Here is a 56,627-nt window from a genome sequence, read left to right as displayed (position 1 = left end):
CCATGTGCCGGTAGCGCTCGTCGTCCGGGTGGACGGCGACCGCGGTGTCGCCCAGCATCGTCTCGGCGCGGGTGGTGGCCACGACGATCGCGTTCTCGCCGTCGCCGTAGCGGATCGAGACCAGCTCGCCGTCGTCGTCCTGGTACTCCACCTCGATGTCCGAGATGGCGGTCAGGCAGCGCGGGCACCAGTTGATGATGCGCTCGGCGCGGTAGATCAGCTCCTCGTCGAAGAGCTTCTTGAAGATGGTCTGGACGGCCTGGGACAGGCCCTCGTCCATGGTGAAGCGCTCGCGGGACCAGTCCACGCCGTCGCCCAGGCGCCGCATCTGGCCGGAGATCTGGCCGCCGGACTCCGCCTTCCACTTCCAGACGCGCTCGACGAAGGCCTCGCGGCCCAGGTCGTGGCGGGACTTGCCCTCCTTGGCGAGCTCGCGCTCGACCACGTTCTGGGTGGCGATGCCCGCGTGGTCCATGCCGGGCTGCCACAGCGCCTCGTAGCCCTGCATCCGCTTGCGGCGGACCAGCGCGTCGATCAGCGTGTGCTCGAAGGCGTGGCCCAGGTGCAGGCTGCCGGTGACGTTCGGCGGCGGGATGACGATGGTGAACGGGGGCTTGTCGCTCTTGGCGTCCGCGGTGAAGTAGCCACGCTCTACCCAGCGCTCGTACAGCTCGCCCTCTACGTCCGCGGGGGTGTAGGTCGTCGGGAGGGTGGCTGCTTCGTCCCCGGGGTTGTTGCTCACGGGGCGCTGGTTCGTCGTGTCGGTCACGACGCACAGTTTACGGAAGCCGGGGCAGCGGTTGTGACCCGACAGTGCAGCGACCGACCGGGCGCGCCGGGGGGGCCGTACGGTAGCGTGCCCGCATAGTCGACCGGACGGGGCCGCCCACTGGGGCGGCGGGGGAGAAAAGACATATGTACGGCCAGGGCCAGGGACCGCAGCAGTATCCGCAGGGGCAGCCGCAGCAGCCGTACGGCGCTCCCCCGCCGCAGCCCGGCTACGGCGCCCCGCAGCAGCCGCCGGCCTACGGCGCCCCCCAGCCGCCCGCGTACGGAGCCCCGCAGCCGCCGGCCTACGGCGCCCCGCAGCAGCCCCCGTACGGCGCTCCCCAGCCGCCGGCCGGACAGCCCGGGTACGGCTACCCGCAGCAGGCGCCCCCGCCCCCGCAGCAGTGGGGCGGCGTGCCCCAGCAGCCGGGTCAGCCCGGGCAGCCCGGCTACGGCGGCTTCCCGCCGCCGCCCGCCCCGTCCAAGGGCAAGGGCGGCATCATCGCCCTGGTGGTGGTCCTGGTGCTGGCCGCCGCCGGCGGTGGCGCCTGGTACGCGCTGAGCGGCTCCAAGGGCTCGGACACCGCGGGCAAGTACAAGCTGACGGCGCCGCAGAGCGTGGCGGGCTACACCCAGAAGAACGCCTCCGAGAAGGGCCAGCTGACGGGCCTGGACGGCATCGGCACCTTCGAGGGCTCGATCAGCGCGACGTACCAGAAGACCGCCACCGATGTGGCCAGCTTCAGCGGCTCCTGGGGCAAGGTCCCGGACCCGGCCAAGGCGCTCGACCTCGCCGCCCAGAAGATCAACGAGGGCGACGGCGAGGCCGCCTCGGACAAGCCGGTCTGGAAGGAGCAGCTGACGGACGTCGACGCGAACGACCCGAACGACCCGGGCGCCAAGCTCCGCTGCGGCGTGGGCTCCTCCGACAACGGCACCGGCAAGGCCTCGCCGGGCATCCCGATCTGCATGTTCGCCAGCCACTCCACCATCGGCGTGGTCGCGTTCGTCTCCATGGACGCCAGCGGCAAGAGCATCACCTCCACCGAGGCCGCGGCCCGCGCCCGCCAGTTCCGCGACGCCGCGACCGCCGCCAAGTAGGCCTCACCACCCCGCAGTTCACGCTCGAACGGAGCCTCCGTGTCCGACAACCAGTTCGGCCCGCCGCAGCCCGGCTTCGGGTCGCTCGCCCAGGACGGCCAGATACCCCCGCAGGGCGCGCCGGGCGCACCCCAGGGCGGCTGGGGACAGCCGGCCGCACCGCAGCAGCCGTGGGGCGGCGGCGTGCCGCCGCAGGGATTCCCGCCCGGCGCCCCCGCCGGCTACTACCCGCCCGGCGTGCCGGTGGCCAAGAAGTCCCGCAAGGGCCTGTGGATCGGCCTGTCCGTGGTGGCCGCGGTGGTGCTCGGCGGCGCGAGCGTGATCGGTTACCTGATCTACGACACCGCGGCCGAAACCGGCAAGAACAAGATCGCCCTGCCGCAGTCCTTCCACGACCTGACCAGCGACCCGGCGGACGCGGACGCCAAGCGTCTGGCCGACATGCTGCAGAGCGGGCTGTCCTCGGAGAAGGGTTCGTTCACCAACCCGGAGCCGGTCAGCGGCATCTACCGCTCCTCGGACGAGACGCAGATGCTGGTGGTGTCCGGCCTGACCGGCCACGTGCTGTTCCCGTCCAAGCAGGTCGACGTCCTGATCAGCAGCTTCGGCGTCCCCGTCACCGACCGCAGCGACGTGGACACCGGCTCGTTCGGCGGCCGGATGTCCTGCGGCACCACCGATCTGGGCGGCCAGCCCGCCGGGGTCTGCGCCTGGGCCGACAGCTCGTCCGCGGTGATCATCCTGGAGACGGACGCCGGCGGCACGTCGGGCGTCTCCAAGGCGAAGGTCGTCGCCGACACCCAGGAGCTGCGCAAGCTCGCCGAGGTCCCCAAGTAGCCCGCACCGCACGGCAGTCGCGCGAGCACGCGAAAGGGCCCCGCACCGTTCACCGGTGCGGGGCCCTTTCAGTGTCGCCGGGTTGACGCCGGGTCAGGCGCTCTTCTCGCGGCGCTCGCGCTTGATCATGTCGCGCGGGACCAGGGTCGGGATGGCGTGCTTGGAGACGACATCCCCCGTGACCACCACGCGGGCGACGTCCTGACGGGACGGCACCTCGTACATGACGGACATCAGCACCTCCTCCATGATGGCCCGCAGACCGCGCGCGCCGGTGCCCCGCAGGATCGCCTGGTCGGCGATGGCCTCCAGCGCGTCCCGGGTGAACTCCAGCTCCACGCCGTCCAGTTCGAACAGCTTGCGGTACTGCTTCACGAGCGCGTTCTTCGGCTCGGTGAGGATCTGCAGCAGCGCCTCGCGGTCCAGGTTGTGGACGCTGGTGATGACGGGCAGACGGCCGATGAACTCCGGGATCATCCCGAACTTCACCAGGTCCTCCGGCATCACCTGACGGAAGTGGTCCGAGGCGTCCAGCTCGCGCTTGGAGCGGATGGTGGCGCCGAAGCCGATGCCCTTGGCGCCCGCCCGGCCCTCGATGATCCGCTCCAGGCCGGCGAACGCGCCACCCACGATGAACAGCACGTTGGTGGTGTCGATCTGGATGAACTCCTGGTGCGGGTGCTTGCGTCCGCCCTGCGGCGGCACCGAGGCGGTGGTGCCCTCCAGGATCTTCAGCAACGCCTGCTGCACGCCCTCGCCGGAGACATCGCGGGTGATCGACGGGTTCTCGCTCTTGCGGGCGACCTTGTCGATCTCGTCGATGTAGATGATCCCGGTCTCGGCCTTCTTGACGTCGTAGTCGGCCGCCTGAATCAGCTTCAGCAGGATGTTCTCGACGTCCTCGCCGACGTAGCCCGCCTCGGTCAGCGCGGTGGCGTCCGCGATCGCGAACGGCACGTTCAGCATCCGGGCCAGGGTCTGCGCGAGCAGCGTCTTGCCGGAGCCGGTCGGGCCCAGCAGCAGGATGTTCGACTTGGCCAGCTCGATCGCGTCGTCCCGGCCGGAGCCGGAACGACCGGCCTCGCCCGCCTGGACGCGCTTGTAGTGGTTGTAGACCGCGACCGACAGCGCCTTCTTGGCGAGGTCCTGGCCGACCACGTACTGGTCCAGGAACTCGTAGATCTCGCGGGGCTTCGGGAGTTCCTCGAAGCGCACCTCGGAGCTCTCCGCGAGCTCCTCCTCGATGATCTCGTTGCACAGGTCGATGCACTCGTCGCAGATGTACACGCCTGGCCCGGCGATCAGCTTCTTCACCTGCTTCTGCGACTTGCCGCAGAACGAGCACTTGAGCAGGTCGCCACCGTCTCCGATGCGTGCCACGAGGTGCTTCCCCTTCGCCAGGGGCCCCGCGGGGGTCGGGGCCTGGTGCTGTGAGACCGGCTGCGCCGTCGGCGGTCGGTCTGGTATCCGACGGTACTCTGCCGAGCCGTTGTTTCCGTCGACTTCGACCGGTCTGCCCTACGCCCTGGGCGAATTGATACCGAACAGATGCCGTCGCGGGTGCATGACCCGACAGCCATTGTGCCGGGGCCGGGGCCCCGACCGGAACGCCCCGGGGCGGGGCGTACATCACGTACGCACCGCCCCGGGGCGAGCGATCACTCCAGGTAGGAGTTCTTGCGGGTCGAGACGATCTGGTCGATCAGGCCGTACTCCAGCGACTCCTCGGCGGTGAGGATCTTGTCGCGCTCGATGTCCTCGCGGACCTGCTCGACGTCCTTGTTGGAGTGCTTGGCCAGCATGTTCTCCAGCTGCTCGCGCATCCGGAAGATCTCCTTGGCCTGGATCTCCAGGTCCGACACCTGACCGCGGCCGGTCTCGGTGTACGGCTGGTGGATCAGCACCCGGGCGTTCGGCAGCGCCATCCGCTTGCCGGGGGTGCCGGCGGCCAGGATGACCGCGGCGGCCGAGGCGGCCTGGCCCATGCAGACCGTCTGGATGTCGGGCTTCACGAACTGCATGGTGTCGTAGATCGCCGTCAGCGCGGTGAACGAGCCACCGGGCGAGTTGATGTACAGCGAGATGTCCCGGTCCGGGTCCATCGACTCCAGGCAGATCAGCTGCGCCATGATGTCGTTCGCGGAGACGTCGTCCACCTGCGAGCCGAGGAAGATGATGCGCTCCTCGAACAGCTTGGCGTACGGGTCGTACTCACGGACGCCCTGCGAGGTGCGCTCGACGAACCGCGGGACGATGTAGCGGCCCTCGGCCCGCATGTCCTCCAGGCGGGCCTTGGCACCGGACAGGCTGGGGATGTTCATGTTCTCTGGTCCTCCGAAGCGTGCGGTCTGGGTTTCGATACCGGTCAGCCGGCCTGGCCGGCACCGGTGCCGCCGCCGCCCGGGACGTCCGCGGCGCTGTGCATGATCTCGTCGATCAGGCCGTACGCCTTGGCCTCCTCCGGCGTGAACCAGCGGTCGCGGTCGGAGTCCGCGGTGATCTGCTCGAAGGACTGGCCGCTGTGGTTGGCGATCAGCTCCGACATCCGCTTCTTGGTGCGCAGCAGCTGCTCGGCCTGGATCCGGATGTCGGTGGCGGAGCCGCCGAGGCCCGCGGAGGGCTGGTGCATCAGGATGTTGGCGTTCGGCAGCGAGAAGCGCTTGCCCTTGGCGCCCGCGGTCAGCAGGAACTGGCCCATCGACGCGGCCATGCCCATGGCGATGGTCACGACGTCGTTCTTGATGTACTGCATGGTGTCGTAGATCGCCATGCCGGCCGAGATCGAGCCGCCCGGGGAGTTGATGTAGAGGTAGATGTCCTTCTCGGGGTCCGCCGCGAGCAGCAGGAGCTGGGCGGTGATCTTGTTGGCGATGTCGTCGTCGACCTGCTGGCCGAGGAAGATGATGCGCTCGTTGAGCAGCCGGTTGTAGACCTGGTCGCCCAGGCCGCCGCCCACGTCGCCGCCGGCGGCGTGCGGTGCCATCGGGCCAGGCATCTGCATCTGCGGGAACGTCACTTAGCCACCTGCTCAGTCGATCTGCGTGTGTGTCGCTGTCCACCGACCCTAACGCGCAGGCCCCGCCGCTGAATCCCCCACGCAGAACTGTTCGCTGTGAGCGCAGGGTGAGCAGGCCGAACGGGTAAGGGCCCGGGCACCGTGCGGTGCCCGGGCCCTCACCCGGTCCGAAAACTCCGTCGGAGGCCCGACGGTTACGAGGCTCAGGCCTCGGGGGTCTCCTCGGCAGCAGCCTCGGCGGCGGCCTCGGTGACCTCTTCCTCGTCGTCCTCGAAGGAGACGACCTCACCGTTGGTGTCGGTGACCTTGGCGGCCTCGACGACCAGGGCCAGCGCCTTGCCGCGGGCGACCTCGCCGACCAGCAGCTGCACCTGGCCGCCCTGGACGACCTGCTGGGCGAACTGGTCCGGGGTCAGGCCGGAGCCGGCGGCGCGACGGATGAGGTGCTCGGTGAGCTCCTCCTGGTTGACGCCCAGCTCCTCGTTCTTGACGATCTGGTCCAGCACGAACTGGGTCTTGATGCCCTTCTTCGCCTGGTCCTCGGTCTCCTTCTCGTAGTCCTCGAGGGACTTGTCCTGGGAGGCGAGGTAGGTGTCGAGGGTCAGGCCCATCGGCTCCAGCTGGTGGTGCTCCAGGTTGTGCTTGCGGGTGCCGATCTCGTCCGCGAGCAGCTTCTCCGGGTAGTCCATCTCGACCCGGGTCAGCAGCTCGTCCAGGACCTTCTCCTGGGCCTGGGTGGCCTGGTCGAACTCCTTCATCCGCTCAAGGCGCTTGCGGGAGTCCCCGCGCAGCTCCTCCAGGGTGTCGAACTCCGACGCCAGCTGGGCGAACTCGTCGTCCAGCTCGGGGAGTTCCTTCTCCTGGACGGTGGTCACGGTGACGGTGACCTCGGAGTCCTTGCCGGCCTGGGTGCCACCCTTGAGGGTGGTGGTGAAGGTCTTGACCTCACCGGCGGACAGGCCGACGACGGCCTCGTCGATGCCGTCCAGCAGACGGCCGGAGCCGATCTCGTAGCTCACGCCGGTGGCGGTGCCGTCCTCCGGCACCTCACCGTCGACCTTGGCCTCCAGGTCGATGACCACGACGTCGCCCTCGGCGGCGGCGCGCTCGACATCCTTCACGGAGCTGAAGCGCTCGCGCAGCTGCTGCAGCGACTTCTCGATGTCCTCGTCGGAGACCTCGACCGGGTCCACCACGACGGCGATCTCGGTGAAGTCCGGCAGGGCGACCTCGGGACGGACGTCGACCTCGGCGGTGAACTTCAGGTCACCGCCGTCGGCCAGGTTCTCGACACCGGCGATGTCGGTGATGTCCGGCTGGCCCAGCACATCGATCTGGCCCTCGTCGACGGCCTGCGTGTAGAAGCGCGGAAGCGCGTCGTTGACGGCCTCCTCCAGCACCGCGCCCCGGCCGAAGCGCTGGTCGATGACCCGGTTCGGGATCTTGCCCTTGCGGAAGCCCGGGACGGTGACCTGCTGGTTGATCTTCTTGTACGCCGCGTCGAGGCTGGGCTTGAGCTCCTCGAAGGGCACCTCGACGGTGAGTCGAACCCGGGTCGGGTTCAGAGTCTCGACGGCGCTCTTCACGGTTGGGTCTCCTAGGGGGGCTTGCGGTCAGGGCGATAGGCGGTTGGGTCTGAAAATGCTGTCCGTACTACCGCCAGCGGTCCATCCTACCGGTACCACGAAAGCGACTGTGCCCGGCACCGGGTGCACCACGCTGCGGATCCGCCACATCCGTGCCCCGCAACGACAACAGGGCCCCGCCCACCGACGAGACCCTGCCGCACGGTCGGGGTGACCGGATTCGAACCGACGGCCTTCCGCTCCCAAAGCGGACGCGCTACCAACCTGCGCCACACCCCGTGGTGCCGAGCAGAAGAGTACACGTCGGCCCGCCTCCGACCGGGGCGATATCCGCGAGCCGACGGCGCGGAAGAAGTGTGCAATCCACCGGCTCGACCAGGTACCCTGATCCAGTCCTCGCCACCGCGACAGCGGTGCGGGTACGCCTTTGCGGGTGTAGCTCAATGGTAGAGCCCCAGTCTTCCAAACTGGTCACGCGAGTTCGATTCTCGTCACCCGCTCCAGCAAGGCCGACGGCCCCGACTGCCAACGCAGTCGGGGCCGTTGGCGTTTCGACCGTTGGCGTTTCGGGCCCTTGTCGTTTCGGGGCCGCTGTCGTTCGCGGGCAGCCCGAAGGCCCCGCGCGGCCGTGGTGGCTGCGCGGGGCCTTCGGGGGGTGAGGCGTGGATCAGACGTTGACGCCGTGGGCCGCCAGGTAGGCGATCGGGTCGATGTCGGAGCCGTAGTCCGGGGTGGTGCGGATCTCGAAGTGCAGGTGCGGGCCGGTGACGTTGCCGGTCGCGCCGGAGAGCCCGATCTGCTGGCCCGCCGTCACGGACTGGCCGGCCGAGACGGAGATCGAGGACAGGTGGGCGTACTGGGCGTACTTGCCGTCGGCCAGCTTGATGACGACCTGGTTGCCGTAGGCGCCGCCGTTGCCGGCGGAGACCACGGTGCCCGCGGCGACGGCCTTGAGGCTGGTGCCGGTGGCGACCGGGAAGTCGATGCCGGTGTGGTAGCCGCTGGACCAGTTGGAGCCGGCCACCTTGTAGCCGGTGGTGACCTTGCCCGGCGCCGGGGCGACGTACGCGGCGTTGGAGCTGGTGGTCGCGGGGGCCGGGGCCTTCGCGGGGGCGGCCGGGGCGACGGCGGCGGCCTTCGGGGCCGGGGCGGCCGGCTGGGCCTTCGCGGCGGTGGGGGCGGTGGTGGCCGGCTTGGCGGTGGGGGCCTGCTGGGTGGCGGCCTTCGGCGCGGCGGCGGGCTTGGCGGCGGCGTCCGTGGCGGACTTGGCGGCCGGGGCCTTCGCGGGGGCGGCCGGCGCCTTGGCCGGGGCGGCCTGGCCGTTGATGGTCAGCTGCTGGCCGGGGAAGATCAGGTCGGGGTTGCCGCCGACCACGGAGTGGTTGTCCTGGTACAGCTTCTGCCAGCCGCCGTCGACGTGCTGCGCGTCGGCGATCTTGGACAGGGTGTCGCCGGAGACGACCCGGTAGTCGTGCGCGGCGGGGGTCTGGTCGGCGACCGGGGTGGCGTCCACCGAGACGGTCGACGGGCGGTTGGCGCCCTGGTCGGCGGCGGTGTGCGCGGAGGCGGCGGTGACCGGGAGGCCGATCGCGGCGCCGGCCACACCGGCGGCGATGGCGATGCGGACGACGGTGGCCAGGCTCGGCTTGCGGTGCTTGCCCTGAGCGGACATGAAGGCGTTCCTCTCCGACGCCTGCGAGGTGAGCTGTCGGGTTCGGGCGAGAGTTGCCCGGCCGCACGAGTGCGACTTCACCCCAAGCCGTTCCCGAATGTTCCCGGGCCCGGCGACTTACCTGTGGTTCCCCCGCTCCTGCCGTGGCGTGGTATCTGGTCGGCACCGGACGACGGCAGGACTAGGCGTTCCGTCCGGTGGCCCGCCCGGTCACTGGCCGGGCTGCGGAGGAAGCAAATCCCACGGCCCGCAAGGCTGGCAAACGCCGATTGGCCCCACTCCCGGGATCGGGAAGGGGCTGACGGAGCACCAGGTCACGCTGTGCGGGCGCCGCACTGCGGTGCGCGTACGGGATCATGACGGTACGCACACGAACCCCGCACGGTGGGCGAGATCGGCCACCGTGCGCGTTCGCACGACGACCCGGCGTGAGCGCGCGGGTGAGCCTGGTCACCCGCGGGCAGGCCGAGCGGACGGCGCAGGGAGGCCTCCCACCCGTCTTGGCGTGCCGTCGGCGACCCGACGCGACGTCAACCCGCGATCGACGCGATGGCCTTGGAGACGGAGGTGAGGAACTGCTGGATCGGACCGGCCATGGTCGACTGGCTGAGCATGAAGCCGAACAGCGCGGCGACGATGGCGTGCCCGGACTTCAGCTGCTTGTTGCGAATGAAGATCGCGACGATGATGCCGAACAGGACAAGCGCGGAGACGGAGAAGGCCACCGGGACTCACTTCCTCGATTCATGGCGGGGGTTCGGGTGGGAGCCGCCGATGGCTCCCAGGCGGAAACCGGCCCCTGCCCCCCGTGTCCCCACCACTCCATCCGGACTCAGTGTGGTCGCTCGTGCTGAGTGCGTAAAGGACTTGCCCGGTCGCCCGGGGCCCCAACCCGGCTGGTAGGACTGATTTTCGCCGACCGCGACGATAGCGGACGGGTTCTGACGTCCCGTCGGCGGGCGGTGGTCCGCCCAGGCCGGCGCGGCAAAGCGGCAGGCAGATCCGCCATCGCCGCCGTCTCCGGGCGGCGTACCGGAATTGGCCGAAGATCAACGCCCGGGTTTGACACTCCGTGGGCACTCCGCGCTCACCGCACCTGCACGACAGGCGAGTTCAGCGGCGCCAGATCAGCAGCACCGCGCGGTCGTCGTTGACGTGCTTGGCGACGGTGTCGATCAGCCGGACCGCGGCGCCGTGCCGGACCGCCACGGGGACGGTGGCGACCAGCCGGTCGGCCTCGCCCATCAGCCGGTCCATGCCCTCCGCGAGGTCGCGGCCGGGGATCTCCACCATGCCGTCGGTGCACAGCATCAGGACGTCGCCGGGGCCGAGGACGCCGCGCACCCCTTCGAACTTGGCCTCGTCGTAGACGCCGAGCAGCGGGCCCTCGGCCTCCTTGACCTCCCAGTACCCGGCCCCGGCCAGCCGGTGCATGCCGGGCAGGTGGCCGGCCGAGAGCAGTTCGTACTCGCCGGTGTCCATGTCGACCACCAGGTGCACGGCGGTGGCGAAGCCCTCCGCCCAGTCCTGGCGCAGCAGGTAGCCGTTGGCGGCGGGCAGGAAGTCGTGGGCGGGCAGCGAGCCGAGCAGTCCGCCGAACGCGCCGGACAGCAGCAGGGCGCGGCTGCCGGCGTCCATGCCCTTGCCGGAGACGTCGGCGAGGACGACTTCGAGCATCCGCCCGCCGGGGCCGGTGCGGGCGGCAGCCATGAAGTCGCCGGAGAAGGACTGGCCGCCGGCCGGGCGCAGCGCGGTGTCGGTGTGCCAGCCGTCGGGGAGTTGCGGGATGCGGCCCTGGACCCGGATCCGCTCGCGCAGGTCGAACAGCATGGTGGAGCCGCCGCGCCAGGGCACGCCGATCCGGCGGCGGAACTGGGCGACCAGCAGTCCGGCGACGCCGACCGCGCCGACCACCAGCGCGGCTCCCGGGGTCACGCCGTGGGCGTAGGCCTCGGGCCGCGCGCTGGCGACGCGTTCGCCGGTGTGCACCAGGGACTCGGTGACCAGCCCGGCGGCGGCGACGGCGTACAGCAGCACCAGGGTGCCGGGGCGCAGCAGCAGCGCGCCGGCCAGCACCGGCAGCACCAGGGCGGTGGGCGGGGCCCAGTCGGGGGCCGCGATGTTCAGCAGGACCAGGACGGGCACCGCGAGGGCGAGGGCGGCGAACGCCCACCAGTCGGCGCCGTCGCCGCGGAAGTAGTCGACTCCGGTGCGGCGCAGCCTGCGTCGGGCCCGGTACAGCGCCGCGCGCAGCCGGGCCGTCACGGGCTCGCGGGACGGTCCGCCGTCCCGGCCCGTCGCTGTGGGACGCGCTCTGCCGGCCATGGGGACCGACCTTATCCACCGGCGGTGCGTGCGTCGACGGCCCGGGTGGCACCGAGTGCAGCGGGAGTGGCACGCTCCGGTGGGTTTCGGCCGCGCGGGGGCCGCCCGCGACATGCGCGCGACAAATCGCTCGCACGGTTCCGGATCCGATGATAGGCAGGGCCTCATGACGACTCAACACCCCCGACTGACCGTGCGGCCGCTGCAGGCCGAGGAGTGGAACACCTGGTACGACAGCCTGCTGGTGGCCTTCGGCGGCACCGAGGAGCCGCCCGAGGAGCGGTCGTTGTGGCGCGAGTTGACGGAGGTGGAGCGTTCGCTGGCGGCCTGCGAGGGCGAGCGGATCGTCGGCAGCGCCTCCGCGTTGAGCTTCCGGGTGGTGGTGCCGGGCGGCGCGGTGCTGCCGGCGGCGGGCGTGACGATGGTGGGCGTGCTGCCCACCCACCGGCGGCGCGGCGCGCTGACGGCCCTGATGCGCCGCCAGTTGGACGACGTGCACGCGGCCGGGGAGCCGCTGGCGGTGCTGACGGCGTCCGAGCCGCCGATCTACGGGCGCTTCGGCTACGGCCAGGGCACCCGCAAGGTGACGGTGTCGATGACCCGCGGCCGGGTGCGGGTGCACACCCCGGAGCAGCAGGGCGAGTTGGTGCTGCGGCTCGCGGACCCGGCCGCCGAGCTGGCCCGCTGCGAGGAGCTGTACGCCCGCCTGGCCACCCGCCGTCCGGGCACCCTGGTGCGGCAGCCGGGCTGGGAGAAGCTGCCGGTGCTGGACGCGCCGGGCTCCCGCGGCGGCTTCTCCCCGCTGCAGTCGGTGGTGGCGGAGGACCCGAACACGGGCGAACTGCTCGGCTACGCCCGGTACGCGGTGAAGAGTGACTGGAACGAGCGGGGTGCGGCCGGCGTGGTCCGGGTCCGCGTGGTGCAGGCGGAGCAGCCGTGGGTGTACGCCCGGCTGTGGGAGTTCCTGCTCGACCTCGACCTGACGGAGCGGGTGGAGGCGCACAACCTGCCGGCCGACGACCCGCTGCTGCACCTGGTGTCGGACGTCCGGCACCTGGCGCCGCGCCTGGTGGACGCCATGTTCGTGCGGCTGGTGGATCTGCCGAGGGCGTTGGAGGCGCGCGGCTGGGCGCAGCCGGTGGACGCGGTGCTGGAGGTCACCGACGCGTTCTGCCCGTGGAACGCGGGCCGTTGGCGGCTGACGGCCGCGCCGGGCAAGCCGGCGTCCTGCGTGCCGACCGACGATCCGGCCGATCTGGCGCTGGACGTACGGGAGTTGGGCTCGGCGTACCTGGGCGGCACCGCGCTGTCGGCGCTGGCCGCGGCGGGCCTGGTGCGGGAGTTGCGGCCGGGTGCGCTGGAGTCGGTGTCGGCGGCGTTCCGTTCGGGGCTGGAGCCCTGGCTGCCGCACGGCTTCTGACCGGCCGCCCGCAGCACGCGCGCGCCCGCCCGGGTCGACTCCCGGGCGGGCGCGGTGCGTTGCGGGTGGATCAGCCCTGCGGGTGGTGGGCCGGGACGGGCGGCAGCTCACCGGTGGTCTCGTACTCGGAGAGCATCTCGATCCGGCGGGTGTGCCGGGCCTCGCCGCTGTACGGGGTGTTGAGGAAGATCTCGACGAACTCGGTGGCCTCGTCCAGGGTGTGCATCCGGCCGCCGACCGAGATCACGTTGGCGTTGTTGTGCTCGCGGCCCAGGGCGGCGGTCTGCTTGCTCCAGGCCAGCGCGGCGCGGACGCCCTTGACCTTGTTGGCGGCGATCGCCTCGCCGTTGCCGGAGCCGCCGATCACCACGCCCAGCGCCTCGGGGTCGGCGGCGGTGCGCTCGGCCGCCCGGAGGCAGAACGGCGGGTAGTCGTCCTCGGCGTCGTAGATGTGCGGGCCGCAGTCGACCGGCTCGTGCCCGGCCCCCTTCAGCCACTCGACGAGGTGGTTCTTCAGTTCGTATCCGGCGTGGTCGGAGCCCAGGTAGACGCGCATGGACACGAGTGTGACATGCCACCGGGCCCGCACCCCGACAGGGGCGGCGGGCCCGGTTCGGACACGTCGTCAGCGTCGGCCGACGAGCTTCCAGGTGAGCGGCAGAGCGCCCATCGCGAGGGCCATCTTCAGCGCGTCGCCGATCAGGTACGGGTACATGCCGAGGCCGGCGGCCTTGGCCAACGGGACGTCCAGGGCGAACGCCAGGTACGGCACGCCGACCGCGTAGATCACCAGGCTGCCGAGCGCCATCGCGCCGGCGGTGCGCAGCGGGCTGCGGTCGGCGCCGCGGCGGGCCAGCGCGCCGGTGAGGGCGGCGGCCAGCACGAAGCCGATCACGTAGCCGAAGGTGGCCATGCCGGCGCCGGAGGTGCCCTCGGCGAACCAGGGCAGCCCGGCCGCGCCGGCGGCCAGGTAGAGGCCGAGGGCGGCGGCGCCGCGGCGGGCGCCGAGCGCGGTGCCGACCAGCAGCGCGGCGAAGGTCTGGCCGGTCACCGGCACCGGGGAGCCCGGCACGGGGACGGACAGCTGGGCGGCGATGCCGGTCAGCGCGGCGCCGCCGGCCACCAGGGCCAGGTCGCGGGCCCGCGCGCCGATCCGGGTGGACGCCTGCGGCAGCAGGTCGGCGAGGACGGCGGTGGACGGTGTCGGCGCGGCGATGGCCATGGCTGCTCCCGGGATCCGATGAGGGTGATCACCTGTGAACCTACGCTGCGTCAGGGCCCCGCCACCGCGTCGGAGCGCGACAAAGCCGACCGGGCCCGGCTTGTCGGGTCCGGCCTGTGACCAAGCCCTCACGACCGCGTACGGTAGCGGGGTGATCACTGTCCGTCGGAAGGGCGTCCGGATGCCGGGCCCGGTTGGGGCGTCCACGTCATATGCCGAATAGTGGACAGACCCCACCGAAATGGTCGGGCAGTCACACAGTCTGGAACCCCTCCGCATGACCCGTACTCCCCCCTCCGCCAAGGCGTCCGCCCGGCCGGCCGCCGACGGCGCCGCCGAGGACACCGGTCTGGCGCACGGACTCAAGCAGCGCCATCTGTCGATGATCGCGCTGGGCGGCGTGATCGGCGCCGGGCTGTTCGTCGGCTCCGGCTCCGGCATCGCCGCCGCCGGTCCGGCCGTGGTGCTCGCCTTCGCCGCCTCCGGGCTGCTGGTGATGCTGGTGATGCGGATGCTCGGCGAGATGTCCGCGGCCCGGCCCGCCTCCGGCTCGTTCTCGGTGCACGCCGACCGGGAGATAGGCCCGTGGGCCGGCTTCACCGTCGGCTGGCTGTTCTGGATACTCCTGTGCGTCGGCGTCGCGGTGGAGGCGATCGGTGCGGCCGGCATCGTCTCCGGCTGGCTGCCCGCCGTGCCCTCCTGGGCCTGGGTCGCGATCTTCATGGCCTTCTTCTGCGTCACCAACCTGGCGGCGGTGCGCAACTTCGGCGAGTTCGAGTTCTGGTTCGCCGCGATCAAGGTGCTGGCGATCAGCGCCTTCCTGGTGATCGGCGTGCTGGCCGTGCTCGGCCTGCTGCCCGGCACCGCCTCCCCCGGCGCCGCCAACCTGACCGGCCACCACGGCTTCCTGCCGCACGGCGCGAGCGGCCTGGTCACCGGCCTGCTCGCCTCGGTCTTCGCGTACGGCGGCCTGGAGACCGTCACCATCGCCGCCGCCGAGTCCGAGAATCCCCGGCGCAGCGTGGCCGTCGCGGTGCGCACCGCGATGTGGCGGATCGCGCTGTTCTACGTCGGTTCGATGGCGGTCATCGTGACGCTGGTGCCGTGGGACGACCCGTCCGTCGTCCGGCCCGGCCCGTACGTGGCGGTGCTGCAGACCCTGGGCATCCCGGGGGCGGCGCAGCTGATGAACGTGGTGGTGCTGATCGCGCTGCTGTCCGCGATGAACGCCAACATCTACGGCTCGTCCCGGATGGCGCACTCGCTGGTCGCCCGCGACCACGGCCCGCGTGCGCTGGCCCGGCTGTCCGGCGGCGTCCCGCGGCGCGCGGTGCTGGCGTCCTGCGCGTTCGGGTTCCTGGCGGTGCTGCTGTCCTACTGGTGGCCGGAGACGGTCTTCAGCTGGCTGCTCAACATGGTCGGCGCCGCTGTCCTGGTGGTCTGGGCGTTCATCGCCGTCGCCCAGCTCCGGATGCGGCGCAAGGTGTCCGCCGACCGGCTCCCCGTCCGGATGTGGGCGTTCCCGTACCTGACGTACACCGCGCTGGCGGCGATCGCGGTCATCCTGGTCCTGATGACCCTCGACCCCGCGAACCGCATCCAGCTCTACTTCACCGCCGGTCTGACGATCGCCCTGGCCGCCGTCGGTTTCCTGCGGAACCGCGCCCGGGCCGTCTGACAGCAGAGATCCCCGCGCCCTTGGCAGGGCACGGGGACCGGCACGGATGTGGCCGAGGGTGTTCGCACAGCCGTCCGCGCACCGGACGGACTACTCGAACGACGGCCCCGCGGTCCGCGTCCGCTTGATCTCGTAGAACCCGGGCGTCGAGGCCACCAGCAGCGTCCCGTCCCAGAGGCGGGCCGCGGCCTCGCCCCGCGGGGTGGGGGTGACGACCGGACCGAAGAAGGCGACCCGCTCGCCGTCGGCGCCGTCCACGGCGATGACCGGGGTGCCGACGTCCTCGCCGACCAGTCCGATGCCCTCCGCGTGGGAGGCGCGCAGCTTCTCGTCGTGGGCGTCCGTGTCGGCCGCATCCGCGAGCTCCTCGGGCAGCCCGGCCGCGGCGAGGGCGGCGACCACGGTCTCCCGGGTGTTCGGCAGGCCCTGGTTGTGGAAGCGCAGACCGAGCTCGGTGTAGAGGCGGCCCAGCACCTCCTCGCCGTACTGCTCGGCGGCGGCGATCAGCACCCGGACCGGGCCCCAGCCGGCGGCCAGCAGCTCGCGGTACTGCTCGGGCAGGTCGTCGCGCTTCTCGTTGAGGACGGACAGGCTCATCACGTGCCAGCGGACGTCCACCGGGCGGAGCTTTTCGACCTCCAGCATCCAGCGCGAGGTCATCCAGGCCCAGGGGCAGATCGGGTCGAACCAGAAGTCGGCGGTCTTGCGGCTGTCTGCAGTGCTCACGGGCGGCGTCCTCGGAAGTCGACGGTCGAGAGGTGCGGAGTGTCCCCCTCGGAGCTGCAACCCGGGGGCTTCCCTGATGATTCCTCACCCAGTGCAATGGCACAGCGGGGGGAGCGTGAAAGGATGCCCCCCACGGGGTGCCATGAACACTCCGAAAAGCCGTGTGTTCCGTACAGAGGAGTGCCGCCGTGCCGGGCAAGAACCTGAGCCGTGAGGAGGCCCGCGACCGGGCCGCGATCATTCGGGTCGAGAACTACCGCATCCACCTGGACGTGAGTGCGGCGGCCGATCCCGGCCGGCCCACCTTCCGATCCACCACCCGGATTTCGTTCGACTGCAGCGCTCCGGGCGCGTCGAGCTTCGCCGACCTGCTGGCCCCCGAGGTGGTCTCGGTCGAGCTGAACGGGCGCGCGCTGGACCCGGCCGAGGTGTTCGACGGCACCCGGGTCGCGCTGCCGGAGCTCGCCGCGCACAACAAGCTGACCGTGGTCGCCGAGTGCGCGTACAGCCGCACCGGCGAGGGCCTGCACCGCTTCGTCGACCCGGTGGACGGCGAGACCTACCTCTACACCCACTACGAGCCGGCCGACTCCCGCCGGGTGTTCGCCAACTTCGAACAGCCCGACCTGAAGGCCCCGTTCAGCTTCACCGTGACCGCCCCGGCGGCCTGGGACGTGTACGCCAACGCGGTGCACGAGCGCATCACCGACGAAGGCGACGCCCGCACCTGGGAGTTCGCGCCGACCCGGCCGATCTCCACCTACCTGACCGCCGTGGTGGCCGGCCCGTACCACGTGGTGCGCGACCACTACTCCCGCGAACTGCCCGACGGCACCGTGCTGGAGATCCCGCTCGCCACCACCTGCCGCCGCTCGCTGGCCCCGTACTTCGACGCCGACGAGATCCTCACCGTCACCAAGCAGGGCCTGGACTTCTTCCACGACGAGTTCGACTACCCGTACCCGTTCGGCAAGTACGACCAGTGCTTCGTCCCCGAGTACAACATCGGCGCGATGGAGAACCCGGGCTGTGTGACCTTCCGCGAGGAGTTCGTCTACCGCTCGAAGGTCACCGAGGCCGCGTACGAGTCCCGCGCCAACGTGATCCTGCACGAGATGGCGCACATGTGGTTCGGCGACCTGGTCACCATGAAGTGGTGGGACGACCTGTGGCTGAAGGAGTCGTTCGCCGACTTCATGGGCTCCTTCGCGCAGATCGAGGCCACCAAGTACCGCTCCGCCTGGATCACCTTCGCCAACCGCCGCAAGGCCTGGGCGTACCGGCAGGACCAGTTCCCCACCACCCACCCGATCACCGCGGACATCCGCGACCTGGAAGACGCCAAGCTCAACTTCGACGGCATCACCTACGCCAAGGGCGCGTCCGTCCTCAAGCAGCTGGTCGCCTACGTCGGCCGGGACGCCTTCTTCGAGGGCGCCCGCCGCTACTTCAAGAAGCACGCCTTCGGCAACACCGTCCTCGCCGACCTGCTGAACGCCCTGGAGGAGACCAGCGGCCGCGACCTGCGCAGCTGGTCCGCCGCCTGGCTGCAGACCTCCGGCGTCAACGTCCTGACCCCCGAGGCCACTTCGGACGCCGAGGGCCGGCTCACCGAGCTGGCGATCCGGCAGGACGGCGACGTTCTCCGCCCGCACCGGATCGCCGTCGGCCTGTACGACCGCGCCGAGGACGGCTCGCTGGTCCGCACCGACCGCTACGAGCTGGACGTCACCGGCGCCCGCACCGTGGTCGCCGAGGCGGCCGGGCATTCGGTGCCCGCGCTGGTGCTGCTCAACGACGACGACCTGACGTACTGCAAGGTCCGCTTCGACGAGCGCTCGCTGGAGACCCTGCGCACCGGCCTCGGCGACATCACCGGCGAGTCCGGCCTGGCCCGGGCGCTGGCCTGGTCCGCGGTGTGGAACCTGACCCGGGACGGGCTGATGCCCACCCGCGACTACCTCGACCTGGTGCAGCGCTTCGCCGGCCGGGAGTCCGACATCGGCGTCCTGCAGTCCCTGCACCAGCAGGCCGGCATCGCCCTGGAGGTGTACGCGGACCCCGCCCGCCGCGCCGAGTACGGCACCGCACTCGCCGAGGTCGCGCTGCGCGAGCTCTCCCAGGCCGCCCCCGGCAGCGACCACCAGCTCGCCTGGGCCCGCTTCCTGGCCGACACCGCCGAGCGCGCCGACCACCTTCAGCTGCTGCGCGGCCTGCTGGAGGACACCGCCCGGATCGACGGCCTGACGGTCGACCAGGAACTGCGCTGGAACTTCTGGCTGGCCCTCGCCGTCAACGGCGAGGCCACCACCGAGGAACTGGCCGCCGAACTGGCCCGCGACAACACCGCCAGCGGCCGCCGCCAGCACACCGAGTGCCTGGCCGCGCGACCCACCGCGGAGGCCAAGGCCGCCGCCTGGACCTCGGTGGTCGACTCCGACGAACTGCCCAACGCCCTGGTCGAGGCGCAGATCGCCGGCTTCAACCTGGCCGGGCAGCGCGAGTTGACGGCCGGCTACACCGGGCCGTACTTCGAGATCCTGGAGTCGATCTGGGCGGACCGCTCGATCGAGATCGCGATGCGGATCGTCGGCGGCTTCTTCCCGCGCTACCAGACCACGCCCGAGACCCTGGCGGCCACCGACGCCTGGCTGACCGGGCACCCGGCCGCCGCGCCGGCGCTGCGCCGCCTGGTGCTGGAGTGCCGCGACGACCTGGCCCGCGCGCTGCGCGCCCAGGAGTGCGACGCCGAGTAGCCGAACGCACAGTGGGGCAACTCCCGTCTTCGTACCGGGAGTTGCCCCACTGCGCGCGGGCGTCCGCTACTTCAGGGTGGCGGAGGTCAGACCCGCCTGGACCTGGCGCTGGAAGGACAGGTACACCACCAGCACCGGCAGCATCGCGATCGTCATGCCGGCGAACAGGCCGGGGAAGTCGCTGGCGTAGCCGGACTGCTGGGCCAGGTTCATCAGGCCCTGGGCGAGCATCGAGTGGTCCGGGTCGGAGCCGCTCTGCTGCTGCATCAGGGTCAGCGGCAGCAGGTACTGGTTCCACTGCCCGAGCACGTTGAAGATGAACACGCTGATCAGGCCGGACTTCGCCATCGGCACCATGACCTGGAAGAACGCCCGGCTGTGCGAGCAGCCGTCGATCATCGCGGCCTCGTGCACGGCACTGGGCAGCGAACGGAAGAACGAGTACAGGAAGAACACGGTGAACGGCAGCGAGTAGGCCGTGTACACCAGGATCAGGCCGACGTACTGGTTCAGGCCCAGCCACGGGATCACGTCGCCGAGGTTCTTCACCATGAAGAACAGCGGGACGAGCGCCAGGTACACCGGGAACATCGCGCCGGCGACGAAGAAGTAGTAGATGATCCGGTTGCCGCGGAACTCGTAGCGGGCCAGCACGTAGGCGGCCATCGCGCCGAGCAGCATCGTCAGCGTGAGCGAACCGGCCAGCACGATCAGGGTGTTGACGAAGAAGTCGCCGATGCCCTTCTGCCAGGCCCGGCCGAAGGCGTCGAAGCTCCAGTGGGACGGCCAGCTCCAGGCGCTGCTGCCGATCTCGGTGTTGTTCTTGAAGGAGCCGAGGACGATCCAGATCAGCGGACCGATGATCAGCAGTGCCCACAGCGCCAGGAAGCCGTGCGAGAAGACGTTGAGGACTCCCCCGCCGTCCGCGAAGCGCTGTTCCTTGCCGGGCCTGCGCGGCTTGTCGTCCCCGCCCCGCTGAGCCGGGATGCCGGTGGTGGCGTCGGTATTGGTGCTCATGCCGGGAACCTCAGAACTCGATCTTCTCGCGCCGGGTGACCCGGAGCGAGACGACGGACAGGACCATGGTGATGAAGAAGATCACCACACCCATGGCACAGGCGTAGCCGGCCTTGCCGAAGGTGATGAAGTTGCGCATCAGCAAGGTCGCCATGATCTCGCTGTGGTGGTCCGGGCCACCGCCGTAGTAGGCGCCGGGGGTCATGGTGGAGACCAGCGCGAAGGCGTCCATCGCGGCGATCGCCAGGTAGACCCAGGCGGTCTGGATGGTCTCCCAGAGCAGCGGCAGCGTGATCTTGAAGAAGGTGGTGCCGCGCTTGGCGCCGTCCAGCAGGGCGGCCTCGTAGATGTCCTTCGGGATGCTCTGCATGGCGGCCGAGAACAGCACCAGGTAGAAGCCGACGCCGGACCAGATCAGCACGCCCATGATGCACCACAGGCCGAAGTCGGGGTCGGCGAGCCACTGCCAGGGGTGCGCCGGGTCGACGATGCCGATCTTGGACAGCACGCCGTTCAGCAGACCGCCCTCGTCGGTCCGGTAGACGCCCTGGAAGAGCACCGACAGGATCGCGACCGACAGCACCTGCGGGAAGAAGAAGACCACCTTGTAGAAGGCGGATCCCCGCACGCCCTGCACGCCGCCCGTCCCGCTCCGGCCGCCCACGTTGAGCATGAAGGCGAAGAACAGCGCCAGCAGGATGGTGGCCAGCGGCAGCACGATCAGCAGCAGCAGGTTGTGCTGCAGTGCGCCGAGGAAAACGCTGTCCTTGAAGAGCTTGGTGTAGTTGTCCAGCCCGATGAAGTTCATCTCCGGCGAGGCGCCGGACCAGTCCGTCAGCGAGTAGCCGAAGGTCTGCAGGTAGGGCCAGATGACCAGGGCGATGTACAGCACGACGGGAACGACGAGGAACCCGAAGATGAAGGGGTATTTACGGTGACGCATGCGAGCTGCTCCTGTCCGCCGACAGCCTGTGGTCAGACAGGCTTGAAACTGCGGTTATCGCGTGGAACGGCCGGGGCCCGCGAGCGGACCCCGGCCTTTCGGTGACAAGCCGTCGGCCTGCTGGTGGGTCAGACCTTCTTGGCGGTCGCGGCCTTGCCGCGGGCCACCCACTCCTGCGGAGTGATGCGCTTGTTGACCAGCTCGTTGGTGGCGTTCTGCAGCTCGGTGTCGAACGGGGTCTGCAGGTCCGGGTAGGTGAAGTTGAACGTCCCGGTGCCGGCCGCGTCGACGGCGGTGGCGGACGACTTGGTGCCCGGCTTGAGCTGCACGTCGGCGCCGATGCCGCCCTTGAGGACGGTGAGGGAGTTGGCGGCGGCGGCGAACTTGCCGGAGCCCTCCTTCGTCAGCATCATGCGCAGGAGCTCGAGGCCGCCGTTCTTGTTCTTGGCCTTGCTCGGCACGATGAACGGCTCGCCGGCGCCGGCCCGGACCGCGGTGGCGGGCAGCTTGTCGCCGGGCAGCGACGGGATCGGCAGGAAGGCCATGTCGAAGTCGGCCGGGGTGGAGGCCAGCATCTCGTTCTCCAGCCAGGAGCCGGACGGGATGAAGGCGGCCTTGCCCTGGCACCAGGCGGTCTGCGACTCGGTGTGGGTCATGCCGTTGGTGCCCGGGAGCAGGTAGTCGTTCTCCATGATCTTGTAGAACGCGGAGACACCGGCGAGCACGGCCGGGTCGTCCCAGGCCGCGGCCTCACAGGCGTTGATCTTCTTGATCAGCTCGGCGCCGCCCTGCTTGCCGATCAGGTCGAGGATCACGTAGTTCGCGTAGTAGGGGTACTTGCCCTGGTGCGCGAACGGGGCGACGCCGGCGGCCTTGATGGTGCCGCAGAGGGTGATGAACTCGTCCCAGGTCTTGGGCGCGGTCCAGCCCTTGTCCTTGAACAGCTTGGCCGAGTACCAGAGGCCGTACACGGTGTACACGTAGTTCAGCGAGTACATCTTGTCGCCGATGGTGCCCTGCTCGATGGTGCCCGGCAGCAGGACGTCGCGGATCTTCTTCGACGGGTCGTCCAGGTACGGGGCGTCCAGCAGCGCCGTCAGGTCGGTGAGCTGACCGGCGCCGACCAGGACGTCGATCTTCATCTGCTGGGCGCCGGAGTTGTCGATGACGTCCGGCGGGTTGCCCGCGTTGAAGCGCGGCTGGAGCTTGCCGCTGATCTCCTGGGTGCCCAGGTGCGAGATGTTCGCGCCCGAGTAGGTCTTCTTGTACATGTCCTCGAAGGCCTTGGCGTAGTCGTCGCCGTAGCCGCCCTTGAAGATCACGACGTCCAGCGGGTCACTCGCCTTGACCCCGAACGGGTTCTTGCTGTCGCCCCCGACCGCCGGAGAGCTCGACTTGTTGTCGCTGCTACCGGTACCGCCGGCGCAGGCCGCGAGCAGCGAGCTGCTGCCGGCCGCCAGGACGGTGATCGCGGCCGCGCGCTTGAACAGGTCGCGGCGGTTGTACTCAGTTGCAGAGCCCATGCGTGCCCTAACCCCTCAGTTCCAGAAGAAATGAGCCGAGCTGACGTCACGTCAACTCCGTTGGCCCGGAAGGTGCCCAGCGGCGAAGTTGCCGGTCAGAGGCGGTGTGATGATGCGCAAAGGTATAGTCCACTGTTCATCTGACAGCAATAGGCCGCCGGTCTGATAACAAACCTGACAGTCAAAGCGTTGTCGGCGGTGCAGCATGTGCAATGTGCAGGGACCCTGCTCATTGCATGTCCGCGCCAGCCGTGATCGCGAATCTAGCGCGCTTGTGTTCGTTTGAACATACAAACGCGCAGCTCCGCGCATCACGGTTCGAGAACTGTGACGGCGGAGCTGCACGCAGTGATCCCTGATGGACCCTCAGTTTCAGTCGTTCCGAAGGCCCTTGTCCAGCGCGGCGATCATGCTGCCCTGGGCGTCGTCGCCGTCCAGCGACCAGACCATCACGCCGGCCAGGTCGTTCTCCCGCACGTAGCGGGCCTTGGCGGTCGCCATCTCCGGGGTGTCGTACGTCCAGAAGTCGGTGCCGTCGTACTTCCAGCTCACGCCGTGCGCCCGGTCGGTCCAGACCTTGCCGGGCAGCTCCTTGATCTGCTTGTACGACAGGGTGCCGCCGCGGGCCAGGCCGGTCGCCGACTGGTACAGGCCGTTGCCGCGCGGGCCGGCCGGCACGCCCGTCCAGCCGAAGCCGTGGAGCGGGACGCCCACCACGGCCTTCTTCGACGGCAGGCCGCGGTCCGTGTAGGCGCCGACCAGGCGGTCTACGCTCAGTTGCAGGCCGGTGGGGTCGTTCGGGTCGGAGTACAGGTTGGACTCGTGGTTGGTCGGGCCCTTGGTCTCCCACGGGCCGTGCAGCTCGTAGGCCATCAGGTTCAGCCAGTCCACCGGCTCGGCGACCTTGTCGATCTCGAACTTGTCGATCGCGGACTCGCCGGCCGGCACTGCGGCGGTGAGCAGGTAGTGCGGGCCCTTCCGGCCCGACAGCGCGTCGAGTTGGGTGCGGAACTCCTGCATCAGCAGGGTGAAGTTCCGCCCGTCCTCGGGGCGCACCACGTTGCCCTCGTCGCCCGGGCTGCCCGGGTACTCCCAGTCGATGTCGATGCCGTCGAACACGCCGGCGCCCGCGCCCGCGCCGCCCTCGGCGGAGCCCAGCTGCGGCAGGTCGCCCTTGAGGTACAGGTCGATGCAGGAGGAGACGAACTTCTTCCGGGAGGCGTCGGTGAGCGCCGCGTCCGAGAAGTGCTTGGACCAGCTCCAGCCGCCCAGCGAGATCACCGCCCGCAGCTGCGGGTTCTTCGCCTTCAGCTTGCGCAGCTGGTTGAAGTTGCCCTTGAGCGCCTGGCCGGGGGCGTCGGCCACGCCGTCCACCGACTCCTCGGCGCCCACCGGCCGCTGGTAGTCGGCCCAGGCGTCGCCCGCCCCGGCCTCGTTCGCCTCGAAGCAGGCGCCGTCGGCGGAGACGTTGCCGAACGCGTAGTTGAGCACGGTCAACCGGCCGGCCTGGCCGCTGTCCTGGACCTTCTTCGCGGAGAACCCGCTGTAGATGCCCCACTGGGTGAAGTAGCCGACCCGCTGCCCGTTCAGGCGCGGTCCCTTCTCCTGGGCCCGCGCGGCAGCCGGGGAGACGAGCAGGGCGCCGATGGTCGCGGCGACGAGGAGGGCCGAGGTGCGTCTGGTCATTCCGTGAATCTCTCCGTCCGATTCAGCGTGAAATTGGTATGGACCAAGTGCTGATGGAGAGGTCTAGTCCAGTTGCGCGTGTTCGCACAAGGGGATGGCCGGATTCACCCCAAGAAATGGCAAAGAGCCGCACCGCCCCTTCCGGGGTGGTGCGGCTCTTCAGGCGTGTCGTCAGCCGATGAGGCTGCGCAGCACGTACTGCAGGATGCCGCCGTTGCGGTAGTAGTCCGCCTCGCCGGGGGTGTCGATGCGCACGACCGCGTCGAACTCGACAGTCTTACCCGCCGCGTCGACAGCCTTGACCTTGACGGTCTTCGGGGTGCGGCTCTCGTTCAGCTCGGTGACACCGGTGAACTCGAAGGTCTCCTCGCCGGTCAGGCCCAGCGAGTCGGCGTTCTGGCCGGCCGGGAACTGCAGCGGCAGGACGCCCATGCCGATCAGGTTGGAGCGGTGGATGCGCTCGTAGGACTCGGCGATGACGGCCTTGACGCCGAGCAGCGCGGTGCCCTTGGCCGCCCAGTCGCGGGACGAGCCGGAGCCGTACTCCTTGCCGGCCAGGACCACCAGCGGGATGCCCGCGGCCTGGTAGTTCTGCGAGGCGTCGTAGATGAACGACACCGGCGCGTCGGCCTGGGTGAAGTCGCGGGTGTAGCCGCCCTCGGTGCCCAGCGCGATCTGGTTGCGCAGGCGGATGTTGGCGAAGGTGCCGCGGATCATGACCTCGTGGTTGCCACGGCGCGAGCCGTAGGAGTTGAAGTCACGCTTCTCCACACCGTGCTCGGTGAGGTACTGCGCCGCCGGGGTGCCCGGCTTGATGTTGCCGGCCGGGGAGATGTGGTCGGTGGTGACCGAGTCGCCCAGCTTGGCCAGCACGCGGGCGCCGGCGATGTCGGTCACCGGGCTCGGGGTCTTGGCCATGCCCTCGAAGTACGGGGGCTTGCGGACGTAGGTGGACTCGGCGTCCCACTCGAAGGTGTTGCCGGTCGGGACCGGGAGCGACTGCCAGCGGTGGTCGCCGGCGAAGACGTCCTGGTAGCCCTTGTCGAACATGGCCTCGTCGATGGAGCCGGCGACCGCGTTGGCGACCTCCTGCTCGGACGGCCAGATGTCGGCGAGGAAGACGTCGTTGCCGTCGGCGTCCTGGCCCAGCGCGTCCTTGGTGATGTCGACGTTCATGTTGCCGGCGAGGGCGTAGGCGACCACCAGCGGCGGGGACGCCAGGTAGTTCATCTTGACGTCCGGGTTGATCCGGCCCTCGAAGTTGCGGTTGCCGGAGAGCACCGAGACGACCGCGAGGTCGGACTCGTTCACCGCGGCGGAGACCTCCTCGGGCAGCGGGCCCGAGTTGCCGATGCAGGTGACGCAGCCGTAGCCGACCAGGTTGAAGCCCAGCTTCTCCATGTACGGGAGCAGGCCGGCCTTCTCGTAGTAGTCCATGACGACCTTGGAGCCGGGCGCCAGGGTGGTCTTGACCCACGGCTTGACCGTGAGGCCCTTGTCCACGGCCTTCTTCGCCAGCAGGGCGGCGCCCAGCATGACGGAAGGGTTGGAGGTGTTGGTGCAGGAGGTGATCGAGGCGATCACGACCGCGCCGTTGTCGATCTCGTAGGTCGAGCCGTCGGGGGCGGTGACGGCGGTCGGCTTCGAGGCCTCGGCGGAGTAGGTCGGCAGCGCCTCGGCGAACTTCTCGGCGGCCTCGGCCAGGATCACGCGGTCCTGCGGGCGCTTCGGGCCGGAGATCGACGGGACGACGGTGGAGACGTCCAGCTCCAGGTACTCGGAGAAGACCGGCTCGACCGACGGGTCGTGCCAGAGGCCCTGCTCCTTGGCGTACGCCTCGACCAGGGCGAGCTGCTGCTCGTCACGGCCGGTGAGCTTCAGGTAGTTGATGGTCTCGGCGTCGATCGGGAAGATCGCACAGGTCGAGCCGAACTCCGGCGACATGTTGCCGATGGTGGCGCGGTTCGCCAGCGGGATCGAGGTGACGCCCTCGCCGTAGAACTCGACGAACTTGCCGACCACACCGTGCTTGCGCAGCATCTCGGTGATGGTGAGCACCAGGTCGGTGGCGGTGGTGCCGGCCGGCAGCTGGCCGTTCAGCTTGAAGCCGACCACGCGCGGGATCAGCATCGAGACCGGCTGGCCGAGCATCGCGGCCTCGGCCTCGATGCCGCCGACGCCCCAGCCCAGCACGCCCAGGCCGTTGACCATGGTGGTGTGCGAGTCGGTGCCGACGCAGGTGTCGGGGTACGCCTGGCCACCCCGGACCATGACGGTGCGGGCCAGGTGCTCGATGTTCACCTGGTGGACGATGCCGGTGCCGGGCGGGACGACCTTGAACTCGTCGAACGCGGTCTGGCCCCAGCGCAGGAACTGGTAGCGCTCCTTGTTGCGGCCGTACTCGATCTCGACGTTCTGGACGAAGGCGTCCGGGGTGCCGAACTTGTCGGCGATGACGGAGTGGTCGATGACCAGCTCGGCCGGCGCCAGCGGGTTGATCTTGGACGGGTCGCCGCCCAGCTCCTTCACGGCCTCACGCATGGTGGCCAGGTCGACCACGCAGGGCACGCCGGTGAAGTCCTGCATGATCACGCGGGCCGGGGTGAACTGGATCTCCTCGGACGGCTCGGCCGTCGGGTCCCAGCCGCCCAGGGCGCGGATGTGGTCGGCGGTGATGTTCGCGCCGTCCTCGGTGCGGAGCAGGTTCTCCAGCAGGACCTTGAGGCTGTACGGCAGCCGCTCGGAACCCTCGACGGCGGAGAGCTTGAAGATCTCGTACGACTCGTCGCCCACCTGCAGCGAGCTGCGAGCGTCGAAGCTGTTCGCGGACACGACTGACTCCTTCTTGGTCCACCCGGTGATAAGGTAAGGCTTGGCTAACCTGGCGGCCGCCGCCTACCGAGCCGATGATGGAAGGCCCGCCGGACGCGGGGCCTGCGCCTCTCGGCAAGTATCTTGACGTCAAGATAAAGTCTAGCGCGGAATGTATCTCGATGTCGAGATAAACCATAGTGCATGGCTCCGTCCAAACTTCACCGGCACATCCTGTAACGCAACCGCAGCCCCGGCGCATCTGTCTTCCATGTACCGGGCGGCGCCTCGTCCAGCCGATGGGGCCGCCGGAAACCCGGCACGTGACAAGGGGTGCGGATGGCGGTGGGGCGGCGGCGGGCCGAGGAGCGGCGCGAGTTCGAGGAGTTCGCGCGCGCCCGCGGCACCGCACTGTTCCGCACCGCCCTGCTGCTCTGCGGCGACTGGCACCTCGCCGAGGACCTCACCCAGACCGCGCTCGCCCGCATCTACGCCTCCTGGGGACGCGTCCGGCAGGCCGACAGCCCGATCGCCTACGCCCGCACCGTGCTGCTGCGCTGCTACCTCTCGCACCGGCGGCTGCGCCGCAGCAGCGAACTGCCCGGGCTCGACTTCCTCCCCGAACAGGCCGCCCCCGACAGCGACCCGGCGCTGCGCGTCGCCCTGCTCTCCGCACTCGCCGAACTGCCGCCCAAGGACCGGGCCGTCCTGGTGCTGCGCTACTGGGAGGACCGCAGCGTCGAGGAGACCGCCGCCGAACTCCAGCTCGCGCCCGGCACCGTCCGGGTCCGCGCGCTGCGCGCCCTCACCCGGCTGCGCCGCCAGCTCTCCCCGCACCTGGACACCCTCGTGCCGTGACCGAGCCCGCGCCCCCTCCCCGTCGCCCCCCGCCGCCCCCGGTCGCCCGAACCGGACGGCCCACTGCGCCACGCCCTGAGCGTCCGCCCGCCAGAAAGCGAGAGACCCCGATGCCCGAGCCCGAGTCCGAGCGGGAGCTGAGCGACGTCTTCGAATGGGCCGTCGGCGAGGCCGTGCCCGACCTCGGCCTGCTCGTCGCCGGGGCCACCGCCGAGGGCAGCGCCATCCGGCGGCGGCGACGGCGGGTCGCACTCACCGGCGCCGTCGTCGGCGTCGCCGGGCTGGCACTGGTCGGCGGACTGCTGCTGCGCCCCGGCCCACCGCCCACCGCCACCCCCGCCGCCGGAAGCTCGACGACGCCTGTCCCCACGCCGCAGGCCACCCTGCCGTCGGACCGGGTAGCGATGACCGGGGCCGCCGGCATGGTCGTGCTCGGCCATCTGCTCGGCCCCGACCTGACCGTCATGACCTGGAACAGCAACGCCTATCCCGTCAGCACGGACCTGCACACCTACATCGTCGCCCGGGTGCACGACCGCGTCACCAATCGGATCAGCGTGATCGAGATCGACCTGGTGGCCCCCGACGACGGGCCGTCGCCGACCCGCGAGGGTGTCGACTGCGCCGGCCACCCCACCACCGAGCACTGCGAGATCCTCCGGGGCGTCAACGGCGAGTCCGGGGCGGCCTACAGCTTCCGGGGCGACAACCAGCAGACCGCCTACGCGGCGAAGCTGCTGCGGTCGCAGGACGGCGTCCAGATCACGCTGACCGCCACCGGCATGGACGGAACGGAGCCGGGGGTGCCCCTGAGCACTCTCGCGAAGTGGGCGTTCGACCCGAACTGGCAGCCCTACATCAGCCGCAGCCAGGCCGAGTCCGCGGCTGAACAGGTGAAGGCCTTCGCCGCGCACGGCCCGGCGGACCCGCCGCCCTCCGCGCTGACGCCGGGTTCGGGCCCGGCCGCCCAGCCGTCGGCCGGCGCGGTGGGGGGCTCAGCGGCGGGGGGCGCGCCGGCGGGGGGCTCAGCGGCAGGGGGCAGGACCGCGCCGTAGTGGGGCGCCCCGATGCCCGGCGGGCGCGGATCGGCGTGCCGGGGACGGGGGTTGGGCACCCCGGTGCCGTGCCGCATCGTCCGCGGGCTACCGTGGGCGGGTGATCGTGGTGGACGCTTCCGCAGTGGTGCTCTCGCTCGCCGACCAGGGCCCGCGCGGGGCCGCGGCCAGGGCCGCGCTGGCCGCCGACCCCGACTGGGTCGCGCCCGAGCATGTGCTGATCGAGGTGATGCAGTCGCTGCGCGGCCTCTACCTCGCCAAGCAGGTCACCGCCGAGCAGGCGGCCGAAGTCGCCCGGCGGCTGCCGGAGTTGGCCATCCGCAAGGTGGAGCTCGCCCCGCTGCTCGGCCGGATCTGGGAGCTCAAGGACAACCTGACCCCGGACGACGCCGCCTACGTCGCGGTCGCCGAACAGTGCGGCGCCCCGCTGATCACCGCCGACCTGCGCCTGATGCGCGCCAGCGGGCCGCGCTGCGAGATCCGCGGCATCACCGCCGCCGGCTGACGGGCTTGCCGGGCCCCGGCGGCGTCGGGAGCGTTCTCGTACGGGTGACTGCGGGCGGTGCTGCGGCACGGCGGCGTGCGGGCGGGGTGCCCGGCGGCCACCGTGGGCGGTGTTCCCTGACAGCCCGTCGGAAGGTCCGCGATGCCCCTGTCCTCCGCCGCCGGCGCACTGCTGATGCCGCTCGCACTGCTGCCGATCGGCCCGCCCGAGGCCCCCGGACCCGGCGGGGCGACCGCCGGGGCCGTACCCGACCAGGTGGTGAACGCCCAGTTCGACCGCGCCGACGGCTTCGTCGCCGCCCGGGCGGTCACCCACGCACCCGACCTGGTGCCGTACGGCGCGCAGGTGCGGGTCACCGTCCACCGGGAGGAGGGCCGGACGACCGTCGCGGTGGAACTCGCCGGCGTGGCCGGCCCGCACGACTTCCCGGCGCACGTGCACACCGGCTACTGCGGAGTCGACCCGGCGGCGTCCGGCCCGCACTACCAGCACGTGGCGAACGCGGACTCCGCCGACAACGAGGTGCGGATGACGGTGCACACCGACGCCGGCGGGGCCGGCCACGCCTCAGCGACCGTCCCCTGGGCGTTCCGGCCCGACGGCGCGCACTCGCTGGTGCTGCACGCCGGCACCGACGCGGGCCGGCATGCCGCCGCCGACCGGGTCGGCTGCGTCGACGTCGACTTCTGAGCCCGCCCTCGGGCCCGGAGGTCAGGACCCGAGGGTGGCCACCATCACGGCCTTGATGGTGTGCAGGCGGTTCTCGGCCTGGTCGAAGACCACGGAGTGCGCCGACTCGAAGAGTTCGTCGGTGCACTCCAGCTCGGCCATGCCGGTGAGTTCGAACATCTGCCGGCCGATCTCGGTGCCGAGGTCGTGGTACGCGGGCAGGCAGTGCAGGAACTTGACCGCCGGGTTCCCGGTGGCGCGCACCGTGTCCATGGAGACCTGGTAGGGCTTCAGCAGGGCGATCCGCTCGGCCCAGACCTCCTTGGGCTCGCCCATCGACACCCAGACGTCGGTGTACAGGAAGTCCGCGCCCGCGACGCCCGCCGCGACGTCCTCGGTCAGCGTGATCAGGGCGCCGCTGGCCTCGGCCAGGGTGTGGGCGGCCTTCTGGACCTCCTCCGACGGCCACAGCTGCGCCGGGGCGACGATCCGGATGTCCATGCCCAGCAGCGCGCCGGTGACCAGCAGCGAATTGCCCATGTTGGAGCGGGCGTCGCCGAGGTAGACCAGGGTGGTCTCGTTCAGCGGCTTGGTGGAGTGCTCCTGGATGGTGAGCACGTCGGCCAGCATCTGGGTGGGGTGCCACTCGTCGGTCAGGCCGTTCCAGACCGGGACGCCCGCGTGGACGGCCAGTTCCTCGACGATCTCCTGGCCGTCGCCCCGGTACTCGATGCCGTCGAACATCCGGCCCAGCACCCGGGCGGTGTCCTTCACCGACTCCTTGTGGCCCATCTGCGACCCGGCCGGGTCGAGGTACGTGGTCGACGCGCCCTGGTCGTGGGCCGCCACCTCGAACGCGCAGCGGGTGCGGGTGGAGGTCTTGGCGAAGATCAGGGCGATGTTCTTCCCCTTCAGCCGCGGCTGCTCCGTCCCCGCGTACTTGGCCGCCTTGAGCTGCGCCGCGAGGTCGACCAGGTGACGGAACTCCTGGGGAGTGAAGTCGGTCTCCTTGAGGAAGTGCCTGTTCCGGAGATTGAACGCCATACCGGTCTCCTGGGTCGGTCAACGGACTGAGACGGGAAGTGTATACGAGCCGTCGAATAATCATGCAATGGCGGGGCTGTTGTACGGGCACCGGAGGTCCGCACAACAGGCCCGCGCGAGGCCCAGGCCGGGGCCTCGCGCGGGCCGGCTGGCCCGGCCGGCCCAGCCGGCCCGACCGGCCCGAACGGGGCACGGCCTGGGCCCGGTCGGGGGTCAGAGCCGGGGGTCGACCGGCTCGGACTCCAGTGCCAGCACCGCGAACACCGCCTCATGCACCCGCCAGAGCGGCTCGCCGGCCGCCAGTCGGTCCAGTGCTTCCAGGCCGAGCGCGTACTCGCGCTGGGCGAGCGAGCGCTTGTGGGCCAGCGAGCGCTGCCGGAGCCGGTCCAGCCGCCGGATGTAGTCCGGGCCGTAGATGATCCGCAGGTACTCGCGCCCGCGCACCTTCAGGCCGGGCTGGACCGGTCGCCCGCTGCCGTCCCGCTGCAGCGCCTCGACCGGCTTGACCACCATGCCCTCGCCGCCCGCGCCGGTCAGCTCCTCCCACCAGGCGACGGCGGCGGCCGTCGAGGCCTCGTCCTCGGTGTCGACCAGCATCCGCCCGGTGCGGTGCAGCACCGGGGTGCCGCCGCCGCTCTCCTCGGCGAGCCGGTGGTCGGCGACGACCAGCCGGTCGATCAGGTCGAGGTGCTCGGTGTGCGGGCGCAGCGCGAGGTTGGCGCCCTCGGCGGCGAGCAGCTGGAACGGGGCCAGCCGGATGCCGTCCAGGCCCTCGGTCGGCCAGCAGTAGCGCCGGTACGCCTCGGTGAACGCCAACGCGTCGGCGGTGCGCTCCTGCTGGCGGCCGGTCAGCTCCGCCACGTCCAGTCCGCGGGCGGCGGCCTTGGCGAGGGCGTCGAGCGCGGCGGGCAGGGCGGCGCCGGCGGCCGCGCCGACCGCGGCGTACTGGCGGCGCAGCAGGTCGACGGCCTTCAGCGACCAGGGCATCAGCTCGGCGTCCACCAGCAGCCAGCCGGTGTCGAGTTCGTCGAACAGGCCGGACTGCTCGGCGGCGGCCCGCAGCCGGTCGAGTATCGCGCCGGTGAGCTGTTCGTCGGACAGGAAGGCGCGGCCGGTCCTGGTCCAGATCGCGCCCGGGCCGGGCAGGCCGAAGCGCTTGTCCAGCGCGGCGTCGTCCCGGGCGACCAGGACCACGGCGCGCGAGCCCATGTGCTTCTCCTCGCAGATCACCTGCCGCACCCCGTCGTGCCGGTAGGCGAGGAACGCCTCCTCGGGGTGCTCCAGCAGGCCTTCGCGGCGGGAGGTCGGCGAGGGCGCCATGGTCGGCGGCAGGTAGGCGAGCAGTCGCGGGTCGAGCGCGAAGCGGCTCATCACCTCCAGCGCGGCAGCGGCGTTCTCCTCCCGGACGGCGACGTTGCCGAGCGTGCCGGTCTCCACCACGCGGCGGCCGGCCACGTCGGCGAGGTCCAGCGGACGGCCTTCCCGGCCGCCGGGCGCGTCCTGGTGCAGCGGGCGGACCGGCTCGTACCACTCCTGTTCGGCGGGCACGCCGACGATCTCCCGTTCCGGGTAGCGCAGCGCGGTGAGGCTGCCGCCGAAGACGCAGCCGGTGTCGAGGCAGATGGTGTTGTTGAGGAAGCTCGCCACCGGCACCGGGGTGTGGCCGTAGACCACCAGGGCGCGGCCGCGGTACTCCTCGGCCCACGGGTAGCGCACCGGCAGGCCGTACTCGTCGGTCTCGCCGGTGGTGTCGCCGTACAGCGCGTGCGAGCGGACCCGGCCGGAGGCGCGGCCGTGGAACTTCTCCGGCAGGCCGGCGTGGCAGACCACCAGCGCGCCGCCGTCCAGCAGGTAGTGGCTGACCAGGCCGCGCATGAACTCCCGCACCTGGGCGCGGAACTCCTCGCTCTCCCCGGCGAGCTGGTCGATGGTCTCCTGCAGGCCGTGCGAGACGGTGACCTTGCGGCCGTCCATCCAGCGGCCGAGCTTGTTCTCGTGGTTGCCGGGCACGCAGAGGGCGTGGCCGGCCGCGACCATGCCCATCACCAGGCGCAGCACGCCCGGGCTGTCCGGGCCGCGGTCGACCAGGTCGCCGACGAACACCGCGGTGCGGCCCTCCGGGTGCGCGGCGTCGACCGGGCGGCCCTGGTCGTCGCGGGTGATCGCGTAGCCGAGACGGCCGAGCAGGGTCTCCAGCTCGGAGCGGCAGCCGTGGATGTCGCCGACGATGTCGAACGGTCCGGTCAGGTGCCGCAGGTCGTTGTACCGCTTCTCCGGGACGATCTCGGCGTGCTCGATCTCCTCGACCCCGCGCAGCACGTGCACCTTGCGGAAGCCCTCGCGTTCCAGGCCGCGCAGCGAGCGCCGCAGGTCGCGCTGGTGACGGGGGATCACGTGGGCCGGCAACTGCCGGTCCGGCCGGGCCCGGTTGCGTTCGGCGCACACCTCGGCGGGCACGTCCAGCACGATCGCGATCGGCAGCACGTTGTGCTCCCGGGCGAGCGCGATCAGGTCGCGCCGGGCGTGCTGCTGGACGTTGGTGGCGTCGACCACGGTGAGCCGGCCGGCCGCGAGGCGCTTGCCGACGACGTAGTGCAGTACGTCGAAGGCGTCGGCCGAGGCGGACTGGTCGTTCTCGTCGTCGGAGACCAGCCCCCGGCAGAAGTCCGAGGAGACCACCTGGGTGGGCAGGAAGTGCTTCCGGGCGAAGCTGGACTTGCCGGAGCCGGTGCTGCCGATCAGCACCACCAACGAGACGTCGGTGACGGGGAGGCGCCGACCGGCCGGGAGGCCGGCCTCCGGGGTCTCGGCCGCCGGGTTCTGGTCCGCGGGGGTTTCGGTGGTCATCGGTTCGCGCTCCCTTCGAGGGCGAGGTCGTTCGACGGGGTGTCGGCGCCGGCCGCAGTGTCGGCCTCGGCGGTGTCGGTCCTGGCGGGCTCGGCGGTGTCGGCGGCCTCGGCGAGGCGGAAGTGGGCGAGCTGGGTGGGCGCGCCGACCTCCGGGTCGAGCGGGCCGACCGGTTCGAACGCGACCGTGTAGCCGTAGCTGTCGGCCACCTGCTCCGCCCAGGCGGTGAACTCGGCCCGGCTCCACTCGAACCGGTGGTCGCCGTGCCGGACGTGCCCGGCGGGCAGGCTCTCCCAGCGCACGTTGTACTCGACGTTCGGCGTGGTGACCACGACCGCGGCGGGCCGGGCCGCGCCGAACACGGCGTACTCCAGCGCGGGCAGCCGGGGCAGGTCGAGATGCTCGATCACCTCGCACAGCACCGCCGCGTCGTAGCCCTTCAGCCGGGCGTCGGTGTACGTCAGCGCGCCCTGGACCAGCCGCACCCGGCGCGCCTGACGCTCCGGCATCCGGTCCAGGCGCAGCCGGCGGGCGGCGATCGTCAGCGCCCGGGAGGACACGTCCACTCCGAGCACCTCGGTCACCCGGGGCTCCTTGAGCAATGCGCCCACCAACTCGCCCTGGCCGCAGCCCAGGTCGAGCACCCGGGCGGCGCCGGTGCCGGCCAGCGCGGCCAGGATCGCCGTGCGCCGCTGGACGGCCAGCGACTCACTGCGGCCGGCCGCCTCCTCGGCGGCGGGCGGCTCCGGCTGCGGTTCGTCGGTCGGTGCCGCCTGCGCCGGGGTCGACGCACCGTCGGTCGGTGCCGCCTGCGCCGGGGTCGACGCACCGTCGGTCGGGAGTTCGGTCTCCACGTCCGTGGTCGGGTCGGTGGCGGTCACCTCCTCCGGGGTGTCGGGGACGGCGTTGTCGAGTTCCTCGGCCTCGCGGTCGTCGGCCTCGGCCAGCCGGGCCAGGGCGAGGCGTTCCATCGCGAGCCGGGTCAGCGACCAGCGGCGGGACAGGTAGCGGCGGGTGATCAGGGCGCGTTCGGGGTGGTCGGCGAGCCAGCCCTGACCGGCCGCCAGCAGCTTGTCGACCTCGTCGGGCGCGACCCAGTAGTGCTTGGCGCCGTCCAGCACCGGCAGCAGCACGTACAGATGCTGCAGGGCGTCGGCGAGCCACAGCGTGCCGGTGAGTTCGAGCCGCACGTACCGGGAGTCGCCCCACTCGGGGAAGGACTCGTCCAGCGGGACGCACGTCGCTTCGACCTGCCAGCCCAGTGGGGCGAACAGCCGCTCCACCAGGGCCGGTCCGTCGCCGGCCACCGGGACGGCGGGCAGCGCGATCCGCAACGGCATGGCGCGGCCGGGCAGTTCGGGCCGGTGCGCGCACTCGCCCTTCATCGCGGACCGGAACACCGTGCGCAGCGCCACCGCGAGCAGCGAGGACGCGGCGTATGGCCGGTCGTTGACGTACTCGGCGAGCGCCAGGTCGGGCGAGCCGGAGCGGCCCTTGCCCCGGCCTTGGCGCAGCAGCGCCGCGGGGTCGACTTCCAGCAGCAGCGCGGCGGTGCACGCGTCCTCCCCGGACTCGGGGTAGAAGACGTGCGCGGTGCCGTGCGCGGTGGTGAACCGCTGCACCTTGTCGGGGTGCTTGTGCAGGAGGAAGCCCAGGTCGGACGCAGGGTTCTCGGCGGTGCCGGTGGTGGATATCGATACGAACACCCGGTCGAGTATGGCTGTTGGGCCTGTACGGGGGCATCAGGTTTTGTCCGTCCGGTGAGCGTGTTGGTCAGTCCTTGCCCCGATTGGTTAACGTGCGGGATGTGACTGCTGAGACCTCCACTTCCACGAACGGCGCGGTGGCCGTCGGCCTGGCGACCGTCGCCGCCGACGGCACCGTCCTCGACACCTGGTTCCCCTCCCCCGAGCTGGCCGCCGCTCCCGGCCCGTCCGGCACCGTCCGGCTGAGCGCCGAGCAGGCCGAGCAGGCGCTCGGCGCGGGCGCCTCCGAGGCGCTGCGCGTCGACGCGCGGCGCGGCGTCGAGGTGGTGGCGGTGCGCACCGTGATCTCCTCGCTGGACGAGAAGCCGCTGGACGCGCACGACGTCTACCTGCGCCTGCACCTGCTCTCCACCCGCCTGGTGAAGCCGCACGGCCAGAACCTGGACGGCATCTTCGGTCTGCTGGCGAACGTCGCCTGGACGTCGATCGGCCCGGTGCCGGTGGGCAACGTGGAGCAGGCCCGGCTGGCGGTGCGCGCCCAGGGCGGGCAGCTCGCCGTGTACGGCATCGACAAGTTCCCGCGGATGACCGACTACGTGGCGCCGAGCGGGGTGCGCGTCGCGCACGCCGACCGGGTCCGCCTCGGCGCGCACCTGGCCGAGGGCACCACCGTGATGCACGAGGGCTTCGTCAACTTCAACGCCGGCACCCTGGGCACCTCCATGGTCGAGGGCCGGATCAGCGCGGGCGTGGTGGTCGGCGACCACAGCGACATCGGCGGCGGTGCCTCGATCATGGGCACCCTGTCCGGTGGCGGCAAGCAGACCGTCTCGGTGGGCGAGCGCTGCCTGCTGGGCGCCAACGCGGGTATCGGCATCTCGCTGGGCAACGACTGCGTGGTCGAGGCGGGCCTGTACGTCACCGCCGGCACCCGGGTCACCACCCCGGACGGCACGGTGGCGAAGGCGGTGGAGCTGTCCGGCCAGGACAACCTGCTGTTCCGTCGCAACTCGCAGTCCGGCGCGGTCGAGGTGATCGCCCGCTCCGGTTCGTGGGGCGGCCTGAACGCGGATCTGCACTCGCACAACTGATCTCCTTTCGGCTCGTGTCCCGGCTTCGGGACGTCCCCGCTCGGCGCTGTAGCCGAGCGGGGGCCGGGCTCGCAAACTCGGCTCACCCCTGGGGCTGACCGGGCCCCGCGGTTGGACCGCTACGGGTGGTCCCGGGTGACCGTGCACGGCGGGGACTCGTTGGACCGGCGGCGTCGACCCCCGGCGCTTCACCCCGCACCACCGAGCTGAAGGGGCCCCCTCATGTCCGAGCCCTGGACCGAGCCGCCCACCACGGGCACCCCCACGGGCGGCGTGCCCGTCACCACCAAGTCGCTGCTGGAGCAGATGCAGGAGCTGCTCGCCTCGATCAACACCGACCTGGCCGGACTCGACTCCGACCTGCGGGACACCGCACCCGCACCCCGGAGCGAGCCGGACGACTCGGCCCGCGACTGAGCGCACGCCACCGGGACCGGCGGGCCCAGCGGGACCACGAGCCTCGGCTCCTCCCGCCGGGCCCCGCCCGACATCACGGCCGCCTCGGCTTCCGCCTCCCCGCCTTCCGCTGCCTCGTCTTCCGCTGCGTCCACGCTCTCGGAAGACGTCTCGTCGGCCGCCGTCGCCCGCTGCTGCTCGCGCAGCAACTCGGCGACCAGATCCCGGCATTCGGAGCTCGCGTCGAGCCCGTCGATGCACGTCCAGTACAGGCTCTCGGTCTCCGCTCCGCAGGCCAGCACCACCAGGTTCTCGCCGGTCTCCTCCAACAGCCCGGCCAGCTCCACCAGGACCGGTTCCAGCTCGCCGAGCTCGGTGAGCCGCTCGACCGGCCCCGGCCCGGACCGACCGCCGAGCCTCTGCACCGGCCCGCCGCCGAGCCCGCCGCCGAGCCCGTGGAGGCCAGGCCCGTGTAGGCCGGGATCGGGCGGCTGTCGCAGGCAGCTCGCGGTATGCCCGCCGGCCTCCGAGAGCAGCTGCCCCAGGGTGGCGAACTCCTCGCCGTCGTGGTCGGCGATCCGTGCGCCGACGGCCTCGATGGCCAGCCCGGACTGCCAGGCCCGGTACAGGATCTCCCTGGCTCCCCGGGCCTCGGCCAGGTCCTGCCGGACGGTCTTGATCAGTCGCAGTGCCTCCATGGCGCGCGCTCCCCTCGGTCGCCGCCGCCGTCGGTCGGCGGTCGGTCAGGGGCTCAGCGTGCCGTCGCCGGCCGGTCGTTCCCAGCGCATTCGCCGCGCCTGTGGACAACCCGGCCCTGTGGAAAACTCGGGTCCCCCGCAGGAGGGAAAACCGGATGATTTCCCCACCCACGTGAAACGCCTGAGCCGCCGGAAACGCCGAAAACACGAAGCCACGAAGCCCCGAAGCCACCGCGGAACGACCTCAAGCCGCCGGAAACCGGCTCTCGTTGCGCTCGATCTTCTCCGCCAGCGCCCGCAGCGGATCCACCTCCAGCACGGTGCACAGCTGCAGCAGGTAGGCCAGCACGTCGGCGACCTCGTCCCGCACCCGGTGCGCCGTGCCGGCGTCGGCCATCACCGCGCCGGCCTGTTCGGGCGTCAACCATTGGAAGATCTCCAGCAGTTCACCGGCCTCGACGCTCAGCGCCGAGGCCAGGTTCTTCGGGGTGTGGAACGGCTGCCAGTTCCGGGCGGCCGCGAACTCGGTCAGTCGCCGCTGGAGTTCGGGCACCGTCAGATCGTCGTTCATTCCCCCAGGTCTACCACTGCGGCCGCGTCCCGCGCCGTGCCCTGGACGGGTACCCGGGCGGCGGGTTCGGTGCGGCGCAGCAGGCTGTGGCCGGTGGCCGGATCGCGCCGGCACTCGACCAGTTCGACGCCGTCCAGGCCGTGCGCGGGGCCGGGTTCCTGGAGGGTGGCGAGCAGCCGGATGTCGCCCTTGCCGGTGACTTCGCGGGCCAGCCGCAGCAGCGCGGCGACCTGTTCGGCCGCCAGCCCGGCCCCGAGGTCCTCGGCGAGCAGCACCAACTGCCGGTGCGCGTCCGGTACTTCGGCGGCCGGGTCGACGTCGATGACGTCGGCGCCGGTGAGCAGGACGGCGGCGAAGGCGAGCAGCCGCAGCATGCCGTCGGAGGCCTGGTCGGCGCCGGTGCGGCCGAGCACGCCCTCGTCGAAGACGGCGATCAGCCGCTGCTGCGCGCCCTCGCCGCGCCGGGCGACGTCCAGTCCGAGCAGCGGGTGCGGCGCGGCGGCCTGGACGGTGCGCAGCAGCCGGGCCCAGCGGCGCTGGCACTCGCTCTTGAGGCGGCCGAGGACGGCGGAGATGTTGGCGGCGGTGCCGAGCAGCCGGGCCTGCGGTTCGGGCCGGGCCCAGCCGCGCATCGCGGCCGGCACGGGGTGCAGGGCGAACACCTCGCGCAGTGCGGTGAGCAGTTGTTCGGAGGCGGCCAGCACTTTGCGTTCGCCGTTGGACGATCCGGCCACCCGCAGCGGCAGTTGGGCGGTGATCAGGCTGCTGCTGGACAGCGGCGCGCGGATGTCGCCCTGCCGGGAGTCGTTGTGCCAGGTGACGTTGACCCGGCCGCGGGCGAGGTCCTGTTCGCCGGTCTCCATCAGGGTCCGGCCGTCCAGGGTGAGCCATTCGCGGGCGATCCGGACGCGTTCGTCGGTGCGCACCACCACTTCGAGCCGGACCTGCCCGACGCCGGAGCGGACGGTGCAGCCCAGGATGATCGCGTTGCGCCCGTGCGGGACGCAGCCGGCCAACCCGCCCCGGACGGGGACGGCGAGCGGGCCGCCGATGCCGCCGATGCCGTCCAGCGAGGGTCTGATCTCCTCGCCGAGGGCGAGCCGGGAGAGCACGGAGAGGGCGTCCAGCGCGTTGGACTTGCCCGCCCCGGACGGGCCGTGGACGACGGTCAGCGGCGACATCGGCAGGGTGGCGCGCCGGTAGGACTTGAAGGACGTCAGCCGCAGTTCCTCGACGGTCGGGCGCTTCACCAGGGGTGTGGACTCCGTGGGCGGGCGCCGGCCCGGCTGGGCGGAGGAGCGGTCGGGTGGCCCGACCGGGGGCGGGGCCAAGGGGGCTTCGCTGGTCACTCCGAGCACTTTAGGCCCGCAGTGAGCTGGAGAAACGACTCTCCTGACGGCCTTTCACCCCTTCGAGTCCCCACCGTCGCCGGGCCCGTCGCGGTGTGTCACTCGTACGCGGTGATCCGCACCGAGCCGGTGACCTCCACGGGCTCCGGCAGCGCGTCCAGTGCGGCGGCCAGCGCGGCCCGGTCGGTGTGCCAGGCGCTCGGCCCCATCCCGACCACGGCGGCGGCGTCCGCCCGCGATAGCCGCAGCGCGAACTCCACGTCCGTGCGCCCCACCGGCGCGAACCACGGGCCGAGCTTCTCCTCGATCCGCCGGTCCTTGTCCTCGTCGACCGACAGCAGGCCCAGCGCGCCCACCAGTTCCCGCAGGTGGCGGGAGGTCGGCGCGGCCACCAGCAACCGCCCGCCCGGGCGCAGCACCCGCCGCATCTCCGGGCCGTTGCGCGGCGCGAACACGTTCAGCAGCACGTCCGCCGCGCCGTCCCGCAGCGGGAGCGGACGCCAGGCGTCGCACACCACGGCGCCGATCCGCGGGTGCGCCTTCGCGGCCCGCCGCAGCGCGTACTTCGACAGGTCGAGGGCCGCGCCGGCCGCACCGGGCCGGGCCTCCAGCACCCGCGCCAGGTAGTGCCCGGTGCCCGCGCCCAGGTCGGCCACCAGGCCGGTGTCCGCCGCGACCCCGGCGGCGGCCTCGGCCAGCGCCCGCTCCAGCGGACGGTAGTGGCCGGCCGCCAGGAACTCGCTGCGGGCGGCGACCATCTCCGCGGTGTCGGCGGTGCCCGCCTTCGCGTCGCCGGCCAGCAGGCTGACGTAGCCCTGCCGGGCCTGGTCGAAGCTGTGGCCCTGTGCGCAGCGCAGGGTGCGGCCGTCCAGGGTCAGGGGGTGGGCGCAGTGCGGGCAGACCAGATAGGGCTCGATGTCCTGCAGCAACTCGGTCGCATCCTCGCGGGATCGTCAGGGGCCGGGGGAACGTCGAGGGTATCCCGGCTGCGGACGCCTCGTCGCTCTCCCGGCCCCTGACCTGCGGCCAGACCGTGCCGACGGCTCACTCCTCGCCGTCGTCGCCGACTTCTTCCTCCTCCGACTCGTCGACCACCCACATCGCCAGCCGCTCGGCCACGCCCGTGATGCCGAGCTTGCCCTCCCGGATCGCCCGGGCCAGGCTGCGCACCTCGCGCGCGGTGGTCGCCACCCGGCAGCCGCTGGCCACCAGGTACGCGTAGGCCACGGCGGTGGCGAACAGCTCGTTGTTGCGCTCCAGCGCGGGGACCCGGATCAGCTGGTGCATCAGCGCGGCCGCACGGTCCTGCGGCTCCGGGTAGACGGCGATGTCGAAGATTTCGGCCTGGTGCCTGGTGATCGCCGCGAGCAGCGATCCGTAGTCGGTGACCTGCGGGTCACCGGGCGTGTACTGCTCGGCGGTCATGAGCAGCCACGAGAGGTCGACCTCAAGTTTCAACGGCGCACGTCCTGGAGTTCGCTCGGCGATCCGAACTCGGCGAGGAACGCCGCCTCGTGCTCCTTCATGAACTGCGCCGCGGCGTCCACGAAGTTGCGCCCCGCCTCGCCCATGTCCTGCTGTACCAGGCGCTCGATGTACTGGTTCATGCTGATCCCCTGCTGTTCGGCCCGCTCGCGGGCCATCTCGGCGGTGGTCGCATCCACCCTGACGTTCAGCTGCTTCTTGGCCATGCTTCACGCTAGCGCCGAGGTGCTAGCACAACAAGGGCGCAAACCGGCCGCACCCCCGCTCCCCCAACCCTGTCCGCCCGCGCCCCCGCGAAAACCGGCCGCCGGGCCCGGAAACGCCGGACGGGCGCGGGAGAGGAACTCCCGCGCCCGTCCTGACGGGTGGGTCGACTACGGGCGGTCGGCGATCGGCTCCAGGATGGCCACGCACTCGAAGTGGTGGGTCATCGGGAACAGGTCGAAGGCCCGCAGCGAGACCGGGCGGTAGCCGCCCTCGCGGAAGAAGGCCAGGTCGCGGGCGAGCGCGGCAGGGTCGCAGGCGACGTAGGCGATGCGGCGGGCGGAGAGCGAACAGAGGTGCGCGACGGTGTCGCGGCCGGCGCCGGCCCGCGGCGGGTCGAGGACGATCAGGTCGGTGGAGGTGATGCCGGTGCGGGGCAGCAGGGTCTCGACCTTGTCGCACTCGATCCGGACGTTCTCCAGCGCGGCCAGGTTGTGCCGGGCGTCCGCCACGGCCTGCTTGCCGGACTCGATGCCGAGCACCGCGCCCTCCTCGCCGACCCGTTCGGCGAGCGCGCCGGCGAACAGGCCGACGCCGCAGTACAGGTCGAGGGCGCTCTCGCCCCACTGCGGGTCGAGGCCGGTGAGGACGGCGTCGACCAGGGTGTCCGGGGCCTCGGGGTGGATCTGCCAGAAGCCGCCGTTGGAGACCCGCCAGGTGCGGCCGACGGCGCGCTCGCGGACGAAGGCGCGGCCGTGCACGCGGTGGAACAGGTCCTGCTCGTCGATCCGGGCGATCGAGGCCTCCCGGTCGAGTTCGACCAGCGGCAGCTGCTCGCCGGGCTGCGGCCGCAGGATCACCTGCCGGTCGGAGGAGCCGGACGCGGCGATCGCATCGACGGAGGCGACGCCCGTCCAGTCGCGGGACTCGATGCCGAGCTCGGTGACGCCGGGCGCGGCGATCAGGCAGCGGTCGATCGGCTGGATGTCGTGCGAACGGTGCTTGCGCAGGCCGATCGTGCCGTCATCGTCGACGGCGTACTGGACGCGGCTGCGCCAGGCCGGGACCTCGCCGGCCTGGAGCTTGCCGCCGACCGGCTCGACCGAGCCGTCCCAGTGGGCCTCCTCGGGGGTGAGGCCGGCCAGCTTGGCGAGCTGCTCGGTGAGCACCGCGCCCTTGAGCTTGCGCTGCCCGCCGGGGGTGACGTGCTGCCAGTCGCAGCCGCCGCACTTGCCGGGGCCGGCGAACCGGCAGGGGGCCTCGATCCGCTCCTTGGCGGCCTCCAGCACCTCCACCGCGTCGGCCCGCAGGAATCGCGAGGTGGTGGTGCCGTCGGTGACCTGCGCGATCACCCGCTCACCGGGCAGCGCGTGCCGGACGAACAGCACCCGGCCCTCGTGCCGGGCCACGCAGTGCCCGCCGTGCGCGACCGGCCCGACCTCGACCTCGTAGCGCTCGCCGACCAGCGGGTCGCCGGACGGCTGCCGCAGCGCCGGCCGGGCGGGCCGCACGGCCTTGGGCGCGCGCACCGCACCGGGCTTGCGCCCCTGCCGATCGGCCTTCTTCGCGCGCGGGCCCTCGCCCTTCGCCGTCTTCTGCTCCTTCGCCGACTTCGCCGACTTCGCCGCCTTCGCGGGTGCCGGCCGCTCCTCGGCGGGACGCTGCTCGCCCGGCACCGGCGGCAGGCTGCGGGCGGTGTTGCCCTCCCGGTCGGTGGCTTCGGGCCGGGCCGGCCGGCTGCTCCAGCGCGGGTGCGCCACCTGCCCGGGCTTGGCGCCGGACGTGCGGCCGGGGCGGCCCTGGCGACCGGAGGAGCGGGGCGGGTTGTTGCGGGTCACAGGGCGCTTCCTTACGCGATACGAAAGACGGGGGGACGGACGGTGGAGAAACACGGCGGCCCGTGGCGGACCGGGAACGATCCGCCACGGGCCCATTGAAGGCCATCGGGAGGCCGGACGGGCCGTGCGCCGCTCAGTCGCGCGGCGCGGCGTCGTCCTTGCCGCCACGGGACTCCCCGGTGGTCTGCCCGGCACGCGGCCGGGGCTCGCCACGACGCACCGCACCGGGCGCGGACCACGCCTTGGGTGCCTTGCGTCGTTCCGAGGACTCCAACTGCCAGGGTACGGACGTCACCATCACACCGGGCTTGAACAGCAGTCGTCCCTTGAGCCGCAGCGCGCTCTGGTTGTGCAGCAGGTGCTCGTACCAGTGGCCGACCACGTACTCGGGGATGTAGACCGCGACCACGTCGCGCGGGCTGTCGCGGCGCAGGTTCTTCACGTACTCCAGCACCGGGCCGGTGATCTCCCGGTACGGCGAGTCGAGGACCTTCAGCGGCACGTCGATGCCGCGCTCGTCCCACTCCTTGCGCAGCGCCGCGGTGTCGGCCGGGTCCACGTTGACGGTGACGGCCTCCAGGATGTGCGCCCGGGACAGCTGGGCGTACGCGAGGGCGCGCAGCGCGGGCTTGTGCAGCTTGGAGACCAGCACGACGGCGTGCACCCGGGTCGGCGGGGCGACGTCGGTGGGCTCCTCGGCGGCCTCCAGCTCGGAGTTGACGCTGTCGTAGTGCCGACGGATCGCCTTCATCATCACGAACAGCACCACCATCAGCGCGATCGCGATCCAGGCGTGACCGATCTTGGTGGCGAGCACCACGATCAGCACGGCCATGGTCATCACCAGGCCGAAGGCGTTGATCGCCCGGCTGCGCTGCATGCGGCCGCGCTTCTTCGGGTCGGTCTCGGTCTTCAGCAGCCTGGTCCAGTGCCGGATCATGCCGGACTGGCTCATGTTGAACGCCACGAACACACCGACGATGTACAGCTGGATCAGCCGGTTCGGGTCGGCGCCGAACGCCACGATGAACAGGATCGCCGCGCCGGCCAGCAGCACGATGCCGTTGGAGAACGCCAGCCGGTCGCCGCGGGTGTGCAGCTGACGCGGCAGGTAGCGGTCCTGGGCGAGGATCGAGCCGAGCACCGGGAAGCCGTTGAAGGCGGTGTTCGCGGCCAGCACCAGGATCAGGCCGGTGGTGCCCGCGACGAAGTAGAAGCCGGGGGTGAAGTTGGAGAACACCGCCTCGGAGATCTGCGCCAGCACGGTCTTCTGGTGGTAGTCCGCCGGCGCGCCGATCAGCTGCTCGGTCGGGTTCTCGGCCATCTGCGTCCCGGTCAGGTGCGCCAGGTAGATGATGCCCATGAACATCGTGACGGCGATGCTCGCCATCATCAGCAGCGTGGTCGCGGCGTTCTTGCTCTTCGGCTTCCGGAAGGCCGGCACGCCGTTGGAGATCGCCTCCACACCGGTGAGCGCCGCACAGCCCGAGGAGAACGCCTTGAGCAGCAGGAACACCAGCGCGAACCCGGTCAGCGCCCCGTTGCCGGGCGTCGGCTCCAGGTGGAACGACGAGCTCTCCGCGGGCAGCGCCGAGTCGAACCCGAAGTGCCGCACCAGGCCGTAGACCACCATGCCGAGCACGCCCACCATGAACGCGTACGTCGGCACCGCGAACGCGGAGCCGGACTCGCGCACACCGCGCAGGTTCATGCCCATCAGCAGGATGACCAGGAACACCGACAGCGCCATCTCGTGGCCGCGCAACGCCGGCACCGCCGACACCACGTTGGCCACGCCCGAGGTGGTGGAGACCGCCACGGTGAGGATGTAGTCGACCATCAGCGCACTCGCCACCACCAGGCCGGAGTTCGGCCCGTGGTTGACGGTGGCGACCTCGTAGTCGCCGCCACCGCTCGGGTAGGCGTGCACGTTCTGCCGGTACGAGGCGACCACCGCGAGCATCACGATGGCGACCACGAGGCCGATCTGCCAGGAGAAGTGGATCGCCGACGCGCCGGCCAGCGACAGCGTGAGCAGGATCTCCTCGGGCGCGTACGCCACGGAGGAGAGCGCGTCCGAGGCGAACACCGGCAGCGCGATCCGCTTGGGGAGCAGCGTCTCCCCCAGCTTGTCGCTGCGCAGCGCACGCCCGATCAGGATGCGTTTCGGTAGGTCAGCAGGCATAGGCACAGCAAGGAATCGTAAGGGCTCCCGGTGGCACTCGATGCCTCCCGGGGCCACCTTGGTCGCGACTGTGTTCGGCGGACCGGCTAGCGTGTCGGATTACGGGTCAGCGGGCACCACCTGGTTGCCCCCTGCGTCGGATCACAGGCGCAGTCGACAACTCGCCCCCGCAATTGGGGGCACGGAAGGACGATGAACGGTGTTTACGCAGGTCATGACCCCAACGGATCGGGTGAGGTAGTCGCGTGCACATCGTCATCATGGGCTGCGGGCGCGTGGGCTCGGCCCTCGCCAGAACGCTTGAGAAACAAGGCCACTCGGTCGCGGTGATCGACCAGGACCCGACCGCCTTCCGTCGGCTCGGCGCCGGTTTCAACGGCCGCCGGGTCACCGGCGTCGGCTTCGACCAGGACACCCTGCGGGAAGCCGGCATCGAGGAGGCGGGCGCCTTCGCCGCCGTCTCCAGCGGTGACAACTCCAACATCATCGCCGCCCGGGTGGCCCGCGAGAACTTCGGCGTCGAGCACGTCGCGGCCCGCATCTACGACCCCCGCCGCGCCGAGGTCTACCAGCGTCTGGGCATCCCGACCGTCGCCACCGTCCGCTGGACGGCCGACCAGATGCTGCGCCGGCTGCTGCCCAGCGGCGCCGAGCCGGTCTGGCAGGACCCGTCGGGCGCCGTGCAGCTCGCCGAGGTGGCGTTCGCCCCCGCGTGGATAGGCCACCGCCTGTCCGAGCTGGAGGCCGCCTCCGGTGTCCGGGTGGCGTTCGTCACCCGCGTCGGAGAGGGCGTGCTGCCCACCCCGCAGATGGTGGTGCAGGAAGGCGACCTGGTGCACGTGATGCTGCGCCGCAACGAACTGACCGCGGTCGAGGCGGCCTTCGCCAAGGGCCCCGAGGAGGCTGGTCACTGATGCGCGTCGCAATCGCCGGAGCCGGTGCCGTCGGCCGTTCCATCGCCGGAGAGCTGCTGGAGAACGGCCACGAGGTCCTGCTGATCGACAAGAACCCGAACTCCATCTCGGTGGAGCGGGTCCCGCTGGCGGAGTGGCTGCTCGCCGACGCCTGCGAGATCACCTCGCTGGACGAGGCCGCCCTGCAGCGCTGCCACGTGGTGATCGCCGCCACCGGTGACGACAAGGTCAACCTGGTCGTCTCGCTGCTCGCCAAGACCGAGTACGGGGTGCCCCGGGTGGTCGCCCGGGTGAACAACCCGAAGAACGAGTGGCTGTACAACGAGTCGTGGGGCGTGGACGTCGCCGTCTCCACCCCGCGTCTGATGTCGGCGCTGGTCGAGGAAGCCGTCAGCGTCGGCGACCTGGTCCGGCTGATGCGCTTCTCGCAGGGCAACGCCAACCTGGTCGAGCTGACCCTGGCCGCCGACACCGGTCTGGTCGGCACCCGGGTCTCGGACGTGGCCTGGCCGGTGGACACCGCGCTGGTCACCATCATCCGGGCCGGCCGGGTGCTGGTCCCCGGTGGCAGCGACACCCTGGAGGCCGGTGACGAGCTGCTGTTCGTCGCCGCCCAGGAACGCGAGGAGGAGCTGGAGACGCTGCTCGCCGGCTGATCCGCCCCGCCGTACGACGAAGGGCCCGCGCATCGCGCGGGCCCTTCGTCGTACCTGCCGACTACTTCTGCGGCTCTTCCCCGTCCTCCGGCAGCTCCGCCTTGATCGGCGGCGGCGCCTTCAGCAGGATCTGCCAGGTCACGTACATCGCCAGCAGCATCGGCGGAATGCCGAGGGCGACCTTCAGCCAGCCCAGCAGGTTGACGTTGTGGGTGAAGTACAGCGGGAATAGGATCAACGGCTTCAGGCCCATGATCAGCACCCAGGCCCAGGTCGCCCGGGTGTAGGCGGCCAGCCGGCCCGGGTTCTGCTTGCGCCAGGTGAACATCTCGCCGGTGATCGGGCCGAGCATCAGTCCGATCATCGGCCAGCGCACCAGCGCGGAGACCGCCAGCGCCACGCAGTAGCCGACGTTCCACAGCAGGCCCGGCAGGTAGAAGTCCTCGGCCTTGCCGGTCTTCATCGAGATCCAGGCACCGATCGCCACCCCGAACACGCCGGAGAAGGCGTGCTGGATGGTCTCCCGCCGTGCCAGCCGGACCACCACGAACACCGCGCACAGCGCCAGCGCCGACCAGGCGGCCACCGGCACCTTGTGGGTGATGTTGAAGGCGATGATGAACACCAGGCCCGGCAGCGTCATGTCGACCATGCCGCGGATGCCGCCGAACGCCTTCAGCACCGTCTCGGCCGCCTCCTTGGAGGCGTCCCGTTCGTACACACCGCTCTGCGGATCGTCCTGCGGGTCGTGCGCGGTCACTCGGATCGCCTCGGCCTCGTTGCTCACGCGGACTCGCTCCCGTGTCCCACCGGACGCAGCTCGTAGCGGGGGTTGAAGAGCACGCGGCGCCCGCGTGCGTGGCCGATCCGGCCGCTGGCGATCAGACGGCGGCCCGGCTCGATGCCCACGATCGAGCGACGGCCCAGCCACACCACGTCCAGCGCCTCCGTGCCGTCGAACAGCTCGGCCTCCAGCGCGGGCACACCCGCACGGGGGCGCAGCGTGACGGTCCGCAGCGTGCCGGCCACGGTGACGATCTCACGGTCGCCGCAGGCGGCGATCGGGGTGCAGCCCGCCTCGGCGGTGTCCTGCCGCAGTTCCTGAGCGGCCAGCTCCTCCGAGGAGGACGTCAGCCGGCTCAGCATGCGGCGGAAACGGCCCTGCGGCTGGTCGCCGATGTTGTCACCACTCATGCGGGAAGGGTACCGGTTCACCGCCTCCCGGCGGCAGAGCCACGGGTGGGCCCGGTCACGGCTCGAAGCGGTAGCCCATGCCCGGTTCGGTGATGAAGTGGCGGGGGTGCGAGGGGTCGGCCTCCAGCTTGCGACGCAGCTGCGCCAGGTAGACCCGCAGGTAGTTGGTCTCCTTGCGGTAGGCCGGCCCCCACACCTCCTGCAACAGCTGGGTCTGGCTGACCAGCCGCCCGGAGTTGCGCACCAGCACCTCCAGCAGGTGCCACTCGGTGGGGGTGAGTCGGACGTCGTGGCCCTGACGGTTGACCTTCTTCGCGGCCAGGTCGACGGTGAACGACTCGGTGGCGACCACCGACTCGCCCTCGGCGGTGACCGGTTCGGCGCGGCGTACGGCGGCCCGCATCCGGGCCAGCAGCTCGTCCATCCCGAACGGCTTGGTGACGTAGTCGTCGGCGCCGGCGTCCAGCGCCTCGACCTTCTCGTCGGAGGCGTGCCGGGCGGACAGCACGATGATCGGCACCCTGGTCCAGCCGCGCAGGCCGCGGATCACCTCGACGCCGTCCATGTCGGGCAGGCCGAGGTCGAGCACCACCACGTCGGGATGGCGGGCGGCGGCCAGTTCCAGGGCGCTCGCGCCGTCGTGCGCGGAGTCCACCTCGTACTTGCGGGCCTTGAGGTTGATCACCAGGGCACGGACGATCTGCGGTTCGTCGTCCACCACCAGGACCCGGGTCATGCGGGACCGGCCTTTCCGTTGTCGGTGTGCTCGTGCAGGTCGACGGCGGGCAGCGAGACCACCATGGTCAGCCCGCCGCCGGGGGTGTCCTCGGCGGTGACGGCGCCGCCCATCGCCTCGGCGAAGCCGCGCGCCACCGCCAGGCCGAGGCCGACGCCGGTGCCGCGCGGGGCGTCGCCGTAGCGCTGGAACGGGGCGAAGATCCGCTCCCGGGCCTCCTCGGGGACGCCCGGGCCGCGGTCCACCACGCGCAGTTCGACCCGGCCCTCGCGCGGCAGCAGGTCCGCCTTGACCAGCACCGGGCTGCCGGGCGGGCCGTACTTGACGGCGTTCTCCACCAGGTTGGCCAGCACCCGTTCCAGCAGCCCGGCGTCGGCGCGCACCATCGGCAGCGACTCCGCCACGTCCAGCCGGACGCTGCCGGGCGGGACGCCGCCGAGCGCGAACGGCACCACCTCGTCCAGGTCGGTGGGCTGGAGCAGCGGGGTGACGGTGCCGGTCTGCAGGCGGCTCATGTCCAGCAGGTTGTTGATCAGATGATCGAGGCGGTCCGCGCCGGATTCGATGCCGGCCAGCAGCTCGGCCTCGTCCTCCTGGTCCCACTCGACGTCCTCGGCGCGCAGCGAGGTGACGGCGGCCTTGATCCCGGCCAGCGGGGTGCGCAGGTCGTGCGAGACGGCGGCCAGCAGCGCGGTGCGGATCCGGTTGCCCTCGGCCTCCCGGCGGGCGGCCGCGGCCTCCCCGGCCAGCCGGCGGCGTTCCAGCAGCATGGCGGCCTGGTTGGCGAACGCCCCGAGCATCCGCCGGTCCGCGGCGGGCAGCACCCGGCCGCGCAGCACCAGGGCGAGGCGGTCGCCGACCGGCACGTCCACGTCCGCCTGCTCGGGACCGGCGGGCGGACGCGGCCCGACCGAGGCGGCAACGTTCCAGGCGGCGTGCGGGTCGGCGCGTTCGACCAGGGCGACCGCCTCCTGCTGGAAGGTCTCCCGGACCTGCTCCAGCAGCGCCGTCAGCACCCCCTCGCCGCTGGGGGCGCCGCGCAGCACGGTGCCGGCCAGCGCGGACATGGTCTGCGCCTCGGCCTGGGCGCGGGCCGCCTGATGGCTGCGCCGGGCGGCCAGGTCGACCACGGTGGCGACCGCGATGCCGACCGCGGTGAAGATCGCCACCGCCAGGATGTTCTGCGGCTCGGCGATGGTGAAGGCGTGAATGGGGGGCGCGAAGTAGTAGTTGAGCGCCGTCGATCCGACCAGCGCCGAGGCGATCGCCGGGTACAGCCCGCCGACCAGCGCCGCGCACACCGTCAGCGACAGGAACAGCAGCATGTCGGTGGAGAGGCCCTGGTCGTGGAACCGGCTCAGCACCAGTGCCAGCAGCGGCGGCCCGACGACGCCGATCAGCCAGCCCGCGATCGCCCGGGTCCGGCCCAGGTCGGTGACCCTGCGGATCGGGATCCGGCCCCGGCCGAGCGCCGCGTGCTCGTGGTTGACCATGTGGACGTCGATGTCCCCGGAGTCCCGGGTCACCGTGAGGCCGACGCCCGGCCCGTACACGTACTGCCAGAGCTTGCGGCGGCTGGTGCCGATCACGATCTGGGTGGCGTTGACGCCGCGTGCGAAGTCCAGCAGCCCGGCCGCCGGGTCGTCGCCGAGCACCGAGTGGAAGCTGCCGCCGAGGCTCTCCACCAGCGCGCGCTGCTCGATCAGCGTCTGCGGCGAGGAGCCGGACAGGCCGTCGGAGCGCGAGATGTGCACCGCCAGCAGCTCGCCGGCGCTGTTGCGGGCCGCGATCCGGGCGGCGCGGCGGATCAGCGTGGCGCCCTCCGGGCCGCCGGTCAGGCCGACCACGATCCGCTCGCGGGCCTGCCAGGTGCCCTGGATGCCCTGCTCGGCCCGGTACCGCTGCAGGTACTCGTCGACCCGGTCGGCCGTCCACAGCAGCGCCAGCTCGCGCAGCGCCGTCAGGTTGCCGGGCCGGAAGTAGTGGGCGAGCGCCGCGTCCACCTTCTCCGGCGCGTACACGTTGCCGTGCGCCAGGCGGCGGCGCAGCGCCTGCGGCGACATGTCGACCAGTTCGATCTGGTCGGCGCGCCGCACCACCTCGTCCGGGACGGTCTCCCGCTGGCGGACGCCGGTGATGCCCTCGACCACGTCGCCGAGCGACTCCAGGTGCTGGATGTTGACGGTGGAGATCACGTCGATCCCGGCCGCCAGCAGCTCCTCGACGTCCTGCCAGCGCTTGGCGTTCCGCGAGCCGGGGACATTGGTGTGGGCGAGTTCGTCGACCAGCGCCACCGCCGGGTCCCGGGCCAGCAGCGCGTCCAGGTCGAGTTCGGTGAACTCGGCGCCGCGATGGGTCATCGTGCGGCGCGGGACGGTCTCCAGGCCGTCGAGCAGTTCCGCGGTCCGGGCGCGCCCGTGGGTCTCGACGAAGCCGACCACCACGTCCGCACCCCGGTCGAGGCGGCGGTGCGCCTCGGAGAGCATGGCGTACGTCTTGCCGACGCCCGGGGCCGCCCCGAGATAGATCCGCAGCCGGCCGCGGCCCGTGTGCACCATGGCATTGAGACTAGGCCCTGCAATCGGAATATCCGCTGATCAGGCTGGTCTGGCTGAAGAATTGTCAACTTCTTGACGGCCGTTGCGCCAAAATGCCGAACGAAGCGATCAACCCAAGGGGGAACCACCATGCGCGGACTCGTACTCGGCGGCGGCGGACTCGCCGGCATCTCCTGGGAGACCGGCCTGCTCCACGGCCTCGCCGAAGCCGGCCTCGACCTTCCCGGCACCGCCGACCACATCCTCGGCACCTCCGCCGGCGCCACCGTCGCCGGCCAACTCGCCTCCGGTCTCCCGCTCGCCGAACTCCACCTCCGGCAGACCGACCCGGCCCGGCAGAACCACGAGATCGTCCCGCCCCTCGACACCGTCGGGTCGGTCCTCGAAACCTGGGCCGGCCTGGTCGCCGAGACCACCGACCCCGCCGAACTGCGGCGCCGCGTCGGCCGCCTCGCCCTGGACACCGACACCGTCCCCGCCGCCGACCGACGCGCCGTCGTCGCCGGCCGCCTCCCCGCCCACGACTGGCCCGCCTGGCCGCTCACCCTCACCGCCGTCGACGCCGACACCGGCGAACTGCGCACCTTCGACCGGCACAGCGGCGTCCCCCTGGTCGACGCCGTCACCGCCAGCTGCGCCATCCCCGGCATCTGGCCCACCGTCGAGATCGACGGCCGCCGCTACATGGACGGCGGCATCCGCAGCAACACCAACGCCGACCTGATGACCGGTCAGCAGGCCGTCCTGGTCGTCGCCCCGATGACCGACCACCACTTCGACACCGAACTGGAGACCCTCCGGGCCACCGGCGCCGTCCTCGGCGTCACCCCCGACGAGGAGGCGCTCGCCGCCTTCGGCGTCAACCCGCTCGACACCGCCGTCCGTGCCCCCGCCGCCGAGGCCGGCCGGGCCCAGGCCCACCGGATCGCCGAGCAGGTCCGCGCGCTCTGGGCCTGACACCCCTTACGACTGCGGCTCCTCTTTACTACTGCGGCTGCTCTTTACTGCTGTGGCTCCTCTTTACTGCTACGGCTCCTCGACGATCCTGCCGTCCCGCAGCTCCAGCACCCGGTCCGCCAGGTCCATCAGCTGCGGGTCGTGCGTCGCCACCAGCGCCGTCACGCCCTCGCTGCGCACCACCGCCCGCAGCAACTCCATGATCGCCAGACCGGTGTCCGAGTCCAGCTGCCCGGTCGGCTCGTCCGCGATCAACAGCGCCGGCTCGTTCGCCAACGCCCGCGCCACCGCCACCCGCTGCTGCTGGCCGCCCGACAGCTCCGTCGGCCGCTGCTCCGCGTGGTCGGTCAGGCCCACCATCGCCAGCAGGGTCCGCACCCGCTCCTCGCGCTCCCTCACCGCCACCCGGCGCAACCGCATCGGCACCCCGACGTTCTCCGCCGCCGTCAACACCGAGATCAACCCGAACGACTGGAACACGAAACCGATCCGCTCGCGCCGCAACGTCAGTCGGCCCGACTCGTCCAGCCCCGACAGATCCATCCCCGCGATGCTGATCCGCCCCGCCGACGGCGTGTCCAGGCCGCCCACCAGGTTCAGCAGCGTCGTCTTCCCCGAGCCCGAACGGCCCCGCAGCGCCGTCAGCTCACCGGCCTTCGCCGTGAACGACACCCCGCGCACCGCGTGCACCGCCCGGTCGCCCGCCCCGAACGTCCGGTGCACGTCCTCCACGACCACCATCGCGCCGGTCACCCGCGCACCTCCGACCCCTCCGCGCGCCACACCCCGATGTGGTCCTCCTCCAGGGCCAACCGCACCCGGCGGCTCAGCCCCAGCGCCTCCGTGAAGTCCTGCGGCAACTGCAACCGGCCCACCCGGTCCAGCACTGCGTACTCCACCCCCGGCTCGCCCCGCTCCGGACGCAGCACCTCCGTCGACGTCCGCCCGTTGCGGATCCGCACCGTGCGCCGCACCTCCTGGGCCACCATCGGGTCGTGGGTGACGATCAGCACCGTCACCCCCAACTCCTCGTTCACCGACCGCAGCGCCGCGAAGATCTCCTCGCTGGTCGCACTGTCCAGCTCGCCCGTCGGCTCGTCCGCCAGCAGCAGCGCCGGCGAGTTCGCGTTCGCCACCGCGATCGCCACCCGCTGCTGCTCACCGCCCGACATCTCGGCCGGCCGACGCCCCGCCAGATGCCCGATCCCCAACATCCCCAGCAGGTCCGCCGCCTGCCGCTGCCGATCACGGCGCGGCACCCCCGCGTACCCCATCGGCAGCATCACGTTCTCCACCGCCGTCAGGTACGGCAGCAGGTTCCGCGCCGTCTGCTGCCAGACGAAGCCCACCGTCCGCCGCCGGAACGCCAGCCGCTCCCGCTTGTCCATCGCCAGCAGATCGTGCCCCGCCACCCGGGCACTGCCCGCCGTCGGCACGTCCAACCCCGCCAGGATCCCCAGCAGCGTCGACTTCCCCGAACCGGACGCGCCCACCACCGCGATCAACTCGCCGTCCTCGACCGTCAGATCGAGCCCCTGCAGGGCCTGCACCTCGACGCCCTCGGAACGGTGGATCCGCACCAGGTTCTCGCACACCACCATGCCCTCGGCCGGCGGCGGACCCGCCGCGACCGCCCGTCGACGCAACTCGTCCAGCCCCTCGGGCTCCGACACCACCGACACCCCCACCGCATTCCCCTCCGGCCACCGAACCCGCGGCTCGGCACGGCCTGCACTCCGGCCGACACCTCTGCGACGCTCCCGTCCGGCCGCACCTCGTCGGCGACGCCCGGCGGGTGCCTCGTTGACGCCCGGTCGGGCAGCCGGGACAGTCCCCTGTTCTGCCCCGACCGTCCGACCGGACGTTCCCCCGCAGGCCGCCACCCCGATCGGCGGCGACCTCATCACACCAACGCGGCCCGAAGCAGCCCGGTTGCACCGCACTGCGGACTTTTTTCGAAACTCTCCGGACACCGCCACGCCGCCCCTGGGTCCGCTGTCGTTCCAGGACCGTGCGGCCTCAGCCGGCCTCGGGCTCCGACGCGCGCAACTGCAGGAACTCCAGCGCCGATTCCCGGAACGGATCCGACAGTCCCGCCGCCGGCGACACCCCCCGCCCACCGCGACGCACCGTCAACACCGCCACCATCGTGCCGCTGATGTGCACCACCGCCTCCTCCGCGTACGCCACCGGCTGCCGCACCCCCAACGCCACCACTGCGCCGACCTGTTGCTCGACCGTCCACCCCGCCCCCGAGCTCACACACTCCCCGCCCCCCATCAGCCGGGTCGCCTGGTACTCCGCCGCCAACGGCGACTCGAACCGCATCACCACCTGCTGCGCCGTCGCCTCCGGGTGCCCGGCGTCCACGTACCGCTGCCCCCACCACTGGGCGGCGCCCGACGTGCGGACCAGCCGCGACACACAGCCGTCCGCGAACGCGTCCACGCCGGGGGGACCGGACGCGCTTCCGCTCGGGCCGGGGGCCTGGCTCGCCGACTGGCCTGCGGTTCGGTTCGCCTCCTGACCTGGTGCCCGGCTCGCCGGCTGGGTCGCCGGCCGGCTCGCTGTCGAGGAAGTGCCGTTGCCGACAGCCGAGTCGGCGTTCGCGGAGGGATCTGCCGCGGTCGTCGAGCCCTGGGACGCCGTGCCGGTCGCCGCCTGGTCCGCCACCGGGAAGGCCGTCCACGGGCCGTACCCGCCCAGGACGCTCGGCATCCGCGACACGTCCAGCGTCAGCGCCCGCACCACCGCATCGGCGGACTCCAACGGCGCCCACTCCACCTCGGAATTCGCCGACGGCAGCAACGGCAACTGCGGCTCCGGAAGCGACCGCACCTCCGACGGCCCGGACGCCGCAGCCGTCGGAGGCACCGGATACCCCGCCACCCCGTGCCCGCGCCCCGGCGGCGGGGGCACCAACTCCGCCGCCGACCACAGCACCGCCACGCCCAGCACCCCCGCCATCGCGACCGCCCCCGCGCGGTAACGCCCCCGGCGCACCCCGCGACGCACCATCGCCTCGCTCGGCGGCACCGGCACGGCCAGCACCACCTCGCGCCGCAGCCCGTCGAACATCGCCTCCAGCCGGGCAGCCCCGATCGCCGGGCGGTCCTCCGTCCCCACTGTCTCCACCGTCTCCGCCTCGGGCTCAGACATGCGATCCGTCCGCCATCTGCACCCGCGCCCCCGTCAACCGCGCCGTCACCGGCACCTCGTCAGCGCTGCGGGCCCTCGTCAACTCCCCGCCCCCCGCTGCCCGTTCACCTACGGCAGCCGCCGGGGCCGACCGCAGTGGCGCGACCATCGGCTCCTCCACGGCCGCCGCCGGCTCTTCCCCCAACAGCACCGCCAACGCCTGCCGCCCCCTGTGCAACCGCGCCTTGACCGTCCCCACCGGCACCCCCTCGTCCGCGGCGATCTCCGCCACCGAACGACCCCCCATGTGGTGCCAGACCAACGCCGACCGCTGCGCCTCCGGCAACTGCCGCAACGCCTCCACCAACGCCACTGTCTCCGGCCCCGGCCCCGGAACCGGCAGATTCGCGTCCCCGTGCCGGATCCAGCTCTGCAACGCCGTCCGCGCCCGCCGCCAGCGGCTGATCGCGATCCGCTGACCCGTCAGCCGGACCCACGCCACCGGATTCTCGTGCGACACCAGCCGCCCCCAGTGGTTCCACGCCCGGACGAACGCCTCCTGCGCGGCGTCCTGCGCCTCACCCAGATCACCCGTCAGCGCGTACAAGTGCGCGACCAACTGACCGTACGCGGCCTCGTAGAACACCCGAAAGTCGTCGCCGCCCCGGCCGGCTCTTCCGCCGGCCCCCTCGCCCTGCTCCACGACCATGACGCCACAGTGTGCCGTGCACCGAACCACCCGGCAACAGCCCCGGCGGTTCGGCCTCCCGCTCCGGAAATGGTCCGGGAATGCGAAAAAGCCCCCCGCCGTGAGGCGAGGGGCTTTCCCTGAAAGATTGTTCGGCGGCGTCCTACTCTCCCACAGGGTCCCCCCTGCAGTACCATC

General features: G+C 71.7%; 48 protein-coding genes, 2 tRNA genes and 1 riboswitch (1 of these 51 running past the window's edge). Of the genes, 14 read left to right on the top strand and 36 right to left on the bottom strand.

From position 1 onward, the window contains the following. Nucleotides 1-769 carry the beginning of a valine--tRNA ligase gene (locus ACFV4P_RS32330; protein WP_380477075.1) on the bottom strand. The gene continues 1,871 nt to the left of window position 1, outside the view, so the window shows 769 of its 2,640 coding nt (coding positions 1-769); its start codon is at nt 767-769; its stop codon lies beyond the left edge, outside the window. Nucleotides 770-915: 146 nt separating this feature from the next. Here ACFV4P_RS32330 and ACFV4P_RS32325 point away from each other — a divergent pair, with 146 nt between their 5' ends. Continuing rightward, nucleotides 916-1,869 carry a hypothetical protein gene (locus ACFV4P_RS32325; RefSeq protein ID WP_380477073.1) on the top strand — a complete coding sequence of 318 codons (954 nt, stop codon included), beginning with the start codon at nt 916-918 and terminating at the stop codon, nt 1,867-1,869. A gap of 39 nt (nt 1,870-1,908) precedes the next feature. Further along, a complete protein-coding gene (locus tag ACFV4P_RS32320; protein WP_380477072.1) occupies nt 1,909-2,706 on the top strand; it encodes a hypothetical protein in 798 nt (265 codons plus the stop codon). Nucleotides 2,707-2,799: 93 nt separating this feature from the next. On the opposite strand, the gene clpX is transcribed toward ACFV4P_RS32320, so the two are convergent. The 5 genes from clpX to ACFV4P_RS32295 form a co-directional block, all read right to left on the bottom strand. Then, nucleotides 2,800-4,086, bottom strand: a complete 1,287-nt coding sequence (gene clpX / locus ACFV4P_RS32315) for an ATP-dependent Clp protease ATP-binding subunit ClpX (protein ID WP_073812376.1) — start codon at nt 4,084-4,086, stop codon at nt 2,800-2,802. 278 nt (nt 4,087-4,364) lie between these two features. Then, nucleotides 4,365-5,027, bottom strand: a complete 663-nt coding sequence (locus tag ACFV4P_RS32310; RefSeq protein ID WP_380477071.1) for an ATP-dependent Clp protease proteolytic subunit — start codon at nt 5,025-5,027, stop codon at nt 4,365-4,367. A gap of 44 nt (nt 5,028-5,071) precedes the next feature. Further along, on the bottom strand, nt 5,072-5,701 hold the full coding sequence (locus ACFV4P_RS32305; protein WP_073812512.1) for an ATP-dependent Clp protease proteolytic subunit: 630 nt from the start codon (nt 5,699-5,701) through the stop codon (nt 5,072-5,074). Nucleotides 5,702-5,925: 224 nt separating this feature from the next. After that, nucleotides 5,926-7,308 carry a trigger factor gene (gene tig / locus ACFV4P_RS32300; RefSeq protein ID WP_073812379.1) on the bottom strand — a complete coding sequence of 461 codons (1,383 nt, stop codon included), beginning with the start codon at nt 7,306-7,308 and terminating at the stop codon, nt 5,926-5,928. Between the two features lie 205 nt (nt 7,309-7,513). After that, nucleotides 7,514-7,587: transfer RNA gene (locus ACFV4P_RS32295), tRNA-Pro, on the bottom strand. Nucleotides 7,588-7,737: 150 nt separating this feature from the next. On the opposite strand from ACFV4P_RS32295, the gene ACFV4P_RS32290 reads away from it, so the two are divergent. Beyond that, a tRNA-Gly gene (locus tag ACFV4P_RS32290) sits at nt 7,738-7,811 on the top strand. A gap of 164 nt (nt 7,812-7,975) precedes the next feature. On the opposite strand, the gene ACFV4P_RS32285 is transcribed toward ACFV4P_RS32290, so the two are convergent. The 3 genes from ACFV4P_RS32285 to ACFV4P_RS32275 all read right to left on the bottom strand — a co-directional run bounded on the left by ACFV4P_RS32285 (nt 7,976) and on the right by ACFV4P_RS32275 (nt 11,305). Then, nucleotides 7,976-8,980: a peptidoglycan DD-metalloendopeptidase family protein gene (locus ACFV4P_RS32285; protein WP_380477070.1), complete on the bottom strand. Its 1,005-nt coding sequence runs from the start codon at nt 8,978-8,980 to the stop codon at nt 7,976-7,978. Between the two features lie 5 nt (nt 8,981-8,985). After that, nucleotides 8,986-9,139, bottom strand: a riboswitch (cyclic di-AMP (ydaO/yuaA leader). 371 nt (nt 9,140-9,510) lie between these two features. After that, nucleotides 9,511-9,705 carry a hypothetical protein gene (locus tag ACFV4P_RS32280; protein ID WP_043913995.1) on the bottom strand — a complete coding sequence of 65 codons (195 nt, stop codon included), beginning with the start codon at nt 9,703-9,705 and terminating at the stop codon, nt 9,511-9,513. A 388-nt stretch (nt 9,706-10,093) separates the two neighbouring features. Beyond that, entirely contained in the window at nt 10,094-11,305 is a 1,212-nt protein-coding gene (locus ACFV4P_RS32275; RefSeq protein ID WP_380477069.1) for a PP2C family protein-serine/threonine phosphatase, read from the bottom strand. Nucleotides 11,306-11,471: 166 nt separating this feature from the next. On the opposite strand from ACFV4P_RS32275, the gene ACFV4P_RS32270 reads away from it, so the two are divergent. After that, nucleotides 11,472-12,725, top strand: coding sequence for a GNAT family N-acetyltransferase (locus ACFV4P_RS32270; protein WP_380477068.1), 1,254 nt, complete (start codon nt 11,472-11,474; stop codon nt 12,723-12,725). Nucleotides 12,726-12,795: 70 nt separating this feature from the next. On the opposite strand, the gene ACFV4P_RS32265 is transcribed toward ACFV4P_RS32270, so the two are convergent. Then, nucleotides 12,796-13,281 carry a ribose-5-phosphate isomerase gene (locus ACFV4P_RS32265; RefSeq protein WP_380477067.1) on the bottom strand — a complete coding sequence of 162 codons (486 nt, stop codon included), beginning with the start codon at nt 13,279-13,281 and terminating at the stop codon, nt 12,796-12,798. Nucleotides 13,282-13,350: 69 nt separating this feature from the next. Then, nucleotides 13,351-13,947: a biotin transporter BioY gene (locus ACFV4P_RS32260; RefSeq protein WP_380477066.1), complete on the bottom strand. Its 597-nt coding sequence runs from the start codon at nt 13,945-13,947 to the stop codon at nt 13,351-13,353. Between the two features lie 277 nt (nt 13,948-14,224). Here ACFV4P_RS32260 and ACFV4P_RS32255 point away from each other — a divergent pair, with 277 nt between their 5' ends. Next, nucleotides 14,225-15,625, top strand: a complete 1,401-nt coding sequence (locus tag ACFV4P_RS32255; RefSeq protein WP_380477065.1) for an amino acid permease — start codon at nt 14,225-14,227, stop codon at nt 15,623-15,625. 90 nt (nt 15,626-15,715) lie between these two features. Here the strand turns inward: ACFV4P_RS32255 and ACFV4P_RS32250 are convergent, their stop codons facing one another. Continuing rightward, nucleotides 15,716-16,351: a disulfide bond formation protein DsbA gene (locus tag ACFV4P_RS32250; RefSeq protein ID WP_380477064.1), complete on the bottom strand. Its 636-nt coding sequence runs from the start codon at nt 16,349-16,351 to the stop codon at nt 15,716-15,718. Nucleotides 16,352-16,539: 188 nt separating this feature from the next. Here ACFV4P_RS32250 and pepN point away from each other — a divergent pair, with 188 nt between their 5' ends. Continuing rightward, the gene (gene pepN / locus ACFV4P_RS32245; protein WP_380477063.1) at nt 16,540-19,107 is read left to right on the top strand and encodes an aminopeptidase N; all 2,568 of its coding nucleotides are present in this window, start codon (nt 16,540-16,542) and stop codon (nt 19,105-19,107) included. Between the two features lie 66 nt (nt 19,108-19,173). Here pepN and ACFV4P_RS32240 read toward each other — a convergent pair whose 3' ends face one another. From ACFV4P_RS32240 to acnA, 5 genes are all read right to left on the bottom strand, one after another. Further along, entirely contained in the window at nt 19,174-20,124 is a 951-nt protein-coding gene (locus ACFV4P_RS32240; RefSeq protein WP_380477062.1) for a carbohydrate ABC transporter permease, read from the bottom strand. 10 nt (nt 20,125-20,134) lie between these two features. Continuing rightward, nucleotides 20,135-21,067: a carbohydrate ABC transporter permease gene (locus ACFV4P_RS32235; RefSeq protein ID WP_073812394.1), complete on the bottom strand. Its 933-nt coding sequence runs from the start codon at nt 21,065-21,067 to the stop codon at nt 20,135-20,137. 128 nt (nt 21,068-21,195) lie between these two features. Then, a complete protein-coding gene (gene ngcE / locus ACFV4P_RS32230) occupies nt 21,196-22,590 on the bottom strand; it encodes an N-acetylglucosamine/diacetylchitobiose ABC transporter substrate-binding protein (protein WP_380477060.1) in 1,395 nt (464 codons plus the stop codon). 372 nt (nt 22,591-22,962) lie between these two features. Continuing rightward, nucleotides 22,963-24,276: a glycoside hydrolase family 18 protein gene (locus ACFV4P_RS32225; protein ID WP_380477059.1), complete on the bottom strand. Its 1,314-nt coding sequence runs from the start codon at nt 24,274-24,276 to the stop codon at nt 22,963-22,965. Nucleotides 24,277-24,447: 171 nt separating this feature from the next. Next, complete coding sequence (gene acnA / locus ACFV4P_RS32220) at nt 24,448-27,108, bottom strand: aconitate hydratase AcnA (protein ID WP_380477057.1); 2,661 nt, start codon at nt 27,106-27,108, stop codon at nt 24,448-24,450. 318 nt (nt 27,109-27,426) lie between these two features. On the opposite strand from acnA, the gene ACFV4P_RS32215 reads away from it, so the two are divergent. From ACFV4P_RS32215 to ACFV4P_RS32200, 4 genes are all read left to right on the top strand, one after another. After that, nucleotides 27,427-27,945, top strand: coding sequence for a SigE family RNA polymerase sigma factor (locus ACFV4P_RS32215; RefSeq protein ID WP_073812400.1), 519 nt, complete (start codon nt 27,427-27,429; stop codon nt 27,943-27,945). Nucleotides 27,946-28,055: 110 nt separating this feature from the next. Continuing rightward, nucleotides 28,056-29,000, top strand: a complete 945-nt coding sequence (locus ACFV4P_RS32210; RefSeq protein WP_380477056.1) for a hypothetical protein — start codon at nt 28,056-28,058, stop codon at nt 28,998-29,000. A gap of 100 nt (nt 29,001-29,100) precedes the next feature. Then, complete coding sequence (locus tag ACFV4P_RS32205; RefSeq protein WP_380477055.1) at nt 29,101-29,505, top strand: type II toxin-antitoxin system VapC family toxin; 405 nt, start codon at nt 29,101-29,103, stop codon at nt 29,503-29,505. Between the two features lie 141 nt (nt 29,506-29,646). Next, nucleotides 29,647-30,195 (top strand): superoxide dismutase, encoded by a 549-nt coding sequence (locus ACFV4P_RS32200; protein WP_380477054.1) that lies wholly within the window; start codon nt 29,647-29,649, stop codon nt 30,193-30,195. A gap of 21 nt (nt 30,196-30,216) precedes the next feature. On the opposite strand, the gene argF is transcribed toward ACFV4P_RS32200, so the two are convergent. The 3 genes from argF to ACFV4P_RS32185 all read right to left on the bottom strand — a co-directional run bounded on the left by argF (nt 30,217) and on the right by ACFV4P_RS32185 (nt 35,771). Beyond that, a complete protein-coding gene (argF, locus tag ACFV4P_RS32195) occupies nt 30,217-31,218 on the bottom strand; it encodes an ornithine carbamoyltransferase (RefSeq protein ID WP_380477053.1) in 1,002 nt (333 codons plus the stop codon). 213 nt (nt 31,219-31,431) lie between these two features. Further along, nucleotides 31,432-34,065 (bottom strand): polynucleotide kinase-phosphatase, encoded by a 2,634-nt coding sequence (locus tag ACFV4P_RS32190; protein WP_380477052.1) that lies wholly within the window; start codon nt 34,063-34,065, stop codon nt 31,432-31,434. Beyond that, a complete protein-coding gene (locus ACFV4P_RS32185) occupies nt 34,062-35,771 on the bottom strand; it encodes a 3' terminal RNA ribose 2'-O-methyltransferase Hen1 (protein WP_380477051.1) in 1,710 nt (569 codons plus the stop codon). Before ACFV4P_RS32185 ends, ACFV4P_RS32190 begins: the two co-directional genes overlap by 4 nt. Nucleotides 35,772-35,872: 101 nt before the next feature. Here ACFV4P_RS32185 and dapD point away from each other — a divergent pair, with 101 nt between their 5' ends. Continuing rightward, nucleotides 35,873-36,862, top strand: a complete 990-nt coding sequence (gene dapD, locus ACFV4P_RS32180; protein ID WP_380477050.1) for a 2,3,4,5-tetrahydropyridine-2,6-dicarboxylate N-succinyltransferase — start codon at nt 35,873-35,875, stop codon at nt 36,860-36,862. A gap of 188 nt (nt 36,863-37,050) precedes the next feature. Here the strand turns inward: dapD and ACFV4P_RS32175 are convergent, their stop codons facing one another. The 8 genes from ACFV4P_RS32175 to ACFV4P_RS32140 form a co-directional block, all read right to left on the bottom strand. Beyond that, nucleotides 37,051-37,956 carry a DUF6099 family protein gene (locus ACFV4P_RS32175; protein ID WP_380477049.1) on the bottom strand — a complete coding sequence of 302 codons (906 nt, stop codon included), beginning with the start codon at nt 37,954-37,956 and terminating at the stop codon, nt 37,051-37,053. Between the two features lie 244 nt (nt 37,957-38,200). Next, nucleotides 38,201-38,527, bottom strand: coding sequence for a nucleotide pyrophosphohydrolase (locus tag ACFV4P_RS32170; RefSeq protein WP_380477048.1), 327 nt, complete (start codon nt 38,525-38,527; stop codon nt 38,201-38,203). Next, nucleotides 38,524-39,777: an AAA family ATPase gene (locus ACFV4P_RS32165; protein WP_380477046.1), complete on the bottom strand. Its 1,254-nt coding sequence runs from the start codon at nt 39,775-39,777 to the stop codon at nt 38,524-38,526. Before ACFV4P_RS32165 ends, ACFV4P_RS32170 begins: the two co-directional genes overlap by 4 nt. 197 nt (nt 39,778-39,974) lie before the next feature. After that, nucleotides 39,975-40,805 (bottom strand): putative RNA methyltransferase, encoded by an 831-nt coding sequence (locus ACFV4P_RS32160; protein ID WP_380477045.1) that lies wholly within the window; start codon nt 40,803-40,805, stop codon nt 39,975-39,977. A gap of 115 nt (nt 40,806-40,920) precedes the next feature. Beyond that, nucleotides 40,921-41,334: a hypothetical protein gene (locus ACFV4P_RS32155; protein WP_033216979.1), complete on the bottom strand. Its 414-nt coding sequence runs from the start codon at nt 41,332-41,334 to the stop codon at nt 40,921-40,923. Then, nucleotides 41,331-41,567, bottom strand: a complete 237-nt coding sequence (locus ACFV4P_RS32150) for a toxin-antitoxin system HicB family antitoxin (protein ID WP_035862820.1) — start codon at nt 41,565-41,567, stop codon at nt 41,331-41,333. Before ACFV4P_RS32150 ends, ACFV4P_RS32155 begins: the two co-directional genes overlap by 4 nt. A 168-nt stretch (nt 41,568-41,735) precedes the next feature. Further along, entirely contained in the window at nt 41,736-43,076 is a 1,341-nt protein-coding gene (locus tag ACFV4P_RS32145) for a class I SAM-dependent RNA methyltransferase (protein WP_380477090.1), read from the bottom strand. Between the two features lie 460 nt (nt 43,077-43,536). Continuing rightward, nucleotides 43,537-45,588, bottom strand: coding sequence for an APC family permease (locus ACFV4P_RS32140; protein WP_380477044.1), 2,052 nt, complete (start codon nt 45,586-45,588; stop codon nt 43,537-43,539). A gap of 245 nt (nt 45,589-45,833) precedes the next feature. Between ACFV4P_RS32140 and ACFV4P_RS32135 the strand changes: the two genes are divergently transcribed. Continuing rightward, nucleotides 45,834-46,502, top strand: a complete 669-nt coding sequence (locus tag ACFV4P_RS32135) for a TrkA family potassium uptake protein (protein ID WP_073812420.1) — start codon at nt 45,834-45,836, stop codon at nt 46,500-46,502. Beyond that, nucleotides 46,502-47,158, top strand: coding sequence for a TrkA family potassium uptake protein (locus ACFV4P_RS32130; RefSeq protein WP_073812422.1), 657 nt, complete (start codon nt 46,502-46,504; stop codon nt 47,156-47,158). The genes ACFV4P_RS32135 and ACFV4P_RS32130 overlap by 1 nt, the downstream gene beginning before the upstream one ends. A 61-nt stretch (nt 47,159-47,219) precedes the next feature. On the opposite strand, the gene ACFV4P_RS32125 is transcribed toward ACFV4P_RS32130, so the two are convergent. From ACFV4P_RS32125 to ACFV4P_RS32110, 4 genes are read right to left on the bottom strand one after another with little or no spacing between them, the layout of a single operon-like run. Next, nucleotides 47,220-47,945 (bottom strand): DUF3159 domain-containing protein, encoded by a 726-nt coding sequence (locus tag ACFV4P_RS32125; protein ID WP_380477042.1) that lies wholly within the window; start codon nt 47,943-47,945, stop codon nt 47,220-47,222. Next, nucleotides 47,942-48,352 (bottom strand): OB-fold nucleic acid binding domain-containing protein, encoded by a 411-nt coding sequence (locus ACFV4P_RS32120; RefSeq protein ID WP_073812423.1) that lies wholly within the window; start codon nt 48,350-48,352, stop codon nt 47,942-47,944. Before ACFV4P_RS32120 ends, ACFV4P_RS32125 begins: the two co-directional genes overlap by 4 nt. Nucleotides 48,353-48,407: 55 nt before the next feature. After that, entirely contained in the window at nt 48,408-49,088 is a 681-nt protein-coding gene (locus ACFV4P_RS32115; RefSeq protein WP_380477040.1) for a response regulator, read from the bottom strand. Continuing rightward, nucleotides 49,085-51,646 (bottom strand): ATP-binding protein, encoded by a 2,562-nt coding sequence (locus tag ACFV4P_RS32110; RefSeq protein ID WP_380477038.1) that lies wholly within the window; start codon nt 51,644-51,646, stop codon nt 49,085-49,087. The genes ACFV4P_RS32115 and ACFV4P_RS32110 overlap by 4 nt, the downstream gene beginning before the upstream one ends. Before the next feature lie 129 nt (nt 51,647-51,775). On the opposite strand from ACFV4P_RS32110, the gene ACFV4P_RS32105 reads away from it, so the two are divergent. Further along, nucleotides 51,776-52,603, top strand: a complete 828-nt coding sequence (locus ACFV4P_RS32105) for a patatin-like phospholipase family protein (protein ID WP_380477037.1) — start codon at nt 51,776-51,778, stop codon at nt 52,601-52,603. Between the two features lie 69 nt (nt 52,604-52,672). On the opposite strand, the gene ACFV4P_RS32100 is transcribed toward ACFV4P_RS32105, so the two are convergent. The 4 genes from ACFV4P_RS32100 to ACFV4P_RS32085 all read right to left on the bottom strand — a co-directional run bounded on the left by ACFV4P_RS32100 (nt 52,673) and on the right by ACFV4P_RS32085 (nt 56,450). Continuing rightward, the gene (locus ACFV4P_RS32100; protein ID WP_380477089.1) at nt 52,673-53,344 is read right to left on the bottom strand and encodes an ABC transporter ATP-binding protein; all 672 of its coding nucleotides are present in this window, start codon (nt 53,342-53,344) and stop codon (nt 52,673-52,675) included. Between the two features lie 8 nt (nt 53,345-53,352). Then, nucleotides 53,353-54,276 (bottom strand): ABC transporter ATP-binding protein, encoded by a 924-nt coding sequence (locus ACFV4P_RS32095; RefSeq protein ID WP_073812520.1) that lies wholly within the window; start codon nt 54,274-54,276, stop codon nt 53,353-53,355. A gap of 346 nt (nt 54,277-54,622) precedes the next feature. After that, complete coding sequence (locus tag ACFV4P_RS32090) at nt 54,623-55,762, bottom strand: hypothetical protein (protein ID WP_380477036.1); 1,140 nt, start codon at nt 55,760-55,762, stop codon at nt 54,623-54,625. Continuing rightward, nucleotides 55,755-56,450, bottom strand: coding sequence for a SigE family RNA polymerase sigma factor (locus tag ACFV4P_RS32085; RefSeq protein WP_380477034.1), 696 nt, complete (start codon nt 56,448-56,450; stop codon nt 55,755-55,757). The genes ACFV4P_RS32090 and ACFV4P_RS32085 overlap by 8 nt, the downstream gene beginning before the upstream one ends. Nucleotides 56,451-56,627 lie beyond the last annotated feature (177 nt).

The organism is Kitasatospora sp. NPDC059795 (assembly GCF_042732175.1).
GTDB lineage: Bacteria > Actinomycetota > Actinomycetes > Streptomycetales > Streptomycetaceae > Kitasatospora.
This window is presented reverse-complemented; position numbering and strand designations above follow the sequence as displayed.

What these genes read in the sequence shown, in the direction of transcription:
- ACFV4P_RS32325 (WP_380477073.1), top strand. Translation starts at nt 916, where the DNA reads ATGTACGGCCAGGGCCAGGGACCGCAGCAGTATCCGCAGGGGCAGCCG.
- ACFV4P_RS32310 (WP_380477071.1), bottom strand. Translation starts at nt 5,027, where the DNA reads ATGAACATCCCCAGCCTGTCCGGTGCCAAGGCCCGCCTGGAGGACATG.
- ACFV4P_RS32305 (WP_073812512.1), bottom strand. Translation starts at nt 5,701, where the DNA reads ATGCCTGGCCCGATGGCACCGCACGCCGCCGGCGGCGACGTGGGCGGC.
- ACFV4P_RS32285 (WP_380477070.1), bottom strand. Translation starts at nt 8,980, where the DNA reads ATGTCCGCTCAGGGCAAGCACCGCAAGCCGAGCCTGGCCACCGTCGTC.
- ACFV4P_RS32275 (WP_380477069.1), bottom strand. Translation starts at nt 11,305, where the DNA reads ATGGCCGGCAGAGCGCGTCCCACAGCGACGGGCCGGGACGGCGGACCG.
- ACFV4P_RS32270 (WP_380477068.1), top strand. Translation starts at nt 11,472, where the DNA reads ATGACGACTCAACACCCCCGACTGACCGTGCGGCCGCTGCAGGCCGAG.
- ACFV4P_RS32265 (WP_380477067.1), bottom strand. Translation starts at nt 13,281, where the DNA reads ATGCGCGTCTACCTGGGCTCCGACCACGCCGGATACGAACTGAAGAAC.
- ACFV4P_RS32260 (WP_380477066.1), bottom strand. Translation starts at nt 13,947, where the DNA reads ATGGCCATCGCCGCGCCGACACCGTCCACCGCCGTCCTCGCCGACCTG.
- ACFV4P_RS32255 (WP_380477065.1), top strand. Translation starts at nt 14,225, where the DNA reads ATGACCCGTACTCCCCCCTCCGCCAAGGCGTCCGCCCGGCCGGCCGCC.
- ACFV4P_RS32240 (WP_380477062.1), bottom strand. Translation starts at nt 20,124, where the DNA reads ATGAGCACCAATACCGACGCCACCACCGGCATCCCGGCTCAGCGGGGC.
- ACFV4P_RS32235 (WP_073812394.1), bottom strand. Translation starts at nt 21,067, where the DNA reads ATGCGTCACCGTAAATACCCCTTCATCTTCGGGTTCCTCGTCGTTCCC.
- ngcE (WP_380477060.1), bottom strand. Translation starts at nt 22,590, where the DNA reads ATGGGCTCTGCAACTGAGTACAACCGCCGCGACCTGTTCAAGCGCGCG.
- ACFV4P_RS32225 (WP_380477059.1), bottom strand. Translation starts at nt 24,276, where the DNA reads ATGACCAGACGCACCTCGGCCCTCCTCGTCGCCGCGACCATCGGCGCC.
- ACFV4P_RS32215 (WP_073812400.1), top strand. Translation starts at nt 27,427, where the DNA reads ATGGCGGTGGGGCGGCGGCGGGCCGAGGAGCGGCGCGAGTTCGAGGAG.
- ACFV4P_RS32210 (WP_380477056.1), top strand. Translation starts at nt 28,056, where the DNA reads ATGCCCGAGCCCGAGTCCGAGCGGGAGCTGAGCGACGTCTTCGAATGG.
- ACFV4P_RS32200 (WP_380477054.1), top strand. Translation starts at nt 29,647, where the DNA reads ATGCCCCTGTCCTCCGCCGCCGGCGCACTGCTGATGCCGCTCGCACTG.
- argF (WP_380477053.1), bottom strand. Translation starts at nt 31,218, where the DNA reads ATGGCGTTCAATCTCCGGAACAGGCACTTCCTCAAGGAGACCGACTTC.
- ACFV4P_RS32190 (WP_380477052.1), bottom strand. Translation starts at nt 34,065, where the DNA reads ATGACCACCGAAACCCCCGCGGACCAGAACCCGGCGGCCGAGACCCCG.
- ACFV4P_RS32175 (WP_380477049.1), bottom strand. Translation starts at nt 37,956, where the DNA reads ATGGAGGCACTGCGACTGATCAAGACCGTCCGGCAGGACCTGGCCGAG.
- ACFV4P_RS32170 (WP_380477048.1), bottom strand. Translation starts at nt 38,527, where the DNA reads ATGAACGACGATCTGACGGTGCCCGAACTCCAGCGGCGACTGACCGAG.
- ACFV4P_RS32150 (WP_035862820.1), bottom strand. Translation starts at nt 41,567, where the DNA reads ATGGCCAAGAAGCAGCTGAACGTCAGGGTGGATGCGACCACCGCCGAG.
- ACFV4P_RS32140 (WP_380477044.1), bottom strand. Translation starts at nt 45,588, where the DNA reads ATGCCTGCTGACCTACCGAAACGCATCCTGATCGGGCGTGCGCTGCGC.
- ACFV4P_RS32130 (WP_073812422.1), top strand. Translation starts at nt 46,502, where the DNA reads ATGCGCGTCGCAATCGCCGGAGCCGGTGCCGTCGGCCGTTCCATCGCC.
- ACFV4P_RS32120 (WP_073812423.1), bottom strand. Translation starts at nt 48,352, where the DNA reads ATGAGTGGTGACAACATCGGCGACCAGCCGCAGGGCCGTTTCCGCCGC.
- ACFV4P_RS32115 (WP_380477040.1), bottom strand. Translation starts at nt 49,088, where the DNA reads ATGACCCGGGTCCTGGTGGTGGACGACGAACCGCAGATCGTCCGTGCC.
- ACFV4P_RS32110 (WP_380477038.1), bottom strand. Translation starts at nt 51,646, where the DNA reads ATGGTGCACACGGGCCGCGGCCGGCTGCGGATCTATCTCGGGGCGGCC.
- ACFV4P_RS32105 (WP_380477037.1), top strand. Translation starts at nt 51,776, where the DNA reads ATGCGCGGACTCGTACTCGGCGGCGGCGGACTCGCCGGCATCTCCTGG.
- ACFV4P_RS32100 (WP_380477089.1), bottom strand. Translation starts at nt 53,344, where the DNA reads ATGGTGGTCGTGGAGGACGTGCACCGGACGTTCGGGGCGGGCGACCGG.
- ACFV4P_RS32090 (WP_380477036.1), bottom strand. Translation starts at nt 55,762, where the DNA reads ATGTCTGAGCCCGAGGCGGAGACGGTGGAGACAGTGGGGACGGAGGAC.
- ACFV4P_RS32085 (WP_380477034.1), bottom strand. Translation starts at nt 56,450, where the DNA reads ATGGTCGTGGAGCAGGGCGAGGGGGCCGGCGGAAGAGCCGGCCGGGGC.